This window comes from Campylobacter sp. RM9328, from assembly GCF_012978615.1.
Genome location: NZ_LIWF01000009.1, coordinates 1 through 56,010 on the forward strand (window position 1 = coordinate 1; position 56,010 = coordinate 56,010).

Here is a 56,010-nt window from a genome sequence, read left to right on the forward strand (position 1 = left end):
TTTCTGCCGTATAACACACAAGCTTTATGCTAAACTCACTATCGTTTTTTATATCTACAAATAGCTCCACTTCAAATTCACCCATAAGGCTAACATCCGCCTCATAAATAGGCAGCTTAAATGTGATTTTGTTTGGTAGAGTCAAGTTCTCTTTCGCACCTGATTTTATCTCTACATCTAGGCTTATTTTTGAGCTAGTATTCTTTTGTATGCTGTCAAATTTTTTGACAGCTTGTAAGCTCTGTGCTAGCTCTATCACGTCCATATTGTCGTTTGGTTTGCCGTCTATTTTTGTGATATACATAAATAGCGACTTAAGCAAAAAGATAAACTCTCTTTGTGATAAATTTCTTTCTAAATGCTCGTTAAAACTCCTATAAAAAGGCGTATAAACTAGGTTTAACCCTATACGTTTTTCGCAAAACTCCGCCTTGTCTTTGGTGTTAAAGTCCACTATGCACTTTATGCTTTTATCATCAAAAAATAGCTTTGAATTTGGCTCTTTATACTCATTTACAAGCCCTATAAAACTATCCACATCAAGAGCATCTATCAAGTATCTGTTTCTAAGTGGCTCTTTTAGTAAGCCATCAGCTAGCATATAGTCTTTATGGACTATCACAGCTCTTTGCTCATTACTCATTACCACGCTTGGCACTACATATTCGTTTTCTCTTTGCATTTTTTATCCTTTACTTTTTGAAGTCAAATACCAACTGATCCGGTGCATTTCTGCTAGGTAGCATCTCTTTACTAACGTAAAATCTAGTTTTTACAGGCTCTTTTGGTAGGCTTACACTGTTTGAGCCAAACACTACTATTTGACCACTTTCGTGCTGGTCTGGCTTTATGATTAGTTTTAGAGTTACATTTGCTGACTTTTGGGTCTGAACAACTGAATTTATTGCTTGTTTTAGATTTTTTGAGGTTTCGCTTAAAAAAGCTCCACCACCTAAGCTTCTTAAGGCATCTATTAAGACATCTATGTCGCTATTTACTACTGTTTGTGTCATTTTTTATCCTTTTTTTTGTTTTTAGGGATTTTTAATCCCACCGCCACTCTTTTTAAGTGTTTTTGACGTCATTAAGCACTTAATTAAACCGCCCATAAGCGGCTTATTAAACACTTAAATTTTTATCGTATCAACGGCTTTCTTAGAGCCTTTTATACAGATAAATTCACCATCAAGCTCATAAAATTTGCGTGAATAAAATCCGTTTAACCCTCGTATCATCTTGTAATCTCCTCGCTGTTATATCGTTTAGCTCTCTCTTTTTCGATCTCACCCAAGGCTTCTCTTACGCTCTCCCATAGCTTTTTGTTTTTAGGATGAGCTAGTTTGGCGATAGCTCGTTTTTCTATCTGCCTTACTCTTTCTGTGCTAAGTCCTAAAATAACGGCTATTTGGGCGTATGTCATCTATTTTATTACCACCATTGTTAGTGCATCTTCTATAATCTCGCTATCTATCTCTTTATTTTTAAATTTCGCCGCCTTATAAGCCTTTTTGTATAGTTTTGAAGAGGCTCTAAAGTCGTTTTCGCAGTATTTGTATATTAGGTTAGTGCCGTATATCTCCAAGCTTTCGCTATCGCTAAGCCCCTTCATCACATGCACGTTGCATATTCTGTTATAAAATCTCTTAAGTTCGCCGCCACTTCCCACTAGCTTATCTTTAAGTAGCTCAGTTCCGCAAAGCACCATCGGCTTTCCGCTATCCATCCATATAGCCCTAAGTCCGTCAAGTGCTTGTATAGGTAGATTTTCCGCCTCATCGATAAGTAAAATTCTGTCGCTTTGCTTTAAAAACTTCACGATCTTATCAAGCTTAGTGGCATTATCTCCTACGCTTTCTATACCTAGCTCGGTGCATATCTTATCTAGCAAAGTCTTAGCCTTATAAAAGCGATTTGTTTTTATCAGCACTGCATTTGGATGGTTTTTTGCATACTCGCTTAGTATAGTCGTCTTGCCGGTGCCCGGTAGTCCGTATATAAGACCCAACTCACACTCATCTACAGTTTCGTCTATAACATAACTTCCCATAGTAAAGTCGTTTGTCTCCACTATCTCGCTTTTCATCTCATTTAGTGGGCTTTGCTCTCTTTTTATCTTCTTTTCGTAATATCCGTCTATGTAGCGATTTATCTTATCCGCCACATCTTTATTGTCGCCCTTATACTTTCCCGCACGAAACTGCGATAACGTAGCCGAGCTTACTCTTTCAAGCGACCTAGATAAGACGTTAGCGCTTATGCCCGTATCCTTTAAAAATGCTTCCAACCTCTGGATAGTATTTACCATCGTTCATCCTTTAAAATTTAGCCCTTTATATGAGCGTTTAAAAATTAAACACCCGTTTAAAAGCCTTTTAAAAACGTTTTTTAACGTCTTTAAAAGACCTTTACGCCATCTTTTTTTTCGCTAACGCCATCTCTTCAAACACACTCATTCTTCTAGTCTCTTTTGCCTTACTCTTTGCGTTTTCTATCTGCAAAGCGGTTACTTTCGCGTCGCTTTTTGCGGCTCTTGCTATTTTTAAGTCGGCGTCTATTCTTTGGGCTTCCTTATTTACCGCTTTTACGGTAGGAGTTACGGCGCCGTTTATCTCTACTTTTTCTACAAAATCTATAAATTTATTTCTTACTTCGTTTGTAGCTAGCGTTTTAGTCTCTTTAGTTTCTTTTAGGCGTTTATTAAATAGCTTTTGGGATGCTTTCGCGACTTCTACGCTTGTTCCGTTCTTATCGTCAAAGGCAACGGCTACGTCTATAAATTCGCCTTTAGCGTCCCACAAAAAGCACTCGCTTTGGTTGTTTATGTTTAAATTTGCATAGACATTGTTATATCCGTGCATTGTGATGTTTTGATACCAGATGCCGCCCACGCTAACACCCTTTTTATTTACGCTCTTTAGCTCTCTTTTGCCAAGCCTTGCGCTTAGACTTATCGCATCCATTGCCACGGCTTCGTCCGCTTTTGCGTTATAAGCTTCGCATACGCTCATCTCAAGCCTCTCTAAATAGCGAGTATTTAAAAATTTCTCGGCATACATATCCATAAGCTCTTGCATTTCGCTTAGATTTTTAAGCTCTCTTAAATTGGTTTTATAGCCCTTTTTAAGCCGTCTTTCCTTTTTGGAGTAGAAAAACTCAATGGCTTGTCTTTGCGTGATGTTATGACCGATAAAGCCGGCTAAATTTGCGGTAAAGTTATGTTGAAGTGTTCTAAAATTTCTCTCGACATAGGGCTTTAACCAACCGCTATAAGCCCTAACGGCTCTGTATTCAATCTCAAGCGCATTCATCACGCTATTTATATATTCGCTTTTAAACGCCTTGCCGTTATCGCCTTTGATTACTTGCGGTTTGCCGTATCTTAGGATATATTTAGCCACCGCTCTTGCTATGCCGACGGAGTTTTCGGTGTCTGTTATATGAAATGTCGCCACGCCCGAATAGGTATCGATTAGCGCTATTATCGTGTAGCGTTTTTGCCACTCTTTTACGTATGTTTCAAACTCCTCTTTGTCTTTGAAGATGTTATTTACGGCCTTAAAACCTATCATATCGCAGATGTCGGAGGCATTGCATATTAGATCAAGCGGGCTAGCGTCTATTTCAACTATCTGATTTATGCTATCTGTCGCCCAGTTGCTACGTCCAAGAGCGGGAAGGTGTCTGCCGACCGCTCCGTCCTCGCCGTAAAGTATGATATTTTTGAGTAGTTTATTGTCTTTTAAGTAGTTATTTACAAAGCGATGGACTATTTCATAACTTACGATCTCATCTTTTTTGCCGTTAAACGCTTCAAGACTAAATTTACCGCTTTTAATAGCTTCATAATTAAGTAAGTTGTATATATTTGTGATATTTATCCTGCCTTGTTGCGCGTGTATTAGCTTTATGGCGTATTCTTTTAAGCCTAAAATTTCTAAGCTTAGCGTTTTATTATTCGTTCTCTCATCTACTAACGCGTCAAGTCCGCCGCGCTTATATTTGCGTTGCCAGTCAAATAGCTTATTTGCGGTTACCTTTATAGAACACACCTTTTTTGTGTTGATGTAGTCTATAAAAACAGCTACACTTATTTTACCTTTTGCCTTTTCCCACTCTTTTACCACCTCGTATTTTTCAAAGGCGGCTTTTCTCTTTTTATCAGAACATGTAGCGATAAGCGGCAGTCTTTCATCTACCGCTTCGCTAGTTTTTGCTTTTTGTGCTAAAGTTTTGTCGTTTTTTTCTTCGCTCTGCGCTTGTTCTTTTCTCTGGCTAGTATGAATTTGGCTTGAAATATTAGCTCTTTGGCTACTCTCTCCTCGTTCATATCCCACGCCATAGCTAGAGCATTCACAAAGGCTTGTGTCGCACTCATCGCATTGTCTTGCATGTATTCGTGCTTGCTCGTTTTTACACACGCCATACACTTCATCTCTCTTGCTACTATTTTTATTCTCATCTATGCCTCCTTGTTTAGTTACTTCTATGAATATATCACCGCTAATGCTATGATTGTCATGCAGATTATAAATAGTGCATCCATTTATACAGCCTTTATTTTGCGTCCGTAAATTCCGTGATCCGTCATCTTGACCGCAAAGCCCATTTTCGCCATACTCGTCGCAAAATGCAGGAATTTTGATTGTCTCGCTACTTCCGCCTGATCCAATCCCGTCTCTTTTTGCATCATCTCCGCCAGCCCTCTTGCTTGCGTCCTCTCTATTGCTACTACCTGCATTTTCTTCCTTTGTGGTGAAATTTAAGCTGCCGACACGAGTTGTTATGGCACTGCTTGTTATGTCGGCAGGTGAAATTTCACTTCTAAACTCTTCTATCTCTCCCCGGGAGCCCTCTTTATCGGATAAATTTGCGTTATGTGCGACTACTATCTCGTCGGCGATCCAGATTTGAAGGATTTTCCCCGAAGCTCCGCCTCGTCCAAATAAATATCTATACATAGTTTTCTGTGTATCAATAGTTAAAATTTTTTGACCGTTTTTTTGAGCTTTAGCTACACATCTTTGTAACTTTCTTAAATTTACGCCCAAAATTTCGGCAACCTCTTTAGAATTTACCCACATTTAGGCTACCTTGATACCTATGTTTCTAAAAGTCTTTTTGGCTTTTTTAGAAAAATATCCGTTTAGGATACTGCTGTAGCTTAGATTGTTTTCGCGGCAAAATCTCTTGAGAGTTTTATTGGTTTTTGTTTGGATTTGCTCCGCTACGCCGCCGCTCTTTACGTTGCCGATTAAATCTATCATTGTTTAAGCTTCCTTTGATATAATTTTGGTATTAATGTCGAAATTATACATAATTTTCTATGTATTGTCAAGATATAAACATAAATAAATAGGTAAAAATATGGTTGGAGATAAAATAAGGGAACTCAGACAAGCTAATGGGTTGAGCCAGAAAGACTTTGCTAAACAATTTAAAATAGCTTATGGCACGCTACAAAGTTATGAATATGGCGAAACTGAACCAAAACCAACCCTGCTAAAAAATATAGCTAATTTTTTCAAGATAGATATGTCTTATTTTTACGAAAGCGATAGTCGTCAATATGTCGTCAAAATTAATGACAAACATGTCGTTAATATGTCGTCAAATGATAAAAATTCTGTCGTCAATCCCTCTAATCTTAAAAAGTTACAGATAGAGCAGATTGAAAGCGATCAAATTTACATAAGGCAACTAAGCTCAAGCGTAGGAGCTGGCGAAAGCGTGGATATAGATGGTATTGAGATATACGATACCGACGTGTTTGTGCCGTTTTCAAAAATGTTATTTAAAGTCCGCCCTAAAAACATAGATCACGTGCGCTGTATGCGCGTAGACGGCTACTCTATGGCTCCGATGCTGTTTCCCGATAGCTGGGTTATAGCCGACGTTACGTCTAAATTTAGCGGAGACGGACTATATATCGTAAATTACTGCGGTAATTTTATGGTTAAGCTGTTGCAAAAAGCCCCTGACGGCACGCTTTCCATAATCAGCACGAACAAGGACTACAAAAGCTATGAGATAGGACCCGATGACCAAACCGAGGTATATATAGTCGGTAAAGTGCTAAGGTGTGTGATATAAAGCCCATTTAAACGGCTTTTAAAAGGTTGTAAAAAGTGGTGTAAAAAAGTGTAAAGTATTTGTAAAGTAATGTAAAATAAAATTTCGCCACTTTGATTTTGAATAAAATAGCTTCTAAGCCCTATATTTAGGCACTCATCGCTAAATTTTTCTCACTTTGATTTCTTACAAAACTTTACAAAAACAAACGACGCTGAGATCAAATTTTAAAATGTCTAAATCAGCTTTTGATGTTTTGACTCGCATTAATAAAACAAATCATAAAATTATTTTTACCATCTTCGTGTTTGTATTTTAAGACATGCCCGTGTTTTTTAAAAATTTGATTTGCTATATAAAGTCCAAGACCAAGCCCTGAGTTTGATGTCTCAACCTTTCTGTTAAATGCCCTTTCAAAGTCAAGTCTTTGCTCTTCTAGTTTGTCCCCCACGCTACTTATGCAGAGCTTGTTTTTATCTATGCTTACGATGACTTTGTCATTAGAGTATTTTAAAGCGTTGTCGATTAAATTTTTAACTCCGGTTGCATAAAGTTCAAAATCAACCTCCACTACGCTTACTTCGCTCTCTGCTCGTACCTCTATGCGACTAGTATCCTTTAGTAAAAGTAGGTCTACTGAGTGGTCGATGATGTCCATAACTCGGTGTCTGTTCTTCTTAAGCCCCCATTCATTAGATACTAGTTTTTCTACCTTGACGACTTCGCCTAGTATTATCTCAAGTCGTGTAAATATCTGCTTTAGTCTATTTTTAAATTTATCATCTTGTAGTAGTTCCGCTATCACGTCCGCCATGATCCGCCCCTTCATTATCGGGTTGCGAAACTCATGCAAGATGTTGCGTAAAAATAGCGCTCTTGCTTCCTTTATCGCATTTATTTTTTGCATTGTAGTATTAAACTCGCTAGCGATTTGATCTATCTCATCATTTGCTTCTATTTTTATTAGTCTGAATTTATCTTTTTCTCCTGCCTCTCTTATCATGTTTTTTAAATTTCTAAGCTTTAGTAGCTTTCTTAAAACAGCTATAAAAAAAGTTATCATAACGATATTTACTATAAACCAAAGTATCCAAATTCTGCGTGTAGACATCTCTTCTAAATTTTCTAAAGGCACTTCGTGTGTTGTGATGTCGTTTTTTAGCGGATCAAGCCCTGCTGCTATCATAATACGTGGTAGCATTTTGGCATCTACAGAAAAAAATCTAGGCACAAAATAGAGCTTTTTGTTATATCTTATCATATCGGCATATGAGTCACTAAAAATTTTCTCACCGTTTTGCCTGATCTCATTTGGGTCATACTCGCTGTTTTTAAGCCCTATTTGCTTTAACTGCTCGGTAGCACCACTGTCTTCTTGTCCGCGTATACGCATACCTAGCATAAAGCGCTGATAAGTAAAGTACTCTGCGTCTCTTATCTGCCTGTTTGATTCGATATAAAATGCTGAGTTTACTATGATAAGAGCGATAAAAAAGAAAAAAGTTATTAGCTTTACTATAGATATACTACGCATTGATAAATTTGTACCCTATACCGCGCACGGGGTGGATATATCGTGGATTTTTAGAGTTATCTCCTATCTTTTGACGCAGTCGCCCTATAGCTACATCGATGCTTTTAAGTCCGCTTTGAAATTTTGACTGACCTAAATTTATCAAAATATCCTCTCTTGGTATGACCATTCCCTCTTTTTCATAAAAGTAGATAAAAATATCAAATTCTGCTTTTGTTAGTGCTATTTCCTCTTTGTTTTTTATGACGATACGTCTTTGTTTATCTACGCAAAAAGTTTTGGAGTCGCTAGTAATCTGTATCCCTCGGCGCAGTATGGATCTTATCCTAAAGACAAGTTCTATAGGGTCATACGGTTTTGCCATATAGTCATCGGCTCCAAGCTCAAAGCCCTTTATCTTATCTAGTGTCTCGGTGCGAGCCGATGGTATGACTATTGGTAGTGCTGGATAACCATATCTAACTTTTTTGCAAACTTCAAGACCATCCATATCTGGTAAGCCTAAATCAAGCACCAGTGCATCAAAGGTATTTTTTTCGTTTAAAATTTTAAGTCCTTCAAGCGGATTTGTAGCTATAGTTACATCAATCTCGCTTTTTGCTAACGCATATTTTAAAAGCTCAGCCAAATCAAAGTCATCTTCTATAAGTAAAATTTCTATCATGGTGGTGATTATATCAAATTTTAAAAATTAAAACTAAAAATTATTTTTTAGGTAATGTTACCAAAATCTTACCGTTTTTAGTAAGCCTGCGTGTTATGATTTCGTTTACAAATTAAAAATGGGCATTACAAAACAAGCTGGGTCCAAGACTCTCTTACTAAGGGGTGTTCAAAAATTAAAGGGGTTTACAATGAAGACATCTGTTTTAACAATGGGTAAGCGCGAGTTTGCCTTTAGTTTGGCTGCACTTATGGCTATGACATCTAGTGCTTATGCTAGTGATAGCTTAGAGCAAGCTCTACAGGCAAGTACGATAAGTGCTACAGTATTTTCATACTATGATATGGATAAAACCGAGTACTTTCCGCCTGCTAGCAGTACAAATCCAAATCGCCAACACATCGGCGGTATCGGTGCTGAGCTTAGATTTTTAACCGGCTCTTACTATGGCTTTAGACTTGGTCTTACGACTCAGGGATTAGTAAATTTTGCTCCATCAAATGCTGCAAAAGATTTTTACGCATATGACTGGAATAGTGAAGGTGTAGCACTTTCAGAGGCTTACTTAGGATATGAGCATGACTACATCGACCTTAAAATCGGTCGTCAATACTACAACTCAAAATACACCGGACTAGTGCCACCACTTGTTGCTACAAATACAGATGTGGGATATAAAGAGGCGTTTGAGGGTGTGAGCGCTAGGATAAAGCTTGATAGCATTGATACTGTTATCGGTGTGGCTGACTTTTGGAAATTTGCAGGTAGATCAAACGCTGTAACAGGAGGTGATGATGGCGCGCCAAGATTTAAAGATAGAGTTATCATCGGCGGACTTGGGCCTTACGGTTTTAAATTTGATAACATCTTTAACTCATTTGTGACATATAGCGGGCTTTCTGGTGTTTCGCTCACAGCTGCTTATGCTAATGTATCGGGTCTTGAGTATGATGACGCGGCTAACTCAAAGGGTGATATAAATTTCTACTTTGCACACGCTGGTTACAAAACACCCGCACTTTTTGAAAATGCTGTAGTTGGCATAGACTTTATGTATAAAGGCTCAAGAACAAACGGCACTTTAAAAGAAAATTTTGACTTTAACGGCGATTATTACACAGGTATGGTCGGACTTTATAACGCCTATGGTTTTGATTTTAGATATGCGTACTCAACTGTTAGTAAAAACCAAATGGCACTTCAAGGCATAGGTAACGACTGCGGTGCATTTACGGCTACTCCTATTTATGGTCCGTTTTTATTTATGTCTTTTGCAGGTATGAATTTACATAAACTTAGTGTGGGTTATGATCTTAGCAATGTAGGAGTTGACGGTCTAAGAGTAGATGCTGACTACTGGTATGGCGAGCAACGCAACGGTAGTAACGTCCGCTCAGGTGGCTTACACGGTCAAGCACCAGGCACTAGGATAGATGTAGAGGGCTGGGATATGCAACTTACTTACAATGTTCCTGCAGTAAAAGGTCTAAAGATATCTGCTATCTATGAAACTATGGATAGAAAACTAAAATACACCAACGGTAGCAGTAACGGCAAAACGACAGATGAGGAGTTTTGGCTAAGAGCGTCTTATGACTTTGATATATTGAAATAAATTTTATAAACAAGGAGTATAAAATGGTAGAAGAAAATGAACTATCACGCCGCTCGTTTTTAAAGCGTAGTGGAGCGCTCACACTTGGCTCAGTCGCAGCTGGATCTGCACTGCTAACAGGCTGTGAAAACCCAAACAATCACCTTATCCACCTAGAAAAGGAGGCTGCAAAAGCACCAGAGGTACCAAAGTGGCTAGGTATTGAGCCACAAATTTCAGATGCACAGATAAAAAAGACACTTGATACAGATGTGCTTATCATTGGCGCTGGTGTTTCCGGACTTCATGCTGCACGCGCTGCTAGTGAAAAAGGCGCAAAGGTCATCGTTATAGAAAAAGCTGGTCGCTTTCAGGTTAGAAGTGGTCAGTACGGCACTCTTGGGAATAAATTTCAAAGAGAGCTTGGTATCACATATGACAAGCACGCAGCTATAAATGAGCACTTAAAACAGATGGGATACCGCGCCGATCAGCGTGTGTGGAACTACTGGGCTGATCACAGTGGTGAAGACTTTGACTGGATGATAGACCTTGCGCCTGGGGTGCATTTTATGATGGAGACTGATACACAGCTTGATAGAAGCAAGATAAATTTGATGCTCATGCACTATCCGCTTCCTGCTACATATGATCCAAACGAGGAAAATAGCCCAAGCTATCCAACTGTTATGACATTTTTACCTAACCAAGAGCCGATGATGGAGCTAGTGTATAAAAAGTCTATGGAGCAAGGTACAAAGTATATCTTTAAAACTCGCGCGCAAAAGCTACTTCGTGATAAAACTACTGGCAAAATGCAAGGAGCTATCGCGCAAGATATGGCTGATGGCTCTTATATCAAGATAAATGCTAAGTCGGTGATTTTAGCTACTGGCGATTATATGAATAACCCTGAGATGGCAAAAACATTTGTGCCTTGGGTGGCAAATTTCTTCTGTCCATTTCCAAACCTAGACTATAAAAATAACCCTACAAATACAGGGGACGGACATAGGCTTGGCTCATGGATAGGCGCGAAACTAGAAGATGGACCGCATGCGCCAGTTGCGCACACTCTTGGTGGACCACTTGGCGTTGATGCGTTTTTGCTGACAAATGCAAAGGGAGAGCGCTTTACAAATGAAGATCTTAGCGGACAGCAAGTCACTCAGCCACTCTCTCGTCAGCCAGGAGGCTTTGTGTAAATTTGTGTATGAAATGAGAATTTATATAGACAAGAAAAAAGATAAGAGAATTGCGATAGTGTCGTGATTTGAGTTATAAATTTTCTCATTTCAATGAGATTGACAAAAGTGTTCGCAGGTTTAAAATTTCATACACTCATCATACATTTTGGCGACAATGGTTAGACAAGTGTCAATAGGTGGTTAGAGAGCCGTTAGAATGGGATTAGAGCGCGAGCACTCCCGATGGTATCACTTTTTTTACGACACCTACGATTTTTAGCATTTCCAGCTCATCGCCGCTCATCACAATATCTTTGTAAAGCTCATTCATCGAAGTCAGCTTAACTTCCCTATTTATCGGATCACGCAGTAGCTTTTTAACATATAAATCGCCATTAATATTTGCGATGACAATTTCGCCGTTACTAGCTTCGTGAGTAGGTAAAACAAGCACCATATCGCCGTCTTTTAAAAATGGCTCCATGCTATCGCCAAATACTTTGATAATATCGTATTGGCGCGGCTTTATGCCTAAAATCTTGGTTAGAAATTTGGCTGTAATGCTTATAGTTTCAAAGTCATCATCGTCATTATTCGCGCCGTATCCAGCAGCAGCGGTTACGTCAGTAAAAAAACGCAAATTTATAAGTCTGTTTTCTTGCTCGTCAAGAAGTGTTCGCAATTTTTGTAATTTTTCGGATTTTTCTGGACTAATGGACGACTTAGGGACACTAAGGGACAAGTCGTCATATAAATTTTTAACTTTAACACCAAGAGCTTCCGCAATTTTAGATAGATTATCTGTTGTCGGGTTTGTTTTTCCATTTTCATATCGCTTTATAGTTTCAATAGAAACGCCCGAAAATTTTGCTAAATCAGCTTGCGTCCAATCCTTATTAGCCCGAAAAGCCCTAATATTTTCAGAAAGTGGCATAGAAGTTCCTTTTTATCTTGACAAGGTGTCATAAATGTGCTATAATTCTTTTAATTTTAATTTTGAAATTATAACTTTAAAAGTTTAATTAAAATTAAAAAACAGAGTTCTTTTAAATTTTATTGTTAAGCGGATAAAACCAGATGAAAGGATATACTATGGACAATACGCGCAAAGAGGATATACTTGATGCCATAAAGGCTATAATTAAAATAATAGACGAATATGCAAAGAGTAATGAGTACGGCGGCGACCAAGCGAGAATAATTAAGCTTTTGAAGGCTTATTACAATCTTTAGTCTCAGGTGAGCTTAGCAGCTCTCCTACTCTTTTATAGATTTCTACTATAGGCTTTACGGCATCTTGGGCGTCGCCCGATATTTGCGGCTTTTTGGTGGATAGTATTAGCTTGGTAAGCTCTAGTTGGATCTCTTCTTTGGTCATTTGCAAGTCCTTTGGATTAATTTGGCTTGGTCGCTAAATTAATGATACCAAAGGGCTTACAAATATCCGCTTAATAATAAAATTTAGCAAAGGAGTAACCGTGATAGCGGAGTATTTTAAAAATAACTGCATAAATATCAAGTGGTGGGCGGATAAGCACGGGCTTGATTATACCACTACGTTTTACGTGGTAAAAGGCGCGCTCAACGGCTCAAAGCGCAGCAACGGCAAGACAAAGGCGGTATTTGAGGCGCTTAAAAAGGAAGGGATCATAAAGCAGCTTCCAAAGGGACTAAGAGAGCAAAAAGGCTAGTTAATGTGGGTAAATTCTAAGGTTGCGGCAGAAATTTTGGGTGTAGAATATGAGAAGCTCAAAAAAGCTACTCAACGTGCAAATAAGGCTGGAAAAAATTTTTGCTCATTAGGGTGTCATAAATGCCACTTTACCTACACTGACGGCATAGGTCGCGGCGGCAAAGTCCTTCAAATTTGGATAGAAGATCAAATAATAGACGAAAAAGGAGTAAAAAATGGAGCTTATGATAATAGCGCTAATGTGTGCGGTAGTAGCGATAGATACGCTACGTTATCCCAAAATTTAGGCAGGGCTGATGTGCGCTTTAATAGCGGCGCTGCTGATAATGGTTCTATGCAGCGTGAAGATCAAGATAAGCACGCAAGCCCTAGCGATCATATGCATAACCGCGGTGATAATAACTCTGATAAAAGCAATGAGTGCGTAGATAAAGCCCAAATACTAGCTTATGCGGCGCAGCATGGCGTAAAGGCGGCGGCTAAATTTTACGGCGTAAACGAAAAAAGCGTGTATCGATGGAGAAAAGAATTTAACCAAAAAGGCGCAAAAGCTTTAGAGGACGGACGAGGCGCAAAGGTAAGAGCGGATATAGAGCTTATAAAGCAAGCGATCCTAACGGTAGGCACGGCGCAAATGACTAGCTGGTGGATGGAATACTGCCGCAGATACGCTCTAGCTAACGGACTGGCGTTTGATATGTATGATCTAAAAGCCGACATAAGCAGGGCTACGTTTTTACGTCATGCGGCACTTATTTCAACTCAAGATTACGAAGTAAGAGCCTTTTTGCGAGGCGGTAGAGACACGCTTGATACCAATATTAGCATAAAACGCGATTATTTAGGCGTAAACGAGGAGTGGCAGATAGACGCTACGCCGTTTGATTTCATGTGCTTAGATGAAGCGGGCGAGCCTAAACGCTACACGGCGGTGGGTATCGTAGACGTAGGTAGCGGACGCAGGGTTTATGAGCTATGCGATAGTCCAAATTCATACGCAAACGTAAGGCTGCTTAAAAAGGCGTTTCGTGCGATGGGAAGACCGGGATATATCAAGGGCGATAACGGCAAGGATTACGTAGGAGAGCATTTTCAAGGGGTGCTTAAAAGGCTTGGAGTGATATACGCGAAGGCCGCTAAATTTGACGGGCGCGGAAAGGGAAAGATTGAAAGAAGTCATAAGATAGTTCAGGATTTCTTTGAGTCTTTACCGGGCTTTATAGGACATAACGTAGGTCAAAGAAGCGCGCGCGAGGCTCAAGCCGAGGACAAGAGCGCAAGACTAAGCGGAGTAAAGACGAATATCAAAAATCTAATCAGTCGTGAGGCTATGCAGATGATGGTTGATGAATGGTGCGAGAAATTCAGACGCGAGACATCCCAGGCAGGCGCATGGGAGTTTGACGAAAGAGTGTTTGGTAAATCTTATGAAAGACGCTTGCAAGCCGAGGGCTTTAGCATAGACGGGCTTAAATTCGTGAGCCTTGAGATATATCGCCATGCAAAGATGGGCGATGTGTGCGAACTAATCCAAAACATAGACGATGCAAGCGTATGGCACGCATATAAAGACGGTGAGTATCTATGTGACGTGATAAATAGCGAGGTGGCTAAATTTAGCGCCGAAGAGGTCAAGGCTGCACGCAAAGAGTATGCGCGCCGCGTGATAAATCCGACAAAGGCATACATAAGAAGCTTGCAAAACGAAAAAGACGCCTATTACAAAGGCGTGGCGGAGGCTAAGCTAAAAGAGGCGCAAAAAGGCAAAGCCGAAGTGATAAAAAAAGATAAAAATGTTGTTAAGACCAAGATCGAGATAGAAGCGCCGATAGCTAATAGCGTGTATCTACCCGATCTTGAAGACGCACTGAAAGTTTTAAACGGATAAAAATAAGAAATTTGCGAACACCTATCTTTTATGCCCCTATTTTAGGGCTTTAAAAGTTATACGGGTGTTCGCAAACTTGTTATTTTAGGTGCGAACAGCGCAAAAAGGATAAAAGATGGATTTAAAGAAACAGTTTGAAACGTATCAAAAAAGCGGCGGCAGCTACCGAAAGTTAGCTGCTTTAATCGGTGAGAAAAATCATACATACGTTACTCTTGCTATTAACGGCTGGGGCGAATATAAGCTAAGCGACGAGAGAAAGAGCGAGATAGAGGATAAAGTAAGATCGTTTTTCGGCTCGTTAAATTTAAAGGTCGGCTCAAAGTATGATGAGATCTGCGAGAGTGCGGGGATAATCCCGTTTAACAACACTATAAATATCATCGCAAGCGTAATAAAAGCGATAAAGCAAGGAGCGCTGATGAAGATTACCGCAAAAAGCGGTACGGGTAAAACTACCGCCGTGCGTGCTCTTTTGCCCGCAATCCCTCAATGCGTTTTAGTAACGGCATACGACGGTATGAGTAAAAAAGAGCTACTTGAAGAGATGTGCGCTAGCTTAGGCGCAAAAAGCACTCTAAAAACCCAGCAAGCACTAATGAGAGCGATAAAAGAGCATCTAAGTCATACAAAAAAGGTGCTAATCATCGATGAAGCTAATTTTATGAGCGAAAAGAGCCTAGAGCAGATCCGCCACATCCAAGACGTAAGCGGCGCGGCGATTATCTTGGTAGGAACCGAGAGGCTTGATTTGCAAATCGCACGCAGCCACGAGCAAGTAGAGAGCAGAATTCGTCCGTCTCGTGCGTTAAGCGCTTTTGGCGAGAATGAAGTAGCGATGCTGTTTGAAAGAGCGGGTATAGATTTGGACGAAAAAGAGGCGGTTGCGGTATGGAAAAAGTGTAGAAATTTGCGTGAAGTAAAGTATTTGCTTGATGACTTAATCGAAATTTACGGCGGAGACAAAAGCAAATTAAAGGAGCTATTATGAAAACAAACGAAGTGCAGTTTCTAAACGAAGCGGGTAAAACACAGGCAAAGGGGATAGCGGAAATGATGGTTATCGAAGATATGAAAGAAAAAGGCTGGGAAATCGGAATAAGCGCAAAGGGAGAACTATGCGGCATCAGACGCGGTAAGCGCGGGGATGTAAAGCACGCTTTTGATAAAGCGGGAGAGCGAGAATTGGCTAGGTTTAAAGCAAGAATGATAAAGGGTCAAAAGGCTTACTACTCGGATCAATTTTTCAGGCTCATCGGAGAGGGAATTTACGAGCGTGAGACTATGAGATTGGTTGATATTTTAAGCGCATAAATTTGATTTTACAGGGGGCTAAATTTAGCCTCCGATAAAGTTAAATCTTAAAGGAAAGGAAAGATATGAGAACGGCAAGACTGGTCTTTGTCAGCACTCCATACGCAAGCATAGAGTGTAAAGATAGAGACAGAAACTATTATGCAAGACAGATAGCGCTTGAAGCTTGTGCGATCGTGCGTAAAAACGGATATGAGCCTATAAGTCCCGTATTAGTATGGATGGATACTCATAGCGAGCTTGAGAGAGAAGTCGTGATGAAAAACTGCGAAGAGCTACTTAGGGTTTGCAGTTATTACTATTACCATGAGTGCAAATTTAGTAAAACCAGCAAAGGTATGGCTACGGAGCGTGAGTGGGCGAAAGAATACGGACTGACCGAGCTTAAATTCAGTTTGTTTGAGTAGGCAAGATGACTGTGCGGATCGTTAAGAAAAATAAAAACAACTTAGCGGTCTGTTTGAAATACGGGTATGTCTTAAAAATGGGATATATCAAGAAATTTAATGTAGAAAGGGAAAAATATGGCAAAGCTTGATGAAAAAGGTTTTTGGCAAAACAAAGAGGGAAATTTCGTCCACCCGCAAATGGTGCCGATAGATAAAAGCCTAGAAGATGAGCTGGTTGAAAAGCTTATTACAAAGGCAAACGAGCTACAAGCGGCGATGAGGGAGTTCAAAAAGTATGCTTATGGCGAGTGCGAAAGCTTTATGGATATGCTAAAAGCCGAATACGGAATAGATAGGCTTGAAAATTCAAGGCTTGGCAACGTAACGCTAAGAAATTTTAACGGCACAAATGAGGTTCAAATAGCTATCTCAAAGCAGATTAGCTTTGATAAAAAGCTTGTTTTAGCAAAAGAGAAGATCGATGAATATCTTGATGCAAAAACCGAGAGCGCAGACCCAGAGATCCGCACGCTTATAACTAGAGCATTTGATGTCAAAAACGGCAAAGTAGATGCCAAACAAATACTAAGCCTCAAGCAATATCCGATACAAGATCCAAAGTGGAAAGAGGCTATGGGCATGATAGATGAGGCAACCGAGATCGTAGGCACAAAAAGCTACATACGTTTTAAGACGAAAGATAGTTTAGAGAGCAAATGCGATCTTATAACACTTGATTTTGCGGCGATTTAAGGAGGCAAATGATGAAAAATGCACTTATAGCTAGTTTGCTTGGATTAGCGGCTACCCAGAACGACTTTGACGGCTTTGGCGGCAATCAAGCAAAAGATAGTCAGTATAGCGGTGTTTGGTATAAATTTAAAGGTTTAAAAGACAAAAGCGGCAAGCTCTTGCCTAGATTTGTGCGTAGAGCAAAACTAAAAGCATACGTAAAGGGCTAACAAGCCCTTTAATCAGTGTTTATTCATCTTTTAAACATTGATTAAAGAGTTTACAAAGGACTAAAATGCAAGATATTAAATTTAAAGTATTTTACGAGCCGTCAGGCAAAATTCATGATGTCTTGGCGATTGATTTCATCAAGAAAAACGTAACTATCGAATACAAAAAAGGTAAAACTCAAGTAGTCTGTATGGAGTTTTGTAAGATCATGCAATATACTGGCATGAGCGATCATAACGGCAATGAAATTTATAGCGGACATATAGTTAAATTTGAACCGTCTTTGCCATACTCGATAGACGAATGCATGATTAAAAACGGCGAGATAGGCATTATAAAATTTAGCGAAGGCAAATTTATCGTAAGTATTGTAAAAAGCGATGTCCTATTTTTTAACCTAGATACCATAGGCGACTGGGTGGTAATAGGAAACATCTATGCGACCCCCGATCTTTTGGAGTAAATATGACCTCAAAACGCGCAAAGCTTATCGCTGATTTGTTTGGTGATAGCAAAGGCTTTTTACCTCAAGCAAAGATTATAAAATTTGATAGAAAACTGCATTTTATACCCGATGACGAGCTTATAAATTTTGCGATATTCGTCGATAATTTTCGTGCAAATTTCGTAAGCACGGAGCTAGCCGTGCATAAAGCCTCTATCGCTTGGCAAAGGATAGCATTTGAGCGAGTAAAGTATGTCGGCGGTAGCTTTTTTCGAGGGCTTGAGGAAATGATAAGCTTTTGTAGGGAGGCTTACCGCGGCGAGGCGCTTTGCAGCTGCGAAGACGGCAGCGGGTATTTGCCTTACGTAGTGATAACGGTCGATGACGAAGGCAACCTAAGAAATAGCGCCTCTATAAACGAAAACGGCGTATTTAAAAGGCTCGATAGCTCCGAAACCTCTCAAATTTATAGCTGGCTTTTTGCTAATCAGCACAAGATCGGCGACGTAAAAAGAATAAGCCGCGAGGATTATGAGAGGAGTATCGCTAGAGAAAGAATGAGCGCACTTAGCGCACCAAAACAGCAAGAAATCACAATAAGCGATAAATCGCTAAAACTAATCGAAAAGACTATAAAAAGGATAGGCAAATGACCCGTGCTCAAGAGATATACAGAAAGCAGCTTTTAACTCGCATACATACAAACTCCGTATATCTACAAATGAAGTCTTATGAGGTATGGAATGAATGGCTAAATTTGCGTTTTAAAGTAGCAAGCTGCGCCGAGCTTAGCATAGGCGAGCTAAAGCTTGTGCTTGATATTTTACTGGGCAATGCAAAAGACGGAGTAAATTTTAAGCCAGATTATGCCGGAAGAAATTTGATAAGCAATAAGCAAATAGACAAGCCAAGGCGTAGCAAAAAAGACAAAAAAGAACAAGCCGATAAAAAGATCAGCCCAAATCAATATTTACGCATGCTAGAGCTAGCAAACGCGCTTAGTATGGATGAGATAGCGCTGCTTAAATTTGCAATGAAGCAAACAAGACAGATATTTATCAGACTATTGCAGCTTGAAAAAATTACAATGGACGATGCGACCAAAATCATCACGGGCTTAGAAAAAATAGTTAAATTTAAGAGGGAAAGAGAATAAATGATCTGTCCAAAATGCGCCTTTGAAAAAACGAGAGTAATCACTACGATAAAAAGCACTAGCAACGAAAGATGGCGAAGATGTCCTAGTTGCGGAGCTACCTTTGTGACGATAGAAATGATTAAAGTAGATAAAAAAATAAATGAATATGTAAAAGAAATTTTAAAGGAAGTAAAAGGTGAGTAGGTTTGATTTTTTGGGTGCCGTAAGCATAGATAAAATTTGTGCGCTTGATGAGCGAGAGACGTTAATAGACGGCTTTTTGCTTGAAAAGAGTATAAATATCGTTTGGGGCAAAAGCGGCCTAGGCAAGACTTGGCTGTGCTTTGCAATCGCCAAATATCTCTCGAATTTAGGGGTCGATAGCGTCTATATAGATGCCGATAACGGCATAGATCTCATCAAAGATAGAGGATATGACGAGATCATAAAAGAGCTGCAAGGACGTATAACGTATATAAACGCCGATTTCATGGATGATAGTAAAACGCAGATGCAAAAGACGCTTGAACTGATAGAGGAAGGTGCTGCAAACGGCTATGAAAAGGCGCTGTTTATCTTGGATAGTCTCTCGTTTTTCTTGGGTGACGGCATATACGACGAGATAAAAATTTACAAGCTCATAACGTTTTGTAAGAAGATCCGTCGTGCCGGAGGAACGGTTATAATAATAGCTCATGCGACTAAGGGCGGCACAAATTTACGCGGTAGCTCAAGCCTAATAAACAGCGTAGATGAAGTGTGGGAGGTAGGCGCGCAGCCAAGCAAAGCGGGTGAACTAAACTTTGTATTAAGTCCGTATAAACAGCGTTTAGACGTTAAAGAGAGTGCGTTTAATATAGAATTAAAAGGTTGCAAGCTAAATCACGCCGTCCCTGAGAATATAAAGATAGACGAAAAAGAGGCGGCATTAATAGAACAGATAAAGTCCGCGCTTCTTAGCGGCGAACTTAACCAAAACAAAATCTACAAAGCTCTTGAAAAATCAAAAGGTGATCGCGGCGTGCAGGCAGTATTAGATCGCTTTTGCGGAGTGTATTGGGATAAATTTGCCGGTAGCGGCAAGAATATAAACTATAAGCTCTTATAAAAAATAACCAAATTTGCGAACACGTAAAGTAAAGTGCCTAAATACAGGGCTTATAACAGGCTTTAAGTGTTCGCACTATATACGTAATGCTATAATACGAATATGAATAAAATACTACTTGTCGCACTTGTTTTTTTACTAAATTTAAACGCCGATACTCTTTTTGGTAAGGTTGTAAAAATAATCGATGGAGATACTATCCACATCCTTGATAGCTCAAAAAGACGGCACAAAATAAGGTTGTTTGGCATAGATGCTCCTGAAAAAAAATAAGCCTACGGCAATAGGGCGAAAAACTATCTTAGCGGCTTAATAGCCGGCAAGGAAGTAAAAGTTGAATATAACAGCCTAGATAAATATCAAAGAATTTTAGGCGTAGTATTTTTAGAAGAGCTAGATATAAATGCAAAAATGGTATCAGACGGCTACGCGTGGGCATTTGTAAAATATTCTCACAAATATACCAATGAAGAGATCTATGCAAAGAAAAATCATAAAGGGCTATGGCTTGATGAAAACCCTATTAAGCCGTGGGATTTTAGAAAAAAGAGATAGTTATTTTAAAGTTTTTATAATCTCATCACTCAGATAATCGTTTATCCGTTTAGTCAGTTTCTTTTCCAAATTTCCACCGCTATCAATAGGCAAAAACGCCCTAGCCGGGATATTTAGCTTGCTTGATCCAAACTGATGAGTTAGTCCGTAGGCAAAGCCCTTGTTTGAGCTGTTGTTTGATACGGTTACGCTAGAGCTATCTGATTTGACTATCCAGCGCGTAGCTAAATTTCCGCTTTGCCAAAGTATGCGTTTACTGCCCTTGGCTCCAAATTTAGCCAAAAATCCCGCACGCTGAGTTTTGCCGTTTTTCGTGTAAGCCTTTTTGCGGCCGCCTACATACGCGAACGCCGTATTTGCACTAATAGGCTTCCAACGCTCGCCAAACGGACTGCGTTCGTCATCAAAACTCTTTTCAATGCTATTTAGTATCATGCCGCCTACGGTGTTTAGTTTTACTTTTATCTGTGCGCCCGAAAGTGAGCCCTCAAGTGTTTTTAGTTTGGCTTGTATCTGCTCTAGACCCTTGATCTCAATAGACATATTAGTTCCTTTATGGTATAATTACGATATGAGGTAAGTAAATAGGCTGAAATCCCATTTACTTACTACTTTGTTTTATCGGCGTGAAGATGTGAACCCTTATAAAAGGGAGAGTAACCACAGAGGGCGAAAGCCGTCGATGTTGTGGGTTCAAATCCCACCCACGCCTTTTTAGTATGTAGGGCAGATGGCGGTAGAGAGTGTAGCCGGACGTCGCCACTAGATGGAATAACGGCGGTTATCGTGGGTTCAAATCCCACCGCCCTACTTAATATTTTTAATCTCACCATTTTTTATCAAAGTTGTAAATTCTTGTTTAAAAAATTTATCTAAAGTTATAACATAGTTGCTTTGCTTAAATTTCTTATGTATTTTGCTTATCTCAATAGGTATTAAATTTATTCTTTCCCTATCATTTTCGTCTTCAAAAACAAAAAGGATATTTTCTTTTTTCTTTCGTAAATCCACATACGCCTTGCTCTCATCTTGCAATACATCGACAATCTGCTTCATCTCTTCAACGCGTAGGGCGTGAGCGTAGGCATCTTTACGCTTTGGACTTGCGTGAGTTAGCTCTTTTTTGGTTAATATTATCCCTCCGCTTTGAATATCTTTGTCTAAAATTTTACTTGCGATCTTGGCGATAGCTTCGCTTAAAAAGCCTACTTGAACCATATTTATAGGAGTTTTTACGTTATCTTTTACGATTACGTCTTCTATTATGGCGTTTAGTCCTTGCTTCCACGTATAAATATCCGCATCGTCTTTAAGGGTTTTTAGCTCATCCTCTAACCGCTCTTTAAACGCAGTTTGCGGAAGTTTATCTATCTTTTGCGCAAAGACGTTTTCAAGATTATCCGTTTTACCGACGTTATAAGTCCAGTCGGGGTGCGGCGGGACATTTGGCACGTTACCCGATACGCTCCAGCCGTTTTCATCCAGCTCGCGCTTGGTGTAAGCTCTAACTTGACAGCGGCAATTCCACGCATTAGGCGGATAGTGAGTATCCCAAAATTTATCCGCCTTTGGCAAGATCACTCCATGCAGCGCGCGGTGACTAGCCCTAGTGCGACCGTCTATAACTGCAACATACCTGAAAAACTCCGCATCGCTATTTATCTGCGAATTATAACGAGCCGTGCTATAAGCTACTCGCATGTTGGTATTATAGATGTTTTTTAACCTGCGAGAACCTACGTAAATTTGCTTTGTTTTACCCGTGCGCGGATCCGTTACGCTAACATCGCCTAGCCAACCTTTTTTTGCAAGCGTAGGCAGTAGCTCATTTTTCCACTCTTTAAAGCCTTTCCCCTTGTTTGCCGCATCGACTAAACTTGATTGAATGTCGGCTAATAGATCGAGCCTAGTTATCTTTGCGACCGTAAAAACACTGTGATGAGTAGCGTGCATAATCTCGTCATAGTCAAAGTGAATTTCGGGGCGCTTTGCCTTAAGATACTCTATAACCGCAGCAGGTTCGGCAAAAAAATCAAATTTCAAAGCATTCCTTTTATGTGTGCGTTTGCGATCATTGTCTCAAGCATATCTTCAATAGCCTCAAGATTTATGTTCGGATATTTTTGCAAGATATTTTCATAAACTTCCTCAAAGCTCTCGGCATTTATTAAAAGCTCTTCTATGTAGCCTTTAATCTCGTCCTCTTGTTTTTTGGTGTTTGCGTTAAATGCGGCCTTGTCTATCTCGTCTAAGAATAAAGACTTTGTTTTTGCATTTTTTGAAAGCCTTAAGTTAGCGTTGCCGCTTTGCGTAGGCAACGGCAGGTCAAACTCTTTAGCTAGATCTTCCGCACTCATTGAATATCCAAGCGGATCTAGGATTTGTAGTACTTGAGCGCGCTTAAGTAGATCGTCGTCTTTTTCAATCTGAATGTTTAGGTTTGGGGTTTTGCCAAATTTCGCATAAATTTTAGCCGCGTTTCGCACCGCAAATTTAACGTCTCCGGCTAAAATGTCTTTTCTGTTTAGCTCATGCGTTTGGCTCATTGCAAAGCTGCCCGTAGCGCTTATGTTCGAGCTTAAAACCGAGCCGTTTATGACTTTAGAGATCTCTGCGTCGCAGTAGCGCACAAACTCCATAAAATCGGCTTGATTTCCTCTACCCTCTAAAACCTTTACTACGTCTTGCGGTCCTACGACGGCGTATGAGCCGCTTTTAATGTTTGAAAGAGCCTGCGCCATAAGCTCGATAATCTTTTCATCTCCGCTTGAGCTGTTGGCAATTAGCGGCGGTACCCCTAAAAACTCGGTAAATTTAAGATAGTGACTGAGCACAAAGTGTTTGGCATAGACTAGCCAAAGCAGCTTAATAAGCACGGGTTTCGCCGTTATTGACATAAAGCGCGGTTCTTTGGCTTCATAATCCTTGTCCTTAATTTTTAAAAACGGCTTATTGCCTTGAATACGGATAAAGTCGCGATCAACTTTTGATATACCTATGCTAAAGTCGTCCTTTACGTAAAGCTCAAGCAGGCTGATACCAAAAATTCTAGCTTCAACGCTTGCTTTAATAATCTCCTCTATATTCTCATCCTCTTTGCTGCCTAACTCATGCGTAAAGAATTTGTTAATGATAGAGCTTGTGCGTTTTTCTATCTCTGCGCCTACGGAGCTATCTTTGTCTTCTATTAAATTAAAGATTGGGAATAGCTCTTGCTGATTTTTAGTTAGCAGCGCAGCTCTTATCTTGCCGGCTGATAGCTCTACGTAGTTTTGAATATCCGTTTTTGTGTAGTCTCCCTTTGGCTTTAGCAGATCCAAAAAGCTTTTTAAATTTTTATCCATCTTTAGTCCTTTTTGTCTAGTTTTAAAATAAGGCGTTTTAAGAGCTTTTACAAGCAAGAACGATAAAAGATATACCTTGTGTCTTTAAAATCAATTCTAACCACTCTCTAACCGCCTTAAAATTAGTTTTTATCAAATATCTTTTTTAAAAAATTCTCTTTTTCTTTGCGCTTTGCAAGAAAGCTATTTACTTTTTCATAATCGAAATTCGGCGCTTTTGCAATGCGCCAAGCCATTTCAAGCGCATCAAGCCCGTCATCATGCGCGCTTTTTGGATAGGTATCAAGCTCATCAATAAAAGTTAGACTGCTTTTATCTATTAGAATTTGAGCCTTATTTACGTGCGGGGCTAGGCTATCGATGCGAAGCTCTTTTGGCACATTGTTTTTAAGCTCTATGATAGGCAAATAAATGCCAAGTTCGCGTGCTTTTGTTTCTAGCGTGTCTTTAAAAAATTCTTGAAACTGGATCGTTTCAATAGCAATTTTTATCGGTCTATTAAGTGCGATGAGATTTAGATAAATTTCAAGTAATCTATCGATCATCAAAGTGGCTTTTAGCTTATACATACGCACCGAGGCGTAAAATTTGCCGCCCAAAAATCCTAAAACAGCCACCGCAAAATAATCTCCTTTGGCTTTACCCAGCGCCGGGTCGATGCCAAGATAGTAAGCGTCGCAATGAGGCATAATCTCAAAGGTCTCATATCCGCTAAAGCTAGCGTCTTCCTTACTTAGGGGCTCGTTTTGATATTCGCTCATAAATGCCGCTCTCGAGCTTAGATATTCATCTTTGTATTTTTGTTTGCTAAGGCTGCTATCGTCTAAGACAAACTCGCCCATTTGCCAAATATCCGCTTCTAAATTTGACGGAAAGGCACGAACTAGCGGAAAGCTAAGCGTCTTAAAATCACGCCTTGCTTCAAGGCGCATAAGCAGGCTGTCGTGATGAAGCGTGGTGCCTACCACGATGATATTATGCGTGTCGTCGCCCCGTGCGGGCAGTTTCATAACTACCTTTTCAAACCAGTCGTAAATTTTGTCGCGTTGCGCCTTTGTCTTGACGTTTTCATCGTTTTCAAGATCGTCGCCTATAATAAGATCGGGGCGGAAGCTGCGCCAGTTTTCGCCGCGTATCTTTTTGCCTGCGCCGTAAGCCGAGATCTTAAATGCGGTTTTACCGCTGTAAAAAATAATCTCTTCTTCGGTCCATTTTTCGCCCTTGCTAATGGCAAAATCACGAATAAACGGCTCGTTTTCTTCAAGCTCGTTTTTTATAAATTCAAGCGTCTTTTTTGTTAGACTGATAGTAGCTGAGATTATAACTACGTTTCTCTTCTGAGCTTTTACCGCCGTCTTAAAAATTACCCAAAGACGACTTATAAGCGTTGTTTTGGCTGCACCGCGGTAAGCCTTAATAAGCAAATTGCGGTTTTTAGCGGTTAGGCTTGCTTCGTTCTTATAAAATTCATTACGAAAATACGAGGTTTCAGGTAGCTTTACGTGGTGGCTAAAATAAATTCGCACCATATCCGCAAAACTTGCTTTTGCCGATTTCATACGCTCTTGCTGAAGCGGATCGGCGATACGCTTTAATCCTTTTAGCCTTTGGCGTAAATTTTCAATATCTTGGCTCATTTTTTAAATATCCGCCCTAAAATTTCGTCTGCATTTTTTGATAGAAAATCGGTAACCGCATCGTTTTTGGACTTCTCTGCGATCACGACTATCTCGTTTATAGCTTTTTGAGCAGCTTCAATAGATACGGCTTTATGGTCTGTTTTTAGCGGAGCCTTGAGTTTATAATATGTCTCGGTATAGTTGCTTAGAATTTCAAGCTGCTCGTTTGGTTCAAGCTGCTTTATCTCTTCAAAGGCTCGCTCAAAGCTTTCAATTAACGTGCTTATAAATCTATCTTCGCTAGCCTTTGTGCTTTTTGCGTCTCTATTTTTTGCAAGCACTAAAGCGTCCCAATCTATGCCGGCTTCTTTGTCTTTAGCCTTTTTCTTATATATGGTTTGGCGCGTCACACCGTGCGTCTTGGCAATATCGGTTACGCTATACCCTTTGATATACATATCTTTTGCGCTCTGCTTATCCATCTAAAAACCTTTACATATTTTTACGCGCCTATTTTATGTCTAATTTTTTTTAAAATCACTCTATATACACTATATATAGAGTGAAATAAGCTCTAAAAAGCTCTAAAATGGCGGCAAATCAAACAATGAGGTCACAATGAACGGAGTAAAAAGTAAAGAGCTACTGGAACTAAATTTTAAGGATAACGAGTTTGTCAAAGTATCCCCGATAGGAACCGTTATAGGCATTGACGGGCGCGGCTTTAAAATAGACGGAAATTCTCTACTTGCAAGCATAGCCAAAAATGCGCTTCATATCCCGCTTGATGAAAACCATAGCTTCGGCGGCGCGGTGGGGTGGTTTGATAAAGATAGCTTTGAACTAAGAGATGACGGAATATATGCCAAGCTTGAGCTAAATCAAAGAGGCACCGAGCTTATACAAAACAGGGTTTATCGCTATTTAAGCCCCGTATATGACGTAAACGGCAAAAACGTAACGGCGCTGGATTCAGTCGGGCTGGTAAATCGCCCTAACCTACTAAACAATACACTAAATCACAAAGGAGATAATGTGGAAAAAGAACTTGAGGAGTTAAAGGCTAAAAATGAAGCCTTGCAAAAAGAGCTTGACGAGTTAAAAGCGGCAAATGCCGCCAAAGATGAGTCAAAAGGCGAGACAAAGAGCGAAAGCACCGAGGAACAAGCCAATACAAAAGCGCTAAATTCTATCCAGTCCGATCTAAAAAATATGAACGAGAGAATGGAAAAGATGGAAAGTGCCTTAAAGGTGTTTGGAAAAAGTGATTTGCAAAAGAGCGAGAACGCGGCGGAGCTAACCGACGAGCAAAAAAAGACGGCCAAACTACTTGGCTTAAGCGAAGAAGAATATAAGAAAGGACTATAAATGGCACATTTTGAAGAGACTGCAATAGGCTTTAAGAGCATATTTCAAAAGACGTTTAACGACACCGTAAGCGAGGCTGATTTGCTCGCTACGAGAGTAGAAAGCAATGACCTAAGCGAAAAATACGTATGGCTTGGAAACTTCCCTAATATGAAAGAGTGGGTAGGCGAGCGCGATGTCAAGAAATTTAAGGATTTTGGCTATGCGCTTGAAAACAAGCTATATGAAGCAACGGTAACGGTGCCGAACACTCATCTTGAGTACGACAAAGTAGGACTATTTAAACCCGCAATTGAGCAAATGGCCGTAAATGCCAAGAAATTCGGCGGGTCGTTGGTGGCTCAAATTTTAATCGATGCGGCCGATCCCGTTAAGGGCAAGTGCTATGACGGTAAAGCGTTTTTTGCCGCAGATCATAGCGTAGGCAGTGACACGTATGCCAATCTTGGCACAGGCGAGCTAAAAAGCGAGAATTTAATTGCCGCAGAAGCTTTTATGCGAAGTATAAAGGGTGATAGCGGGGCGAATATGGGCGTAGTGCCTACACATCTTGTTTGCGGATCAAAAAACCTAGCCGCCGCAATCAACGCTATCAACAAGGAGAACCTAACCGCGGGCGAAACAAACGCTACGTATAAACGATATGAACTGATTGTGCTACCTGAAATAACGGATAAAAGCTGGTATTTGATGGATCTGTCAAAACCTATAAAGCCTTTTGTAAAGCAAGTAGCCAAAGACGGACTATTTGAGTCAAGCAACGATGATAAATTTATGAAAGATCACGCACTATTTGGCTGCAAAAGCTTTATGAACGCAGGCTATGCGTTATGGCAACTAGCCTATAAATCAACGGGGGTGTGATATGGCTCATTATTGTGCGGAGGATTTTTTAGATGGAGGAGATGATACAAAAACTATTAAGCAGAGCCAAACAGAGCTTATACAATCGCTCGGAGGTGACGCAGGAGATAGCAACTCAAGCGATGCAAGAAGCACTGGAGCTGACGGCGAACAAAACAATACCGACGGCAAATCTGATGGATCTAGCGATGTTTCGGCTAATGCTGCTGCTAAAAGTGGAGCCCTCGGAGGTGCAAATAATGCTAGCTCAAAACGCAATCAAAGCCGCGCAAGCGCTAAAAAATAGCGACGGCACGGGCGGTGGTGTAGCCTACGGAAGTAGAAAAAGCGAGATTATAGAATGAAATTAAGAGAAATTTTTGAGCTTATCAAGAATGAATTTGACGAGGCAATCACTATAAATTCTATTGAAAGCATTAATCAAAACGGACTTTATCTCATCTTTGACGGTTGCCAAAAGCAAAGTGCGGCCAAAGATACGGCAAATTTTAGCTTGGTAATAGCTGCCAACTCGCTTGAAGCTAATAATTTTACAATGCTAGAGGAGCTTGAAAAGTTAAGACGCAAGTTGTTTGTAATGGCTGCAGCCTACGGGCAGAGTTGGTATAAAGACATAAAAGCGGCTAAATTTGAAGGTAGCACGCTATATGTTTATGTAATCGGTTTTGAGGTGGAAATAGATGCGGCTTAAAGTGTTTGTATTTTTTTAAACAAGTATATGCAGTCCCAAAGAGGACATTTATCTAAAGGAGAAAACTATGCCTATTCAAAAAGTGGCGAGATTAAATTCGGGCGAGGTGCGCTTTGCGCCTATAAATTCTGACGGAACTTACGGTGATGAAATAGTGCTTGGCTACAACCAAAGCGTTACGCTAAATAGAAGCTCCGACGTAAAGCAGCTTTTAAGTAACGATAACACTATCGGCGAAGTGGTAAGCGAAGTGGAGGTAAATGTGCAGTATGAATTTAGCACCCAAATCGGAGATATCGATATAGAAAAGCTCGCTCTTGTGTTTAACGGTGCGGTATCCGCAAAGACTTATGCGGCGGGTAATATTTATTATAACGGACGCAAGATCATAGACGGCGCGACAAATATCACGGGTAAAATCGGCGATCCGGTATTAAAAGACGGCAAGATTTATATATTAACCGCAGACGCTACGGCTTTAGCCTTTAGTGCTTGCGAATTTGCCTCAAAAGTAAGAAGTAACAAATTTAAGATGCTAAATGCCGAAGCCGCTAGTCAAGCCGTAGGTCGCATAGTAGTCGACGGCATAAACTTAGCAACCGATAAAGCCGCCGCACTAATTATCCCAAAAGTAGCATTAAGATTTAACGGCGAGTACGGCGTTATAGGAGAGGATTATATAAAGGTATCCATAACCGGCAAAGCTCAAAAGCTTTTAACCGAGCCTATATTTACTCTAACCGACGAGGTCTAATATGAGAACAAAATTCCCTTTTACGATTGAAATAGACGACGAAAAATACGAGCTGCTTTATACCGAGCATAGTAAAAAGCAGTTAAAAGAGCTGGAAAACGGCTTTTTAGTTATCGCTAACGAGGCTAACGAGTTAAAGCGATTAAATGAGCAAATAGCCTCTTTAGAAGAGAAAAAGGCAATCAAAAAAGAGCTTGCAAAGCTTAGCGAAGGTAAAGAAAAGTCTGATTTATCAATTCAAATTTTAGACCTTATAGATGAGATTACACAGCTTAAGGTTAAAGTTAGAGAGCTTGAGAGCAAGAAATTCGATATTGAAGAGCTACCTAAAAAGCGTTTTGATATGAGCGTAAGCGGCACCGACATAGAAGCGTTAAAGCTAGCCGTAGAAAATAAAGGTATTAGCTATTTAAAGCTAATACAAATCATTGACGAAGCAATCATAAAAGAACGTGAAAAAAAGTAGAACGCGTCCTTGCCTGCGTAAGCTCAAACTTTAGCTCCGAAGAGTTTGGGCTTGACGAGTTTGAGATTTTAATAATGAGAGGTCTAAACCTCTCATCTGTTATAAGGCAAGGACTAAGCGGCGGATACTTCGAGTGTGATAGTTTGGTGCTAAAAGCCTTTTGCAAAAGTGCAAAGATTGATTTTTTATGGATGTTTGAAATTTCAAAGGCTTATTGCAGTGCGATTAATAGAAATTTAGGGGAGTAAGATGAAGAATTATAATAGCTTGACAATGTCAAAATTTAAATTTTTATCTAATGCCGTTTTAAACTACTTAAAGCAGATGACTTTAATAAGCCCAAACGCTAAAGGTGCGATAACGATAAAGGCTAATATACTTAGAAATATAGCAATTTGCGGAGTAAAAGAGGCTATGGCGATTACTATGAAAGCAGCGATGCAAATAGCGCAAACAATGACTATTTTATATAAAAAATCAATCAAATTCATCTTAACTCCTTTATTTTTATCTCATTATATCAAAAACCAAGCAAAGAGTAAATAATGTCGGCATCTAATGAGATAAAAATAAAGATAACCATAGATGGAAACAGTAAAGACGTAACGCTTATTAGAAACGAGGTTAATAAGCTTGGCAATAGTATAAATAACGTCGATACCTATGCAAACGCGCTTAAAAGCACTTTAGGTAAATTTGCCGCCGTAGGATTTGCAATAAACGGACTAAGTGATGCTTTTCATAAGAGCGTGGCTTCAGTCGATGCGTTAGCAAACGCAACGGGTAGACTTAAATTAGTTACCAAAAGCAGCGATGAACTAAAAGCCTTAAGTGCGCAAATTTTAAATGTAGCAAATAGTGCGCGCGTAAGCTTTACCGAGACTACCGATTTATATACCCGCTTTGCAAATAATCTTAAAAATAGCACGGTTTCATCTAAACAGATGGTAGAGGTTACCGAAGCGGTAAGCAAATCGCTTATTATAAGCGGCGCGAGCACTCAAAGTGCGAATGCTGCCCTAATCCAGCTATCTCAAGGACTAGCGGCGAACTCTTTACGCGGGCAGGAGCTGGCTTCGGTAATGGAACAAACCCCGCGTCTAGCTCAAGCTATAGCAGACGGAATGGGTATAACCATAGGACAGCTTAGAAAACTTGCCGAGGAAAATAAGCTAACTACGGAGGTAGTATTTAACGCACTATATAAGCAAAAAGAGGTTATAGAAAAAGAATTCGGACAGATGCCTATAACTATCGGTCAGAGTATGACCGTACTAGGCAATAACGTTCAGTCCTTTTTAGGCAGGCTTAACGAGGCTTCGGGTTTTACTAAGGCGATGACCGGCGCAACGCTTGGGCTAGGTGGTGCTTTTAGTATGCTTGGAGATTATACTAAGCAAATTAGCGGCGCTATTAGGCTGTTAATTGAAGGGTTTGTGGCTTATAAATTTGCGACGATAGGTGCAAATTTATATACAACTGTCTTTGCTAAAACGATGAACGGAATGTATATAAACTCATTTATAGCCTCACTCTCGCGTGCTAGCGGCGTAATGGACGTGTTAAAAGTAGGCGCAACGGCAGCCACAGCCGCATTTAGTGCGTTAAGAGGCGTAATGCTAAGGTTTTTACCTACTGCAGGGTTAGCCATAGGCATAGATATAATGATGCAATTAGGCTCACATATTCTAGGTGCTAAAGAGCGTAGCGAGGAGCTTAAAAAATCCCTTGAACTAACCAATGATGAGATTAAAAAACTAACCATAAACGAGCTAAACGCGCATATGGCAAGATTAACGGCGCAGCAAGATAAGCTAAAAGACTCTTTAGATAAAACCAATGATGCGATGCATAGGCTAGAAGAGGAGATTGATAACGAGGAACTAAGAGATCAGGCGTTTGATGGACTAAGTAAAGGGGCTGGAGTATTTGAGGGTAAGTTATCTGCTGTAAGCGAAAAAATTAAGACTATACAAGAACAAATTGACGCTCTATCAAACCCCGATAGTGTAAAAGGTCAGTTTTTACAAGCAAATACCTTTATAGGTAAAATTCTTGACGACAATAAAAATGTAAAGACGAAAATAGATATTGAAGACGCTATTAAAACAGAGATAAATAACCTAACAAAACTTAGCGAGCTAGCGGGCGTAACCTCTGAGAATGAGCGAAACTATCTAAACGCTAAAGAGAAAATTCTTGCCAAGATCATAAAGCTAAACGATGAATATGAGAATTTCGGCAAACAGAAAAGCCAAAAGGGAATAAAAGAATTTAAAGATAATGCTAATGCACTAAAATCAGCCCTAAAAGAGATAGCCGAGATTGATTTTAGCGATGTTGAGATAAAAACTCAGCGCGTATTTGACCGATATAACGAAATGCTTGGTTTGGGCGTAGGTAAAGACAAAGCGGATATTTATTTAAATTCAAGCCTTGCTAAAATATCAAACGAGCAGCTTGAGCTTGCTCTAAAAAGCGAGCAAGAAGAGCAATCACGTTTGCAAGCCCAAACAAAACAAAACCTAGAAACGGTCTTAAATTTAAAAGATCGCGAATATGATTTGCGTAAGCGCGGGGCGGAGCTAATGTATGACGAAGTAGCAAAGGCGCAAGAGCTTGCCTTAATCGAACACGAACGTGCGAACACTCAATACAACCATCTTTTAGCTCAAGGCGAAATCACGCGCGAATATTATAACCGTGCCATGGCTCTTGAAGAGCAGCTTTACCAAAAACAGCTATTTGACGCTAGTTCTTGGGGGCAAGTGATGCAAAGCGGGTTAAATAGCTTAGAAAACGCTATGGGCAACTTTCTTGATTATTCAAGCGATAGATTTTTAAAATTCGGCGATTTAGCAAGCTCGGTTTTAAACGACATCGCAAATCAGATGATGAGGATGATGGTAATTCAGCCTTTTACGAACGCTCTATCTCAGAGTATATCGGGATTTTTTGGAGCTAGCTCGGGCGCGCAAGGTTTGCTAGAAAGCAGCGTTTCAACGGGCGGTATGCTAACTACGGGCGGCTCGGTATATTCTGCAAAAGGCAACGTATTTTCAAGCCCCGATCTGCACCGATACGTAAATTCCGTCGTATCCAAGCCGACTTTTTTCGCATTCGCTAAAGGCGGCGTGCCAAATATCGGCGTAATGGGCGAAAAAAACGGCGGAAGTCCGGAAGCAATAATGCCGCTTACTCGCACAAAAAACGGTGATTTGGGTGTAAGGGTTCAAAGTGAAAACGCTCCAAATAATTTAAAAATAGAGATAATAAACCAAACCAGAGAGGAGGCTACGGTAACCAACGTAAGCTCAAGACAAAACCTAGAGGAGCAAGTAATAAGCATAGTTATAGGGGCTGTTAGAACAAATAAAGGCGGAATGAGAGATATGATAACAGGGGGCGGCAGATGAAATTAAGAGACTTAATAGGCGTTTCGTTTAATGAGCTTGACTGCTTTGCGTTGGTAAGAAAGGCGTATGAGATAGAGCGCGGCGTTATTATTCCGCCGGCTAAATCTAAAGCCGAACGCTCGGGTATGGTATTTAACGAATTTTTAAAAGAAATTTCAAGCAATTGGCGAAGAGTAGAAAAGCAAAAAGGCGTATGCGTAGCTATCCGCTACGACATAAACCACCCTAAAATCGTAACTCACTTCGGATATATGGTCGATGAAAATCATATTCTGCATACTACGAAAGATACGGGCGCAGTGATCGAACGCTTTAAAAATTTAGAGAAATTAGTAGAGGGCTTTTATGAATACGTATCCTAACTTTCCAAAACCAGCCGTAGGTTCAAGCCGCTCCATAATCAATCCTACGCTTAGGAGTCAATCGGAAGCGGGCTATACGACAAGCCGCAAGAAATATACGAGAGCTAAGCGAGAATACAGCCTAGACTACCCGCTTTTAACTATGGAGCAGTTAGCGATACTAGAGAGCTTTTTTAATGAAAACCAAGGGCGGAGCTTTAAATTTACCCACCCGTTAGAGAATGTAGAGAGAATTTGCATATTTGCGATGGATAAATTTTCTATAAGCGATAATTTTTCCAACCATTGCAGCGTAAAAATAGATTTGGTGGAAGTATGAAACTAACTACGATAAAAGATTTAAACGCCTTAACTAGCGATAGCGCGCTATTAGTCGCGCTGGATATTTTTATCCCCGATACTCCTACCGTGCGCGTAGTGAATAATAGTGAGAATATCTCTTTTAGAGGCGATGAATACGTAGCGTTTCCTTTTTTTATAGGGGAGATTCAAACGGCTAAGGGCGAAACCCCGAGCTTTAGTTTGCAAATAGACAATACTTCGCGCGCGATGGAGCGATACGTATTAAAATACGACGAATACCTAAAAACAAACGGAGCCGATAACTCAAGTATAAAAGCCGTTATCTACGTGCTAAATACGAAAGATTTAAGTGAAGCCGTTTTAGAGGAGAATTTTGAGCTTACCAACTTTAGCTCCGATGAAAAATACATAACCTTTAATCTTGGAGCGAGCAGTCTTTTTAATCTAAGCTATCCTCCGAGAAAGATGTATAAAGACTTTTGCACCTTTGCATTTAAAGGCGAGGAGTGCGGGTATAAAGGAGACGCCGTAAAATGCGATAAAAGCTTAAGCGATTGCAGGGCTAAAGGAAATTCCGTTAGGTTCGGCGGATTTTTAGGAATTCAGGGCGGTTATAAAAAATGAGTAAGGTAATCACTTATAATAACGTTTTCGCCCCGCTTGATAGAACCATACTTACGCACGGAAATTATAAGAATATCGATGAAATTTTAAAAGAGTTGAAGTATGACGATGAAATTTACGAGCTGGTAATTTCAAAAAATAGCGTAATACAAGACGGCTTTTTTGAAGTGCAAGACGGCGACATAGTAAATATCGCTATCGTGCCAAAAGGCGGAGGCGGAGGCGGCAAAAAGATACTCGGCGCGGTGGCTATGGTAGCCTTGGCGGTAGTAGGCGCTGGCGTGGGTGCGGCTTACGGGTCTTCGGTCGGTAGCGCATTATTCGGCGGTATGGGACTAGCCGTCGAGACTACGACGGCATTAGGAACCGCGCTTATTGCCGGCGGCATAGCGTTAGCCGGCGGACTGCTATTAAACGCCGTTATGCCGAGAGCAAACAATACGCTTGATTTTAATAAGATGGATTTTAAAAACAGCCAAACTTACGGCTGGCAAAAGGCTACCAATCAAGCTATGCAAAGTCAAGCTATACCTAAGGTATTCGGCACGCATAAGATCACACCGCCTTTAATAGCCTCTTATATCGAAGCCATAGACGATAAGCAGTATTTTAACGCTCTTTATGCATTAAACGACGGCGAGATAAAGGGCGTAAGCGATATTAAGATAAACAATGAGCCGATAGAACACTATAAGAGCGTAAGCTATGAAGTAAGCTATGGGAAAGCCTCTCAAGAGCTAATAAAACACTTTAACGATACGCATTACGATAAGCCGGTAAATAAAAAACTACCCGCCGACTTAAGCTATGTAGTAAGCCAAACCGACGGCAACGCGGTAACCGCGCTAAGCGTAACATTAGCAATGCCTCGCGGGCTTTGGTATGCGAACGATAGCGGTGGTATGAGCCAATACTCCATAGACGTAACGATAGAGTATTCAAACGATAATCAAAACTGGCGAGCTTTGGGCGGCAGGTGGATAAAGAATACTTTGCCGTTCGATTTTAAAAAGTATGTTTATTATGACGGCGAAAGCGGACACTATGAATTTTATAAAGACGGCGTAAGCGAGTGGGATTATGATGAGGGCGCTTTACTCAAAAAAGTCTATGCCAGATATGGTATAGACCCGGAAACTCCAGTATATGAGCCGTCTAACATAATAAGCGCAGCCGATACCGCCGCTATAAGAAAGACGTTTAAAGTAGATAATTTAACCCCTGATAAATATTATGTAAGGGCGAAATTTAACCAAGCTCCGGCAACCTCTAGCCGCTATGGCTCGGATTGTTATCTTGAGTATGTTACGGAAACGATAAGCGATGATTTTATCTATCCAAAGACTGCGCTTTTAGCTATTCGCGCTCTTGCTACCGATCAGCTAAACGGAAACGCTCCTACTATAACCGCCGTCGTATCCGCAAATAGCGATAATCCAGCCGAAGTTTGCAGACAAATCTTAAAAGATAGCGGAGTCGATAACTCTAGGATAATGCCCGGCTTTGACGAGTGGGCTAGCTGGTGCGATGAAAAAGGCTATAAATGCAATATCGTATTTGATAGCGAATTAAGCGTCCGAAAAGCCCTCGATACGGTTTCGCTTTTAGGTCGCGCCAGCGTAATTCAAGCCGGAAGCAAATTTGACGTAATAATGGAAAAAGCGGAGCTCGTGCCGATTCAAAGCTTTATGTTCGGTATGGGAAATATCCTAAGCGGAACGTTTAAACAGACCTTTTTACCGCTTGTAGATAGAGCGAATTTTATCGAAATAACTTACTATGATAAAAATAAAGAGTATGAGCCAAGCGTAATATCAGTCTCAAACTCTCCGCTTGAAAACAATCGCGTCTTAAATAAAACCAGCGTAACTTTAGTAGGCTGCACCGATGAGGCGCAAGCTAGGAGCTACGGACGCTTTATGCTAAATTGCAACCGATACCTAACGCAGACGGTGGAGTTTGAGGCGCATATAGATAGTTTAGTATGCAGATACGGCGATATTGTAAAAGTTAGCCACGATATACCCCAATACGGCTTTAGCGGCAGGCTTTTAGAAGATAGCGAGGATAATATTATCACGCTTGATAGGGACATAGAGATTAAAGACTTTACAAGCTATGCGATCCAAATTAAAAACGATACGAACGAAATAAGGGAGTATCTAATTTATGAATTCTTGTCACCAAACAAAGTAAGAGCGGATTTAAACGGAGCCGAATATAAAAAATACGATATTTATTCGATCGGCGAGATCAATAAGGTAAGCAAATTATACCGCATTATAAAAATTTCAACCGGCGGAGAATTCACACGCCATATAACGGCTATTGAATATAACGAGGATGTCTATAATGATAAAGAGTTTATAAGTCAAGCTGATTCTTCGAATTTAGGGCTAAGTAACCTACGCATAAGCGAAAGCTTAAAATTTGGCGCGGATAAAAGCCTTGAAACCTACGTGAATTTGTCTTGGCGGGGCAATGCGCTAAGCTATACGGTAATTTATGAAGCGCAAGGCGTAGAGCGCAAGACAGTAAAAACATTTAATAGCTCTTTGGAATTTAAAGCCGCCCAAGGCGTAACTTACGATATAACGATTATAGACGCTTACGGGGATAGAATTGAGAGCGAATATAAGGTTTTAGGCAAGCTTTATCCGCCTGAATCGGTAATAAATTTAACCGCAACGGAAACGACGCAAGATTGGATTTTAAGCTGGGATTATGAACCGCCGATTGATTTTAAGGAATTTCAAGTTTTTAAAGCCGGCGCGCTTTTGGGCTCTACTCAAGCGGTAAGTTTTACTACGCCGATAACGGATAACGACGCATTTTATGAAATTTATGCCGTAGATACTAGCGGCGTAAAAAGCAAGCCTGCCACGCTAAGGGCGCAAACGGCGGCTTTGCCTAATGTTACGGGCGTGAATACGTATTATAAAAACGATGAGCTTTACGCCGCTTGGCAAGCGGCGCAATATCTAAATAGGGCGATCGCGTATGAGATAAGACGCGGGAGCGATTGGGCCAATAGCAGACTAATAACTAGCGTAAGCGAGCCTACCGCACCGATTTTTACAAGCGGCGAATTTTTGATAAAAGCCAAATTTACGACTATCGGCGGCGCAGTTATAGAGAGTTTAGAGCCGACTAGAGTGATAATAGACGAAGCCGAGAGGCTGGATAAAAATGTAGTGTTTTATAGTAAGGAGCACCCTGATTTTATAGGCGAGAAAGAAGACACGGTAAGCTTTGATGGGATTTTAAGTCTAAATTCCGCCGGACTATTCGACAACGTTTTAAGCGTAGATGATTTAGCCCGCTTCGACGCTCCGTTCGGGTTTATGAAAAACGGATTTTACGATAGCGGGGAGGTTTGCGCTTTAGGCGCGCCGGCTAGTTGTCGCATAGTCTCGGATTTGGAATTTAGCGGCGTAAATATCGCTGATAACTTCGACCTAATTCCAAACGTAGATGAATTAATAATTTTCGACGGTTTTAAAAGTGAAAATATCGACGTAAGCGAGTTTATATCTCTTAGTATGGACGGAGAAAACTACGGCGAGTTTAAGCCGTTTATTAACGGGGCGTCGTATCTGGCGCAAGCTTTTAAAATGCGGCTGGAACTAAAAACAAAAGATAAATTCAGCTCGCCTATAATAAAAAAATGGAGTTATAAAATAGACGTGCCCGATATTTATGAAAGTGGCTCTGCGAGTTCTAGCGACGGCGAAGCGGTAAGCGTTTCTTATAAGGCGAATTTCAACGCTGCCCCAAAAGTGCAGATAACCATACTAAACGCTAATTCGGGAGATGACGCGGTGCTAAAAAATGAGAGTAAGGACGGGTTTGAGATCGAGATAATTAACGGCGGTGCGCGAGTAGCGCGAGAATTTAATTACTTTGTGAAAGGATATTAAAAAATGAGAGGTCAAAAATGGATAAGATAAAAAACGGAACCGGGCTAGAGGTAAGAAACCAGATAAATACCGAGTTAGAAAGGCTAGGTGCGGCTTTAACGGCGGTTGCAGGGAAAGCCGACACGATAGAAAACGCCCTAAATACTAAGCTAAACGCCGAGGATACGGCTGCCGATAGCCAGAGACTTGGCAACATAGAAGCTAGTAAATACGCCTTAAAGAGCGATATATCAGACGGGCTAAAAATCGGCTCATATCTGCTGTGGAGCTCTGAAAGCACTACTCCGGCTGGGTTTTTGGTGTGTGATGGCAGAAGCCTTAAAAAGAGTGAATACGCAGAGCTATTTGCAGTAATAGGCTACACATACGGTGGCAGTGGTGATAACTTTAATATCCCCACATTCAACGATGGTAGATTTATGCGTTCCCTTGGCGGGAATGCTTTGCCTTTGGGAGAGTTGCAAGAGCAAGAAGTGCAGGCACATACACATACAATACCACATCTGACAAGGACAGTATACTTAGGGGGCGGTTCAACACAGGCAACTATAATAGGAAACCATAGCTATACATATGAAATATTTGCTAATAGTGGCGCAGAAACACGGCCAATAAACTCATCAGTCGTAATCCTTATCAAAGCCAAAGACGTAAAAGAAGCCACGCAATCAGAGATAGACGACACACCATACGCAACAGAAGCAAAGGCTGGTATCGTAAAACTCAAAAATTCAATCAACGGTAACGCAGAAGATAGCGCAGTGACTGAAAAGGCGATAAAAGACTTTATAGATAACGGTTTTTTAAATTTAAAGAGCGACAACGGCTATACGAAACTACCAAATGGGTTCATCATGCAATGGGGCATAATATCAACAGATTTTCGTATAGCGTCAAACGATATTATATTCCCCATAGCATTTCCTAACGCTTGTTTTGGTGGGTGGTGGTCTACAAACAAAAATCACGGAGCTTCAGAGGGAACATCGTTGCTAAAAGAATTTGCAAATTCAGGGATGGTTTTTGAAAGCTGGTTGGGAGCTTCAGCACATGTCAGGTGGTTTGCCATAGGGCATTAAAAAGGAGGAAAAATGAAATATACGCACTATAACAAAGAGACAAAACAAATACTGGGTTACTACGACGACGAAATTCACGAAAGCATACCTGAGCCGAATTTTCAAATTTCAGATGAAATCTGGCAAGAGGCTATCGATAAAAACGCAAACAAAGTAGATGCGAAAACAAAAACTCTATTTTTCGAAGCTAAAGAGCCTACGCTCGAAGAGCTTAAGAGCCTAAAGCTAACCGAGCTTGAGCTTTGGTTCGAAGCTATGAAGAACAAATCAAAAATAGAGCTAAAAGGCTTTGGAATAATAGACGGAGGCTATAAATACCTACTAAACGCCTCTGCGATGGTAGAAAACTATGAACTTTTGCCTCAAAAAGTATTTAGAATGTGGGACGATAGTTTTAAACCTATCGACCTAAACGGACTTAAGGCTATTAAAAGAGCTATTGAATTAGCGGGCATAAAACTTCACTCTATAAAATGGGAGTATGAAGCAAGAATAGCAAGTGCAAACGATAAAGACGAGCTTGAGGCGATAGTCTTTTACGACGTTATAGAAATTGATTTAGGAGCAAGCAATGAATGAGATTAAAAGACCGATACTTAAACCCTTTTCAAAAGACCGATTTGAGTTAGTCGAGTCATACGAGTACGGCAATATCGTAGTTCCAGCAGCATACAAGACAAACGGCGCAAACGTGCCGCGTATATTATGGAGCATATTTCCGCCGAACTCGCCAGAGTATCTCTCGGCGATAGTCATTCACGACTGGCTTTGCGATGAAGCTGAACTCATCTTTGAACTGGGCTCTAAAGAGCAAGCAAAGAGGCTTTTTAAAACAGCCGACGAAACCCTGCGTGAGATGATGACGGCACTCGGCGTTGCAAAGTGGAAAGTATGGTGCTTTTACTTAGCATGCCGTGCGTGGCATAAATTTAAATACGGAGTGTGAAAGATGATTAAATTTTTAATAGGCAATAAATTACGGCTAGCTTTAGTAGCAGGACTACTTAGTATATTTATAGGGCAGATTATCAAGATAGCCTCTCTTAATAACGACATATCGACCTTAAAAAAAGACAAAACAACGCTAGAGATAAAAATAGAAGAACAAAAGAACAAAATTATAGCCGAAAAAACAAAGATAGCGTTAATAGCGTCAAATTTAAGCGAATGTAACGTAAAAATAAATTTACAAAATGAAAGAATTAAAAGCGTATCGCTAGATAACGAAGCTCTAAAAAAGCAGATAAAAAAAGCCAAAGCAAGTGCTAAGGCAAGGTATGAAAATCTAAAACCGCCAGATACTAATGCTAGCTGCGAAGAGAAGCTAAATTTAGCCCTAGGCGTAATAAAAAGGCTAGGAAAAAGGGAGTGATTATGAAAACGATACAAACACTAATGGGGCTTAAAGGCATAGATCACTATATGTTTAGAAAGATAGTATTTATTATCCTGCTATCTACAATAGTACTACTAAGCGGAGGGTGTGCGAGCAAGCCTGAAATGCTTGTCAGGACAGAATATCAAGATGTGGCTATGCCCGTAAAGTGTGAGGTAACTCTTCCGCAAAACGTAGAATTTAAAGAGACCGATCCGCAAACTTGGATAGATATAGGCAGATACCATATCGAGGTAGAGCTGCTGCTTAAGGCTTGTGTGGGAGAGACTAGATGACTAGCGACATCTTAAAAGAAGTCGGCATATATCTATGGGTTTTTGCAGTAGGACTAATAGGCGGGCTTTTAAATATAGGCGCAAATCCAAACAAAACCACCGGGCATAAGGCCATAAATTTTACGGTAGGAGTTATTAGCTCGATATTTATCGGTTGGGTTAGCTTTGAGGTAATTCGTTTTATATATAAAGACTCACAGGTGGCTCTAGCTGGTGCAGGGTTTTTTGCGTGGAAAGGCACGGACTGGGTAAATGCGCTAACCGATAAAATAATATACCGCAGACTTAAAAAGGGAGACGGCGACTATGACGATATACCGCCTATGCCGAGAAATATGAAAGATGAGGAGTAAAAATGCCGAATTTTAATGAAGCTTTAGAAATTTTATACACATTAGAGTTTAGTAACCCGTCTAATGCTTTGCATAAAAACCCTACGGAGGAGGCATATACCTTTATGGGGATTTACGAAAAAGCGCACCCTAGCTGGGGCGGCTGGGTTATGGTGCATGAGATGATAAGAATAAAGGGCAAAGACTTAAAAGCCGCCTCCAAAATCCTTATGCAAAATGAGTTCTTGTTAGACTTGGTCGCTAAATTTTACAAAGAGCGCTTCTGGGATAGAATGCGCCTTGATGAAATAGAGAGCCAGCTCAAAGCGAACGAGATATTCATTTTTGGGGTGAATGTCGGATGCAGGGTAGCTATAAAAACGGCTCAAAGAGTTGCGGGCGTGATAAATGACGGGTATATGGGAGAGCAAAGTATAGCGGCTATAAATAGAATAGATGAAGCGGTGTTTGACAGAGCGTATGATGATTTAGAGTTAGCCTATTACGATAGACCGATTGAAAGAAATCCAAGTTTTAGGATATACGCTAGAGGGTGGAGAAAAAGGGCTTTAGCGGTGTAATTTTTACGAATAGGGCGTCCCCTATCCGTAAAAATACAAAGTAGCGAGATAATATTACTTAAATTTCTTACAAAGTAGCAAAAATATTTAAATTTGTAAGGAGTTTGCAAAATGCAAAAAACCAAACTAAAAGCCCCATTTTCCGGCTCACAAGGTTCGCCTAGAACTACATACTTGCGTGCTCCGTTTGGCTGGGTAGGCGGGAAATCGCTCCTAGCCAAACATATCATTCCTCTTATGCCGCCCCATGCAAGATACGTAGAGGTGTTCGGCGGAGCGTTATCGGTCTTTTATCAAAAAGAGCCGTCAAAGGTCGAGATCGTAAATGATATAAATAGCGATCTTATCAATCTGCACCGCATTATTCGCACTCGTCCGCAGAGCTTATCGATGACTGTTAATTCGCTTTTTAGAAGTAGAGAGCTGTTTTATTCTATCAAAGATGGTAGGCTCAAGCCAAGAAACAACATAGAGGCGGCGGCGTTTTATTTTTATCTGCTTGCTACCAGCTTTGGAAGCAAAGGCGATAATTTCGCCATGACGAAAAGCAGGACGCATAAGAATATTTATAGGGATTTTTATATCTATTCAAAAAGGCTCAAACAAGCCCTAATAGAAAATTTAAGCTATAAAAGGCTTATTAGGGAATACGATAGCGATGAAACGCTCTTTTACGTCGATCCGCCTTACGTAGGCACCGAAAACTATTATAAGATGATAAACGGCTTTACCATGATCGATCACGAGAATTTAGCCGTCATCTTAAAAGGTATCAAGGGTAAATTTATGCTTTCATATAATGATTGTGAAGTAGTAAGAGATCTATACAAAGGCTTTAAATTTAAAGAACTTGCCGTAAATTATAGTCTAAACGGAAAGGCTAGAGAGAAAGGAAGCGAGCTTTTAATAATGAATTTTTAAGCTAGGCGGTTAATTCCGCCTTATTACAAAATAAAATAAATTTACGTTCTTAAAGATATTTTGATAAATTTTATTATATTTTATAATCAAAGGAGCCAACAATGGATATGAATGAAATTACTGAAAGACTAAAGGATATACTGGCAACGGAAGGCAAAAAGAACATAAAAGATGCTGATGTGGCAAGAGAGCTTGGCATTAGCCCAAACGCTTACGCTCAAATGAAATTTAGAAACTCCATTCCATATAAAGAGATAATGGACTTTCTTTCAAAGCGCAACATTTCAATAAATTTATTCTTTTATAATCAAGAAAATAAAAACTTAGAAGCATCGGAAAAAAGATATAAGACATTAAGACTGTTTAACGTAAGAGCTAGTCTTGGCGGCGGCGGATATAACGATGATGAAGAGTTTGATGAAGTGGTAATAGATAAAAAGATATTGCAGAAATTTGAGCACGGATGCGGTCCGATGTATGATCTTGATATTATAAGCGCAATAGGCGACAGTATGGAGCCTCATATTATGGAAGATGATTTGTGTATGATAGCTAGGGGTTATCCGTATAAAGATGGGGACGTGTATGCGGTTAATACTCCAGACGGATTAGTAATCAAAGAGTGCTATAAGCAAGCTGATGAGCTTATGCTGGTATCCTATAATCCACTATATACGCCTATTAGGTTTCGTCAATGCGAGTGTCAGATAGTAGGTAAATTTATAGGACTGATGAGATGTTATACTGATTAAATAGATGGTTAAAATGTGGTTATAGATTTCTTTAATCTCACTGAAATGAGAATTTATTCTTTAAATTTTTCTCATTTTAATGAGATTTAAATTCTCATTTCATTTGGAGGTTTATACTTTGGTTGGCAGGTGTTTGATGCTAAATTTCCTGAGCAGGTCGAGTTTATGGGTGTATCTCATGGTAGTGTAAATCACTGCGTGGCACCGGAGGACAATCCAAAACTCCCACCTGACTGCCAATGGGCGATAGGTAAAACATCGTATATATCGGTAAAAGATCTTGAAGAGATGCCTGGTGTCTTTAAGGCAAACAGCATAGAAGAGCTTGCCGGCATGCTTTATCCTGATAACAAAAAGGCACAAACGCAGTTTCTAGCGACCATAAAACGCTACAACGAGCTATGCGATAAGGGTCATGATGATGACTTTGGCAAGACTGCTAAAAGGATGTTTCCTGTCCGCCACGCTCCGTTTTATGCTGGCAAGATGAATGTTGGCGCGAGCCTAGTTGTTATGGGCGGCTTTACTGTTGAGCCAAATACTGCAAATGTGCTAGATACTGACTATAACGAAATTTCAGGGCTTTATGCTTGCGGTAATGTCATGGGCGGACGCTTTTTGGGCGATTATCCGGTAGTCTTAGCTGGTACTAGTCATGCGACATGTCTATGCTACGGACGCCTAGCAGGCTATCAGGCTGCGGCAAACGCAAAAGGAGAAAGAGCATGAGCAAGAGAAGAAAATATACGTTAATAGGATTATTGATAGCTGTTATCGTGGGCTTTGTAGCTTTTCATCAAGTACAAGCAGCTAGCCACAAAGCTGAGTTTTGCATCTTGTGTCACAACATGCAGCCTGAGTACGACTCTTTTGTAAAGGGAAATATGCTAGCTAAAAAGCATAATGATGCAAATGTAACATGCCATGACTGTCACGTTCCAACTATACCCGAGCAGCTAAACGAGGTCAGGATGTATCTAACCGGCGACTTTGAGATGCCTGCAAAGCAAAGAGGCTTTAAAAACGAGCAGTGCACCGAGTGTCATAAGGTGGATGATATCAGGAAAAAGACTGCACATTATGGTCTTTCTAACCCACACGATGGAGTTCATAATAAAGACAATGAGATGCTAGAGTGTCAGTCGTGTCACGCTGTGCATCATCCACAAAAGCTAAATACTTGTATGTCTTGTCACCCGATAGACTGGAAAGTGGATAGTAGCTGGAGAATGTTTTTGCCTAACGAAAAATAATCTCTAATCCGCCTCACTTGGGGGCGGACTTTCTATTTTGCTAAACTCATAGCTTTTGAAAGAACTCTTATTAATTTTAGCAAAAGTAATAGAGTTCTTTTGTGTTATTGCTATTATTAAGCCTAAAATCGCATTCATTAATACAAAACAATAAATTCCATTGCTTTATTTAAAAAACAAGAAAAGTTCAAAATGGCTTGGAATACCGATTTTATAGTGTTTCGATGTTCCTATCTCCCGGCCACTTGCTTCAATACAACAAACAGCATAATACTATAATTACTTCCTTGCAACAAAAAACACACCATTTTATATATTTAGCTAACATTTTGGTTAAATTACCATAACTTAAAAGATAAGTATTTAAGTAATTGTCTCAACTGTCATGCGTTTTTGTGTGCAGCTCATGTTTTAGCTACAGCTCTCCGGGATTTATTTGTCATTCTTTGTCTTTATGTCACATTTATCACCCACTAGCCACCATAACAGTCATGCAACTTTATTAAGATACAAAAGAGCGGGCACAACTAACTATTAATAACTTTTTTATGCTCATCTTACACAATAAGGCAAATTAAGGCTTCGTAAAATAATTAAAGCCATTAACTCGACTCGCCACTAACAATATCGGTCCTATTTTCTCTTCAAGTTTTACCATCTCACTCTCAAGATCTACTAGTGTAGCTTTTGCATTAGTGATCTTTTTAGCCAAGGCTTCATATCTATCAAGCATAGCTTTGAGTTGTTTTACGTCTTGCATTTTCTTTCTCCTTTACGTTTAAAACAAATTCCAACCTTACCTACCTTCATTCATTTCAATTCAAAAGCCAACGGCTTAAATTTTAACTACGCTCTTTTTATTTACTTAAGCAGTATTTAATCGTTTCAAAAGCCAACGGCTTAAATTTTAACTTTTAACTGGCTTTAGCCCACGCCCCTTAGCGGTGTTTCAAAAGCCAACGACTTAAATTTTAACGCAAAACGGCGTGATGAGCGATGAAGCTCTAGCGGCGAGTTTCAAAAGCCAACGGCTTAAATTTTAACTCGGACATTTTAAACTCCCAGTACCAAAGGACGTCATGTTTCAAAAGCCAACGGCTTAAATTTTAACTTGATTTAAATAGTAGATTATGGGTTATTTCAAATGAGTTTCAAAAGCCAACGGCTTAAATTTTAACAATTAGAGTAGAAATATTTTTGTTTTGAATTTGCTGTTTCAAAAGCCAACGGCTTAAATTTTAACCAGTTTGCGTCGTTGTTTTTTGCGACTACTTTTAAAGTTTCAAAAGCCAACGGCTTAAATTTTAACACACCTTTTTTAAATTTATTTAAAAGACCCTTTGGTTTCAAAAGCCAACGGCTTAAATTTTAACTTTCTCTCCTGCTAGTTTCATCACTCTTTTTATAAAGTTTCAAAAGCCAACGGCTTAAATTTTAACTCGATTACTAACATTAGCGCACCGACGGCTAAAAGTTTCAAAAGCCAACGGCTTAAATTTTAACTGAAACGCCAAGAACATTTGCAAGCATACCGACCTGTTTCAAAAGCCAACGGCTTAAATTTTAACTCTTATGCACTAGCAGTAGATATTATTGATACAACCAGTTTCAAAAGCCAACGGCTTAAATTTTAACCAAGTTTTTTCATAGTTTGTTTTACCAACAAAAAGTGTTTCAAAAGCCAACGGCTTAAATTTTAACTCACGATCGGCGAGGCATTTTTGCCAACACTAAATTGTTTCAAAAGCCAACGGCTTAAATTTTAATGTAAGGTCTTCAAACATCTCATCGATACCAAGTTTGTTTCAAAAGCCAACGGCTTAAATTTTAACCACGGGCTGGAGCTTTGCGGATTTTATCCGTTTTGGTTTCAAAAGCCAACGGCTTAAATTTTAACACAAACAGAACCCGATCGCCTAGCGCGAATGCTCGGGCGTTTCAAAAGCCAACGGCTTAAATTTTAACAGCGGAGTAGAAGCTAGCCGCATAAGCTCAAGCTTGTTTCAAAAGCCAACGGCTTAAATTTTAACGGTTGCCCATAACCTCTAGTCTTTTGTCTGTCTTTTGTTTCAAAAGCCAACGGCTTAAATTTTAACGCAAGATACAAATAGCCAGTGGAAAGTTAGCACAATGTTTCAAAAGCCAACGGCTTAAATTTTAACGGTCAAGCAACGGCTCAAATCAATGAATTTACCATGTTTCAAAAGCCAACGGCTTAAATTTTAACCCCTTTATTAGATATTCACTTACAGGGTCGAATTGTTTCAAAAGCCAACGGCTTAAATTTTAACTTAGAGGGGTCATATACAGGTTTAGCAGGAAGAGGTTTCAAAAGCCAACGGCTTAAATTTTAACTTAATAGGCATAGCGATTTCTTTATATTGTGTTAGTTTCAAAAGCCAACGGCTTAAATTTTAACATGCGGTTTTGTTCCAAAATATACAAATTTAGCAGTTTCAAAAGCCAACGGCTTAAATTTTAACGTATCTCCCAAATCCAAGATAATCTACTACGTCAGTTTCAAAAGCCAACGGCTTAAATTTTAACTCGACGGCGGTGAGATAAAGACGTTTTCCGACGGGTTTCAAAAGCCAACGGCTTAAATTTTAACTAGGCTGTTTTAATATCGACTTTGAAACAATATTTGTTTCAAAAGCCAACGGCTTAAATTTTAACATAGTCTGACTTTGCTAAGCTTCTGCCATCACATACGTTTCAAAAGCCAACGGCTTAAATTTTAACACAAGATGGCTTGGTTTGTGTTGTTGATATTGGATAGTTTCAAAAGCCAACGGCTTAAATTTTAACTCTTTTGAATTTAAATTCTTTTTGACATTGTGAATGTTTCAAAAGCCAACGGCTTAAATTTTAACGCAACATACACAGCTTCTGAAAAAGACTCCGAAAAGTTTCAAAAGCCAACGGCTTAAATTTTAACCAAGAGTTGAAGTGATAACACGATTATGTTAGAATTGTTTCAAAAGCCAACGGCTTAAATTTTAACCAGTATTTTGAATGACCCTACGGCACAAATAGCAAAGTTTCAAAAGCCAACGGCTTAAATTTTAACCAGATTTTGCCAAGACAAAAGATTTTCAGAAGAAAAGTTTCAAAAGCCAACGGCTTAAATTTTAACAGAACGTGAGATTCCGCCACTAGACTTCGTAACAAGTTTCAAAAGCCAACGGCTTAAATTTTAACGCCACTTAAGCGCTTACAGTGTTCGTAAACTATCTGTTTCAAAAGCCAACGGCTTAAATTTTAACTTGACTTTTAGTCCGCCTACCTCTAAATGAGTTTGAAGTTTCAAAAGCCAACGGCTTAAATTTTAACGTCAAGAGTGCAAGCAACAGTTATTTCTAATGGAAAGTTTCAAAAGCCAACGGCTTAAATTTTAACCTTCGCCTATGTGTTCGTATCTACCAAATCCAAGAGTTTCAAAAGCCAACGGCTTAAATTTTAACTGTAACCTCGGCTAGATGGCTTGCGATAGGATATGTTTCAAAAGCCAACGGCTTAAATTTTAACTTTGGTTTGACGACGAGCAGGACGACACTAAAATGTTTCAAAAGCCAACGGCTTAAATTTTAACTATTTCGGCTAACAGCTTCTACCCGGATATTGAATGTTTCAAAAGCCAACGGCTTAAATTTTAACCTAAACAAAAACGAAGTTTTCAAGTTTTCTCCTTTGTTTCAAAAGCCAACGGCTTAAATTTTAACCAATCAAAAAGTTGTTTTTATGCCACCAAAGGTAGGTTTCAAAAGCCAACGGCTTAAATTTTAACTAAAGTTAATTGTATAATTTCCTACTCCATTATCTGGTTTCAAAAGCCAACGGCTTAAATTTTAACTTAGTATGGTTATCTGCACTTTTGGGGCAGCGTGTTTCAAAAGCCAACGGCTTAAATTTTAACTAAATCAAGGTAGATTTTGGATATACAGTATCCAAGGTTTCAAAAGCCAACGGCTTAAATTTTAACAAGATGACGGCGCGGCCAAGCGTGCGTTTAGTCGCTTGTTTCAAAAGCCAACGGCTTAAATTTTAACATAGTAGCATGAAAAACGAAGCGAGGAGCAAATTGTTTCAAAAGCCAACGGCTTAAATTTTAACAATGACCTTGTGTCAGTCACAATACAGTGTGGCGAGTTTCAAAAGCCAACGGCTTAAATTTTAACAAATTTAACGCGGGCGATAATACGGTGCAAGTCGAGCGTTTCAAAAGCCAACGGCTTAAATTTTAACAGCAAAACTAGTAGTAAAACAGATGGAAAAAAACGGTTTCAAAAGCCAACGGCTTAAATTTTAACAGCACCAAAACACACATTTTAGGGCTGTTTGCAAGATAAAGTCTATATCTATTTACCTTATAAAAGGCTAAATTTTACTCACATCAAACAGCCAAGTGCCCAAAATATCGGGTCATCATAAAGCTTAAAACAAGCTTTATCTCCATACAAACCCCTCATAAGGTGCGTCCTCACAAATACACTTTTTAAGTCTATTGGCTTCTCGGCGGATCACCTGCCTCCACGTGAGCTTTTGCCCCGCTATTTCTACTTGCTCGGTGAGCTTGCCGATTATCTTTATCTCGATCTTTTGCACGGCTTCGTTGCTAAATTTGATCCGTCCGGCGTTCGTCTCAAAGTCCTTTGCCGTGATCTCACGACGATTTAGTATTGTAAAGATCAGCGTATCGCCCAAAATCGGCTTAAAAATCTCAGCAATATCAAGATGCAAGCTAAGCGCACGGTAGTTTGGCTCGTGTAAAAAGCCGATCCTTGGATCTAGCTCGGTCTTATAAATCTCACTTAGACAGACATTATAAATGCGTGTATTTATGTAGCTTATGAAGCTGTTTATCTTGTCTGCGGGCGGGCGCTTGGAACGCACTGTAAATTTAAAGCTCTTTTGATCGGTGATTATCTCGTTCCATTTTTCGTAATATAGCTTTTGAAAAGCACCTTCGGCTGCCATTATCTGCGCTATCGTTGTTGCTCCCTCAAGTGCTGCGATATGCGGACTTATGTCAAAGCTCACACCGTGTTTTTTACAGTTCATCGCATCGTTTAGGATATGTGCCCTAGTTATCTCACGTGCGATATATAGGCGCTTTACGCTATCGTCAAAGGCACGAAGCTGCTGCAAGAGCACAAAACCGCTTTTATTTACGGAGTTTGACGTGTTTGGGAAAAAGTTACCACGAAAGCTGCCGTAAGGGCTAAAAAAGTGCAAAAGCACGTTATTGTCAGCCAAAAACGCAAGCGTATAGCTGTCTATCTCAACTCTGGCTAACATATAGACCTCATCAATGGCGTTAATAGGCAAAATTTTAGTCGCACATACGCTCAAATCCTCGTCAAATTTATCAAAATACAGGTTGTTATCCTGCCGCCTAAGTCGCCCGGGGCTAAGTATAAAGTGTGTTCTGTCGTTCTTTTGCATTTGTCCGCCTTAGCTAAATAGTGAGCCGTTTTTGTCCTGTCCGATGACTAGGCGCTCGGAGTATTTGAGCGAGTTAAACGTGTAAATCACGATGGAGTCAAGCTCCTTGTCGCACTCCTTTTGAAGTGTCGCCGTGAGCCTTTTAAAGTCACTTTGTCTTATCTCGCCCTCAAAGACCGAAAACTGCACGCGCGGCAGATACTTCTCCACCGCTTTTCTTATGCGGTTTGCATTATTTTTCTCCTTTTGCTCGGCTCCTGCAATATCATAAAAAAGTATCACATACATCTTGCCCCTTATATACAATAGTTTCTATAAGCACAGTTGTCGCATATCTTTTTGTGCTCAAATTTAGGCGGCGTGGGCGTGTTTACGAGCTCCTCTATCTCGCCTAGTATTTGCTCTAAAATGGCAAAATTCTCATCGCTATCCTCCACGAGCACTACTTTTTTACCGCTTATTATCTTGCCTTTTACCTCTTTTAAATTTAAACCTGTTTTTAAAAGATAGATATAAAAAAGTAGCTGCATTTTAGCGGCATATTCGTTTTTTAGGCTCTTTTTGTATTCGGTTACGACGTAGTGTCCGCGCTCTTTTGAAAGCTTGTCAAATTTCAAATTTGCAAAGGCAAACTCTTGTAAATTTTGCTCTTTTATATCCGCCATCGCCTTGCCAAATGCGACGTTTTCATCCTCTTGATCAGCGTGGATATGATGGGCGTATAGCCACGCTTCACGCTTGCAAGTGGCGTAGTAGTTCACAAGCGTTCCGGTGATCTGCTCTTTGTTAAACATTAGGAAAAAGCCTCGTTTAATGCGCCAAAGTTCACATCTTTTTTAAGACCAAAAGATTCATTATACATAGTATCGCCAAAAGGTAGATAATAGACATCTTTAAGCCCTAAAATAGGTTTCAATATTAAATTTTGACTATCTTTAATAGACACATTTACACCAAATTTTGAAATTTTCTTTATCGTATTTTTTAGCATATCTTTGGCTTTGAATTTATCCATATTTTCATTTTGTCTGATAGCTAAAATTTCACTCTCAAACTCCTTTATAAAGCTAGTCTTAGGCTCTATAACCACAAGCACTTTATACTCATCGTTCATTACCTCATCTATCGCTTTATTTATGTCAAAAAATGCCAGCTCTTTCATCTCTTTGTGTAACAAATAGCCCTCAAGGTGTGTGCTAATATCCGCAAAAAATTGATTTATAATCTCTAAAATTTCCTCTTCTTCAATACACTTTTGCAAAAGAGTTTTTTGCAAGATATTATCACTTATAAGTTTCACATCGCCGTAAATCGGGTCTGAGTACCCACAAATATCCTCAAACACATAAAGTGTGCCTTGAGTGCCAAAATTTCTGTTTATCCGTCCTGCGGTTTGCACGATAGAGCTTATCGGCGAGATCTCTCTAAACCCAACATCAAAGTCAAGATCAACACCAGCTTCTATCGACTGCGTAGAGATCAAAAGCACGGGTTTTTCGCCCGCGGTTTTATTTAAATTTATAGCCTCTTTGACGCTTTTTATCGTATCTTGTTTGTGCTTATCGTGCATATATCCGTTGAGGCAAAAACAGCAAAAACCGTCTCTAAACCTTAAAAACAGCTCCTGAGCTTTACGTATAGTATTTACAACTACGAGCGTGTTTTTCTCACTTGCGCTTTGGCTGATTTGCTCTATCAAATTCTCTTCATTTTGCTCTATATCAAGCCACTTTAACACATATCTATTTTGGTTTTTAAAATACTTTAAATTTGAAATTTCTCTAAAATTTTCACTATGCATGATAGGCATAGTCGCCGACATAAATATAAAAACGGTGTCAAATTTCTCAGATATTATCTCGCAAAGCTTGATAAAATCAGCTCTAAATTTATAAGGTATCGCTTGAGCCTCATCTATGATAACGACGCTATTTTTTAGCTGGTTAAATTTGACATTATCCCTGTTTTTATTACCAAAAATGGCAAAAATCAGCTGATAAAGTGTCGTTACATTGATATTTGCGCTAAAACTTTCCATTAGAAATTTTATCTTGGAGTATCTATCTTCAGGCGTGTTTTCATCTATGGCGGTTTTATGGTGTGCCTTATGGACCAAAACGTCGTCGTTATCTTTATAAATTTTGCTTATCACATCGTGAGTTTGGTCGGTTATAGAGGTAAATGGCAAGGCGTATATAATGCGCTCTTTGTTAAATTTAAGAGCGAAATTTAACGCTGTCAAAGTCTTACCGTAACCGGTTGGCGCGGTAAGCGTAAAAAGCTTGTGGTTTATATCAAAATTTGACATCACAAACTCTCTAAATTCGCTTCTTTTTTTGTTTGGCTTTGCACTTTCTAGCTGCGACATATATAGATCAAATTCTTGCGTCTTTATAGGAGCTAAACCGCTCTGTTTTTCACTAAAAATGGCTTCAAATTTATCAGCATAGATAAGAGATGAATAAAGTCTTTTAAACTCTATAAAGTTGTTATAGTCAAATTTGTTTTTCAACCTAAGCGTATGCATATATAGCTCTTTGGCTCGCTCTAAAAGCTTAGTTTTATCGGTTTTTATCTCGGAGTAAATCTCTAAATTTTTAGCATTTTTAGCAACTTCATCCCAAAATTTCAGCTCATTTGATAGCTCAAAATATCTGCCAAAGTTTTTGTTTGAGCTTATTAGCTCGTTAAAATTTTCGACGTCGCCGTGGTGAGATACGATGGATAAAAAGCCAAAAGCTGTCTCTAGCTCGCTTGCAACTGAGTTTAAGAGAAAAAAATACGCCGAGAGCAAGGAGTGATTTTTATAAAGTCCGTTTTCGCTCTCACCTCTGATATACTTTTGAAAGTCGTTTTTTAGCTTTGCAATATCGTGAAATAGCTTTATTTGCTTGCATATTTCATCGCTCTCGCAGCTTATCATATTTACGATATGAGTTGTAAAAAGCTTATCAGGATGCGATAAAAACTCGCTAAACAAAATAGACTCGCTCCCCATTTATCTCATAGATATTGCCCCTATTTTTCGCTCGAACCCGACTTTCACCGCCGACTTTAATAACAAAGTTGTTAAAGTCCTTAAAAATTCTCCCCTCTTCACACGCGCAAGCCATCCTTGCGGTGGTGAGCTTGATGTTTTGATTTTGCGTGTCAAATATGAAGTCATCAAGCAAAACAATGGTATCTACATCGCTTTTGTCTTCTTGTGCCAGCGAGCAACTTTTTATATCTATCCAGCTAAAATCAGCTATGCAAAAATTTATCCCTAAATACGGCGTAAACACGCTTTTATGTTCTTTTAAATTTTTAATAATCGCGCTTTGATAACACTCTTCTAAATGCTCTAAATTTAAAAATATCGTATATGCGGGACTAATGATAAGCTCTCTATAAAACTGCTTTTTCTCACTTGCATCTTGATAGCCCTCTTTTATGTGCATACTTGATGAAAGAGCGAATTTTATACCGTTAAAAACAAAGCTTTTCTTAGAAATTTGCCTATCAATCTTGACGCTATACTTTATATCGTTTAGCTTGTAATACTCTCTTTCGCCGATGATCGCACCCAAAAGCCCCATTATGGAAGTTTTGGGTGGCACAGGATAGGTAAGGCTTGAGTATATCGTGGCTGGGTGTGAAAAGTGAGCGTAATCGCCCGTTAGCTTAAAGGCAACGATATTCATTTATAGCCCTATTTTTTGCCAGCTTTCGCCAAATCCTGCTTTATTGTTTTTCTCAAAGTCAAAGTCGCTTACATATTCGATTTTCTCGATATTTTGAGCGTATCTTTGAAGCTTTGCATTTAAATTTGAAAAGTCGATAGTGTAGTCGTTTATGTTTCTTATAGCCTCGTCACTCTTAGCGCTTTTTAACGATATGCTATTGTTTAGATCCCCGGCAAATGTATCGTCTTTATATGTTATTATCAGCATAAATCTAGGCGTTTGACCCATTTTTGAGCGTGTTATTAGATTTTTCGTTCCGTTCCAAAGTGCGGATAAAATTTCCCTTGCATCATCTTCGCTGAAATTTGTATTTTTAGCGTTATTGTTATCAAAAATTCCGTAAGTCGCAAACATCGCGTAGCTTAAAAAGTCCTCTTCTCTAAAAGTTTTTGCGCCCTTGTCGTTACCACTAGCAAAGGCTCCCGTGCCTTTGATGTGTTGTGTTTGCACCCTGTGAAGCGACCTGCTCATCCTAAACTGAACCGCACCGGTAAATTGCACTCCGGCAGTTTTTATATCCTTATCTTTTTTCATCTCATCTTTATCAGAGATTGGTAAAACTCCGCCAAATGCGCGAATATCAATAAATTTAGACAGTATATCCCTTTCTATTTGCGCCTTTTCTTGCTTTATGTTTATGACCTCTCTTACGGCGGATTTACAGTCTAGGATGTTTTCGCCGCTCTTATACTCTTTGACAAAGATAATGCTCTCGTCCTTTTTCATAATCTCATCGCGAATAGTCCGCTTTATACGCACGTCCGTAACCTCAGCGATATTTGTCTCGTCATCTATCCTAGGAGCATTTTCTCTTAACATATCGCCGTTTGGGTTAAAATTCTCTCCATCCCACAAAAACAGTATCTCTTTCTTTTTCATCTATTCTCCTTTTTTCTCATCTTTTATAAATTTATTATAGTCATTTCCGCCCATAGCAAATGCAAGCGTGATGTGAGAGCTTTTAGCCACATCTTTTGATAAAAATACACTTGGCAATATCTCCTCGGCTAGCTCCATAGTCTGATTTATGCTTAAATTTGGATGCTTTGATATATTTTCTAGCTTGCCCTTTGTTGCATAGCATTTCATCCAAATTCTCTCAAGCGAATCCTTTGTTATAGCGCCATTATTGTTTAACCATCTAGCAAAAGATGCACTTTCGCTAACGGCGTATTGCCACTTCATAAGAGCAGACGACAGCATACCTAGCAAATATGCCCCTTGCAAAACGCTATCGTTGTTTATAAATTCGCTACCTTGTATAAGTGAGCGGATAAGCTCCTTTTTGTCCTTTAAATTTTGCAAATCACACTCCTTTTGCAATGTAAGTTTTTTATTTAAAATATCTATCTCGTTAAATAGCTCTTGGTATTTAGAGATACTTTCTATGCTTCTTTGCGGATAGTAACCGTTAAAATACTTCCCCCAATCAATAGCAAAACGATACTTCTTATTGATATTTCCATAGTATATCAGCTCAGCATACCTTTGTATCATAGTGTCTAAATCAACCTTGTTTTGAGACAGCAAAAATTTCATAATTTCAAGACTATTTTCAAAAAGATTTTGCAGATATATAGCCTCGTCGTTATCCTTTATATCTTTGCGTTTAAAAGCCTTTATGTTACGACTTCCCATAGCGTTTGAAATTTTAGAGATATAAGACGGCAAGACATCATCTATCTGGAGCAAAACATCAATCGCCGCATTATTTTTAGCATAGAATAAAATCGTGTTTAAAACAGGCAGATCTTTCTCTCTTTTTGCCACATATTCTAGCGCGACATCTATGGCTATCTCCTCAGCTTGTGCGAGCTCCTCGACATCATTTTTCTTAGCCTCTTTTAATATCTGTATGATCTCTTTAAATAGGCTTTGATCATTTGAGAGCAGTGTCGGCAATATCGCCATTTTAACACCATAAAAATTATGCGAAAGCTCCTTGTCAGTGGCTAAAAATCCGATCCTAATTCTATTTG

General features: G+C 39.6%; 63 protein-coding genes, 1 tRNA gene, 1 pseudogene and 1 CRISPR repeat array (1 of these 66 only partly in view). Of the genes and pseudogenes, 42 read left to right on the top strand and 23 right to left on the bottom strand.

Going from position 1 to position 56,010, the window contains the following annotated elements; translation table 11 throughout:
• The 6 genes from CCAL9328_RS06925 to CCAL9328_RS06950 form a co-directional block, all read right to left on the bottom strand.
• Positions 1–682, bottom strand: a 682-nt coding sequence (locus tag CCAL9328_RS06925; RefSeq protein WP_170000316.1) for a DUF2303 family protein, incomplete at its 3' end; no start/stop codon positions are given.
• A 10-nt stretch (positions 683–692) separates the two neighbouring features.
• Entirely contained in the window at positions 693–1,013 is a 321-nt protein-coding gene (locus tag CCAL9328_RS06930; protein WP_169938897.1) for a YfdP family phage-associated protein, read from the bottom strand.
• A 218-nt stretch (positions 1,014–1,231) separates the two neighbouring features.
• The gene (locus CCAL9328_RS06935; protein ID WP_170000099.1) at positions 1,232–1,420 is read right to left on the bottom strand and encodes a sigma factor-like helix-turn-helix DNA-binding protein; all 189 of its coding nucleotides are present in this window, start codon (positions 1,418–1,420) and stop codon (positions 1,232–1,234) included.
• Positions 1,421–2,305: an AAA family ATPase gene (locus CCAL9328_RS06940; RefSeq protein ID WP_170000317.1), complete on the bottom strand. Its 885-nt coding sequence runs from the start codon at positions 2,303–2,305 to the stop codon at positions 1,421–1,423.
• A gap of 100 nt (positions 2,306–2,405) precedes the next feature.
• Complete coding sequence (locus CCAL9328_RS06945; RefSeq protein WP_170000318.1) at positions 2,406–5,081, bottom strand: TnsB C-terminal domain-containing protein; 2,676 nt, start codon at positions 5,079–5,081, stop codon at positions 2,406–2,408.
• Positions 5,082–5,264: a hypothetical protein gene (locus CCAL9328_RS06950; RefSeq protein WP_169938917.1), complete on the bottom strand. Its 183-nt coding sequence runs from the start codon at positions 5,262–5,264 to the stop codon at positions 5,082–5,084. It abuts the gene before it with no gap.
• Positions 5,265–5,364: 100 nt separating this feature from the next.
• Here CCAL9328_RS06950 and CCAL9328_RS06955 point away from each other — a divergent pair, with 100 nt between their 5' ends.
• Positions 5,365–6,090, top strand: a complete 726-nt coding sequence (locus tag CCAL9328_RS06955; RefSeq protein ID WP_169938918.1) for an XRE family transcriptional regulator — start codon at positions 5,365–5,367, stop codon at positions 6,088–6,090.
• A gap of 220 nt (positions 6,091–6,310) precedes the next feature.
• Here the strand turns inward: CCAL9328_RS06955 and CCAL9328_RS06960 are convergent, their stop codons facing one another.
• Positions 6,311–7,603, bottom strand: coding sequence for an ArsS family sensor histidine kinase (locus CCAL9328_RS06960; protein WP_170000319.1), 1,293 nt, complete (start codon positions 7,601–7,603; stop codon positions 6,311–6,313).
• Positions 7,596–8,267, bottom strand: coding sequence for a response regulator transcription factor (locus CCAL9328_RS06965; protein ID WP_249318078.1), 672 nt, complete (start codon positions 8,265–8,267; stop codon positions 7,596–7,598). Before CCAL9328_RS06965 ends, CCAL9328_RS06960 begins: the two co-directional genes overlap by 8 nt.
• A 190-nt stretch (positions 8,268–8,457) precedes the next feature.
• Between CCAL9328_RS06965 and CCAL9328_RS06970 the strand changes: the two genes are divergently transcribed.
• Both CCAL9328_RS06970 and CCAL9328_RS06975 read left to right on the top strand, forming a co-directional pair.
• Positions 8,458–9,882 carry a metalloid reductase RarA gene (locus CCAL9328_RS06970; RefSeq protein ID WP_170000320.1) on the top strand — a complete coding sequence of 475 codons (1,425 nt, stop codon included), beginning with the start codon at positions 8,458–8,460 and terminating at the stop codon, positions 9,880–9,882.
• Between the two features lie 23 nt (positions 9,883–9,905).
• The gene (locus tag CCAL9328_RS06975; protein WP_249318083.1) at positions 9,906–11,066 is read left to right on the top strand and encodes an FAD-dependent oxidoreductase; all 1,161 of its coding nucleotides are present in this window, start codon (positions 9,906–9,908) and stop codon (positions 11,064–11,066) included.
• Between the two features lie 205 nt (positions 11,067–11,271).
• Here the strand turns inward: CCAL9328_RS06975 and CCAL9328_RS06980 are convergent, their stop codons facing one another.
• Complete coding sequence (locus CCAL9328_RS06980; RefSeq protein ID WP_170000321.1) at positions 11,272–11,982, bottom strand: XRE family transcriptional regulator; 711 nt, start codon at positions 11,980–11,982, stop codon at positions 11,272–11,274.
• Positions 11,983–12,249: 267 nt separating this feature from the next.
• Positions 12,250–12,426, bottom strand: a complete 177-nt coding sequence (locus CCAL9328_RS06985; RefSeq protein WP_170000322.1) for a hypothetical protein — start codon at positions 12,424–12,426, stop codon at positions 12,250–12,252.
• Between the two features lie 100 nt (positions 12,427–12,526).
• On the opposite strand from CCAL9328_RS06985, the gene CCAL9328_RS06990 reads away from it, so the two are divergent.
• From CCAL9328_RS06990 to CCAL9328_RS11060, 14 genes and pseudogenes are all read left to right on the top strand, one after another.
• Positions 12,527–12,739, top strand: a complete 213-nt coding sequence (locus tag CCAL9328_RS06990; RefSeq protein WP_170000323.1) for a hypothetical protein — start codon at positions 12,527–12,529, stop codon at positions 12,737–12,739.
• Between the two features lie 3 nt (positions 12,740–12,742).
• Positions 12,743–14,629, top strand: coding sequence for a helix-turn-helix domain-containing protein (locus tag CCAL9328_RS06995; RefSeq protein ID WP_170000324.1), 1,887 nt, complete (start codon positions 12,743–12,745; stop codon positions 14,627–14,629).
• Between the two features lie 115 nt (positions 14,630–14,744).
• A complete protein-coding gene (locus tag CCAL9328_RS07000) occupies positions 14,745–15,620 on the top strand; it encodes an AAA family ATPase (protein ID WP_170000325.1) in 876 nt (291 codons plus the stop codon).
• A complete protein-coding gene (locus CCAL9328_RS07005; protein ID WP_170000326.1) occupies positions 15,617–15,943 on the top strand; it encodes a hypothetical protein in 327 nt (108 codons plus the stop codon). The genes CCAL9328_RS07000 and CCAL9328_RS07005 overlap by 4 nt, the downstream gene beginning before the upstream one ends.
• 65 nt (positions 15,944–16,008) lie before the next feature.
• Positions 16,009–16,350 (top strand): DUF7768 domain-containing protein, encoded by a 342-nt coding sequence (locus CCAL9328_RS07010; RefSeq protein ID WP_170000327.1) that lies wholly within the window; start codon positions 16,009–16,011, stop codon positions 16,348–16,350.
• 117 nt (positions 16,351–16,467) lie between these two features.
• Positions 16,468–17,085, top strand: coding sequence for a DUF3164 family protein (locus CCAL9328_RS07015; RefSeq protein WP_170000328.1), 618 nt, complete (start codon positions 16,468–16,470; stop codon positions 17,083–17,085).
• Between the two features lie 11 nt (positions 17,086–17,096).
• Positions 17,097–17,294, top strand: coding sequence for a hypothetical protein (locus CCAL9328_RS07020; protein WP_170000329.1), 198 nt, complete (start codon positions 17,097–17,099; stop codon positions 17,292–17,294).
• Between the two features lie 65 nt (positions 17,295–17,359).
• A complete protein-coding gene (locus CCAL9328_RS07025) occupies positions 17,360–17,758 on the top strand; it encodes a YopX family protein (protein WP_170000330.1) in 399 nt (132 codons plus the stop codon).
• Positions 17,759–17,760: 2 nt separating this feature from the next.
• A complete protein-coding gene (locus tag CCAL9328_RS07030) occupies positions 17,761–18,393 on the top strand; it encodes a hypothetical protein (RefSeq protein WP_170000331.1) in 633 nt (210 codons plus the stop codon).
• Entirely contained in the window at positions 18,390–18,896 is a 507-nt protein-coding gene (locus CCAL9328_RS07035; RefSeq protein ID WP_170000332.1) for a hypothetical protein, read from the top strand. The genes CCAL9328_RS07030 and CCAL9328_RS07035 overlap by 4 nt, the downstream gene beginning before the upstream one ends.
• The gene (locus CCAL9328_RS07040) at positions 18,897–19,082 is read left to right on the top strand and encodes an NrdR family transcriptional regulator (RefSeq protein WP_170000333.1); all 186 of its coding nucleotides are present in this window, start codon (positions 18,897–18,899) and stop codon (positions 19,080–19,082) included. It begins immediately after the preceding gene.
• A complete protein-coding gene (locus CCAL9328_RS07045) occupies positions 19,075–19,986 on the top strand; it encodes an AAA family ATPase (protein ID WP_170000334.1) in 912 nt (303 codons plus the stop codon). Before CCAL9328_RS07040 ends, CCAL9328_RS07045 begins: the two co-directional genes overlap by 8 nt.
• Positions 19,987–20,088: 102 nt before the next feature.
• The gene (locus CCAL9328_RS11055) at positions 20,089–20,259 is read left to right on the top strand and encodes a thermonuclease family protein (protein WP_249318087.1); all 171 of its coding nucleotides are present in this window, start codon (positions 20,089–20,091) and stop codon (positions 20,257–20,259) included.
• A 12-nt stretch (positions 20,260–20,271) separates the two neighbouring features.
• Positions 20,272–20,541 (top strand): annotated as a pseudogene (locus tag CCAL9328_RS11060) (thermonuclease family protein); the annotation flags it as partial.
• Here the strand turns inward: CCAL9328_RS11060 and CCAL9328_RS07055 are convergent.
• Positions 20,542–21,084 carry a phage virion morphogenesis protein gene (locus CCAL9328_RS07055; RefSeq protein ID WP_170000335.1) on the bottom strand — a complete coding sequence of 181 codons (543 nt, stop codon included), beginning with the start codon at positions 21,082–21,084 and terminating at the stop codon, positions 20,542–20,544.
• 180 nt (positions 21,085–21,264) lie between these two features.
• On the opposite strand from CCAL9328_RS07055, the gene CCAL9328_RS07060 reads away from it, so the two are divergent.
• Positions 21,265–21,351: transfer RNA gene (locus CCAL9328_RS07060), tRNA-Leu, on the top strand.
• On the opposite strand, the gene CCAL9328_RS07065 is transcribed toward CCAL9328_RS07060, so the two are convergent.
• From CCAL9328_RS07065 to CCAL9328_RS07080, 4 genes are all read right to left on the bottom strand, one after another.
• On the bottom strand, positions 21,349–22,584 hold the full coding sequence (locus tag CCAL9328_RS07065) for a phage head morphogenesis protein (protein ID WP_170000336.1): 1,236 nt from the start codon (positions 22,582–22,584) through the stop codon (positions 21,349–21,351). The genes CCAL9328_RS07060 and CCAL9328_RS07065 overlap by 3 nt on opposite strands.
• Positions 22,581–23,885, bottom strand: coding sequence for a phage portal protein family protein (locus tag CCAL9328_RS07070; RefSeq protein ID WP_170000337.1), 1,305 nt, complete (start codon positions 23,883–23,885; stop codon positions 22,581–22,583). Before CCAL9328_RS07070 ends, CCAL9328_RS07065 begins: the two co-directional genes overlap by 4 nt.
• Positions 23,886–24,007: 122 nt before the next feature.
• On the bottom strand, positions 24,008–25,522 hold the full coding sequence (gene terL, locus CCAL9328_RS07075; protein WP_170000338.1) for a phage terminase large subunit: 1,515 nt from the start codon (positions 25,520–25,522) through the stop codon (positions 24,008–24,010).
• Positions 25,519–25,986 (bottom strand): DUF1804 family protein, encoded by a 468-nt coding sequence (locus CCAL9328_RS07080; RefSeq protein ID WP_170000339.1) that lies wholly within the window; start codon positions 25,984–25,986, stop codon positions 25,519–25,521. Before CCAL9328_RS07080 ends, terL begins: the two co-directional genes overlap by 4 nt.
• Positions 25,987–26,122: 136 nt before the next feature.
• On the opposite strand from CCAL9328_RS07080, the gene CCAL9328_RS07085 reads away from it, so the two are divergent.
• The 24 genes from CCAL9328_RS07085 to CCAL9328_RS07200 all read left to right on the top strand — a co-directional run bounded on the left by CCAL9328_RS07085 (position 26,123) and on the right by CCAL9328_RS07200 (position 44,861).
• On the top strand, positions 26,123–26,872 hold the full coding sequence (locus CCAL9328_RS07085) for a phage protease (protein WP_170000340.1): 750 nt from the start codon (positions 26,123–26,125) through the stop codon (positions 26,870–26,872).
• Positions 26,873–27,736, top strand: a complete 864-nt coding sequence (locus CCAL9328_RS07090; protein WP_170000341.1) for a Mu-like prophage major head subunit gpT family protein — start codon at positions 26,873–26,875, stop codon at positions 27,734–27,736. It begins immediately after the preceding gene.
• Between the two features lies 1 nt (position 27,737).
• Positions 27,738–28,022, top strand: a complete 285-nt coding sequence (locus CCAL9328_RS07095; protein WP_170000342.1) for a hypothetical protein — start codon at positions 27,738–27,740, stop codon at positions 28,020–28,022.
• Between the two features lie 54 nt (positions 28,023–28,076).
• Positions 28,077–28,427, top strand: coding sequence for a hypothetical protein (locus tag CCAL9328_RS07100; RefSeq protein ID WP_170000343.1), 351 nt, complete (start codon positions 28,077–28,079; stop codon positions 28,425–28,427).
• Between the two features lie 67 nt (positions 28,428–28,494).
• Entirely contained in the window at positions 28,495–29,181 is a 687-nt protein-coding gene (locus tag CCAL9328_RS07105) for a hypothetical protein (protein ID WP_170000344.1), read from the top strand.
• A gap of 1 nt (position 29,182) precedes the next feature.
• Positions 29,183–29,647 (top strand): hypothetical protein, encoded by a 465-nt coding sequence (locus CCAL9328_RS07110; protein ID WP_170000345.1) that lies wholly within the window; start codon positions 29,183–29,185, stop codon positions 29,645–29,647.
• Positions 29,648–29,721: 74 nt separating this feature from the next.
• On the top strand, positions 29,722–29,895 hold the full coding sequence (locus CCAL9328_RS07115) for a hypothetical protein (protein ID WP_170000346.1): 174 nt from the start codon (positions 29,722–29,724) through the stop codon (positions 29,893–29,895).
• Between the two features lies 1 nt (position 29,896).
• Positions 29,897–30,193, top strand: a complete 297-nt coding sequence (locus tag CCAL9328_RS07120; RefSeq protein WP_170000347.1) for a hypothetical protein — start codon at positions 29,897–29,899, stop codon at positions 30,191–30,193.
• The gene (locus CCAL9328_RS07125) at positions 30,193–33,063 is read left to right on the top strand and encodes a tape measure protein (protein ID WP_170000348.1); all 2,871 of its coding nucleotides are present in this window, start codon (positions 30,193–30,195) and stop codon (positions 33,061–33,063) included. The genes CCAL9328_RS07120 and CCAL9328_RS07125 overlap by 1 nt, the downstream gene beginning before the upstream one ends.
• A complete protein-coding gene (locus tag CCAL9328_RS07130) occupies positions 33,060–33,425 on the top strand; it encodes a hypothetical protein (RefSeq protein ID WP_170000349.1) in 366 nt (121 codons plus the stop codon). Before CCAL9328_RS07125 ends, CCAL9328_RS07130 begins: the two co-directional genes overlap by 4 nt.
• Positions 33,409–33,744 carry a hypothetical protein gene (locus CCAL9328_RS07135; protein ID WP_170000350.1) on the top strand — a complete coding sequence of 112 codons (336 nt, stop codon included), beginning with the start codon at positions 33,409–33,411 and terminating at the stop codon, positions 33,742–33,744. The genes CCAL9328_RS07130 and CCAL9328_RS07135 overlap by 17 nt, the downstream gene beginning before the upstream one ends.
• Positions 33,741–34,352 (top strand): phage minor tail protein L, encoded by a 612-nt coding sequence (locus CCAL9328_RS07140; protein WP_170000351.1) that lies wholly within the window; start codon positions 33,741–33,743, stop codon positions 34,350–34,352. Before CCAL9328_RS07135 ends, CCAL9328_RS07140 begins: the two co-directional genes overlap by 4 nt.
• Entirely contained in the window at positions 34,349–38,272 is a 3,924-nt protein-coding gene (gene gpJ, locus CCAL9328_RS07145) for a TipJ family phage tail tip protein (protein WP_170000352.1), read from the top strand. Before CCAL9328_RS07140 ends, gpJ begins: the two co-directional genes overlap by 4 nt.
• Positions 38,273–38,289: 17 nt before the next feature.
• Positions 38,290–39,351: a gp53-like domain-containing protein gene (locus CCAL9328_RS07150; protein WP_170000353.1), complete on the top strand. Its 1,062-nt coding sequence runs from the start codon at positions 38,290–38,292 to the stop codon at positions 39,349–39,351.
• 12 nt (positions 39,352–39,363) lie between these two features.
• Positions 39,364–39,930, top strand: a complete 567-nt coding sequence (locus tag CCAL9328_RS07155) for a hypothetical protein (protein ID WP_170000354.1) — start codon at positions 39,364–39,366, stop codon at positions 39,928–39,930.
• On the top strand, positions 39,923–40,297 hold the full coding sequence (locus tag CCAL9328_RS07160) for a DUF1353 domain-containing protein (protein ID WP_170000355.1): 375 nt from the start codon (positions 39,923–39,925) through the stop codon (positions 40,295–40,297). The genes CCAL9328_RS07155 and CCAL9328_RS07160 overlap by 8 nt, the downstream gene beginning before the upstream one ends.
• 3 nt (positions 40,298–40,300) lie before the next feature.
• Entirely contained in the window at positions 40,301–40,723 is a 423-nt protein-coding gene (locus tag CCAL9328_RS07165; protein ID WP_170000356.1) for a hypothetical protein, read from the top strand.
• A 2-nt stretch (positions 40,724–40,725) separates the two neighbouring features.
• A complete protein-coding gene (locus tag CCAL9328_RS07170) occupies positions 40,726–41,022 on the top strand; it encodes a hypothetical protein (RefSeq protein WP_170000357.1) in 297 nt (98 codons plus the stop codon).
• Complete coding sequence (locus CCAL9328_RS07175) at positions 41,019–41,375, top strand: hypothetical protein (protein ID WP_170000358.1); 357 nt, start codon at positions 41,019–41,021, stop codon at positions 41,373–41,375. Before CCAL9328_RS07170 ends, CCAL9328_RS07175 begins: the two co-directional genes overlap by 4 nt.
• A gap of 2 nt (positions 41,376–41,377) precedes the next feature.
• The gene (locus CCAL9328_RS07180) at positions 41,378–41,935 is read left to right on the top strand and encodes a putative peptidoglycan-binding domain-containing protein (protein WP_170000359.1); all 558 of its coding nucleotides are present in this window, start codon (positions 41,378–41,380) and stop codon (positions 41,933–41,935) included.
• 111 nt (positions 41,936–42,046) lie between these two features.
• Positions 42,047–42,856: a DNA adenine methylase gene (locus CCAL9328_RS07185; protein WP_170000360.1), complete on the top strand. Its 810-nt coding sequence runs from the start codon at positions 42,047–42,049 to the stop codon at positions 42,854–42,856.
• Between the two features lie 101 nt (positions 42,857–42,957).
• Positions 42,958–43,608 carry a S24 family peptidase gene (locus tag CCAL9328_RS07190; RefSeq protein ID WP_170000361.1) on the top strand — a complete coding sequence of 217 codons (651 nt, stop codon included), beginning with the start codon at positions 42,958–42,960 and terminating at the stop codon, positions 43,606–43,608.
• 129 nt (positions 43,609–43,737) lie between these two features.
• Entirely contained in the window at positions 43,738–44,337 is a 600-nt protein-coding gene (locus tag CCAL9328_RS11065) for an FAD-binding protein (protein WP_349304198.1), read from the top strand.
• A complete protein-coding gene (locus CCAL9328_RS07200) occupies positions 44,334–44,861 on the top strand; it encodes a cytochrome c3 family protein (RefSeq protein WP_170000362.1) in 528 nt (175 codons plus the stop codon). Before CCAL9328_RS11065 ends, CCAL9328_RS07200 begins: the two co-directional genes overlap by 4 nt.
• A gap of 574 nt (positions 44,862–45,435) precedes the next feature.
• Here the strand turns inward: CCAL9328_RS07200 and CCAL9328_RS07205 are convergent.
• The 8 genes from CCAL9328_RS07205 to CCAL9328_RS07240 all read right to left on the bottom strand — a co-directional run.
• Entirely contained in the window at positions 45,436–45,621 is a 186-nt protein-coding gene (locus CCAL9328_RS07205) for a hypothetical protein (RefSeq protein WP_169972403.1), read from the bottom strand.
• 57 nt (positions 45,622–45,678) lie between these two features.
• Positions 45,679–49,171: a CRISPR direct-repeat array (repeat unit 30 nt; unit sequence GTTTCAAAAGCCAACGGCTTAAATTTTAAC).
• A 136-nt stretch (positions 49,172–49,307) separates the two neighbouring features.
• A complete protein-coding gene (cas1, locus tag CCAL9328_RS07210; RefSeq protein WP_169972439.1) occupies positions 49,308–50,306 on the bottom strand; it encodes a CRISPR-associated endonuclease Cas1 in 999 nt (332 codons plus the stop codon).
• Between the two features lie 9 nt (positions 50,307–50,315).
• The gene (gene cas2, locus CCAL9328_RS07215; protein WP_169938584.1) at positions 50,316–50,594 is read right to left on the bottom strand and encodes a CRISPR-associated endonuclease Cas2; all 279 of its coding nucleotides are present in this window, start codon (positions 50,592–50,594) and stop codon (positions 50,316–50,318) included.
• 8 nt (positions 50,595–50,602) lie between these two features.
• Complete coding sequence (gene cas4, locus CCAL9328_RS07220; RefSeq protein ID WP_169972440.1) at positions 50,603–51,100, bottom strand: CRISPR-associated protein Cas4; 498 nt, start codon at positions 51,098–51,100, stop codon at positions 50,603–50,605.
• Positions 51,100–53,304, bottom strand: coding sequence for a CRISPR-associated helicase Cas3' (gene cas3, locus CCAL9328_RS07225; RefSeq protein WP_228026647.1), 2,205 nt, complete (start codon positions 53,302–53,304; stop codon positions 51,100–51,102). The genes cas4 and cas3 overlap by 1 nt, the downstream gene beginning before the upstream one ends.
• Positions 53,279–53,989 carry a CRISPR-associated protein Cas5 gene (gene cas5, locus CCAL9328_RS07230; RefSeq protein ID WP_170000363.1) on the bottom strand — a complete coding sequence of 237 codons (711 nt, stop codon included), beginning with the start codon at positions 53,987–53,989 and terminating at the stop codon, positions 53,279–53,281. Before cas5 ends, cas3 begins: the two co-directional genes overlap by 26 nt.
• Complete coding sequence (cas7b, locus tag CCAL9328_RS07235; RefSeq protein WP_169972442.1) at positions 53,990–54,910, bottom strand: type I-B CRISPR-associated protein Cas7/Csh2; 921 nt, start codon at positions 54,908–54,910, stop codon at positions 53,990–53,992. It lies immediately after the preceding gene.
• Positions 54,911–56,010 carry the 3' portion of a TM1802 family CRISPR-associated protein gene (locus CCAL9328_RS07240; RefSeq protein WP_169972443.1) on the bottom strand. It continues 664 nt past the right edge of the window, so only the last 1,100 of its 1,764 coding nucleotides appear in the window; its start codon lies off the right edge, out of view; the stop codon is at positions 54,911–54,913.

What these genes read in the sequence shown, in the direction of transcription:
- terL (WP_170000338.1), bottom strand. Translation starts at nt 25,522, where the DNA reads ATGAGCCAAGATATTGAAAATTTACGCCAAAGGCTAAAAGGATTAAAG.
- CCAL9328_RS07035 (WP_170000332.1), top strand. Translation starts at nt 18,390, where the DNA reads ATGACCCGTGCTCAAGAGATATACAGAAAGCAGCTTTTAACTCGCATA.
- CCAL9328_RS07175 (WP_170000358.1), top strand. Translation starts at nt 41,019, where the DNA reads ATGACTAGCGACATCTTAAAAGAAGTCGGCATATATCTATGGGTTTTT.
- CCAL9328_RS07025 (WP_170000330.1), top strand. Translation starts at nt 17,360, where the DNA reads ATGCAAGATATTAAATTTAAAGTATTTTACGAGCCGTCAGGCAAAATT.
- CCAL9328_RS07080 (WP_170000339.1), bottom strand. Translation starts at nt 25,986, where the DNA reads ATGGATAAGCAGAGCGCAAAAGATATGTATATCAAAGGGTATAGCGTA.
- CCAL9328_RS07000 (WP_170000325.1), top strand. Translation starts at nt 14,745, where the DNA reads ATGGATTTAAAGAAACAGTTTGAAACGTATCAAAAAAGCGGCGGCAGC.
- CCAL9328_RS07070 (WP_170000337.1), bottom strand. Translation starts at nt 23,885, where the DNA reads ATGGATAAAAATTTAAAAAGCTTTTTGGATCTGCTAAAGCCAAAGGGA.
- CCAL9328_RS06965 (WP_249318078.1), bottom strand. Translation starts at nt 8,267, where the DNA reads ATGATAGAAATTTTACTTATAGAAGATGACTTTGATTTGGCTGAGCTT.
- CCAL9328_RS07200 (WP_170000362.1), top strand. Translation starts at nt 44,334, where the DNA reads ATGAGCAAGAGAAGAAAATATACGTTAATAGGATTATTGATAGCTGTT.
- CCAL9328_RS07185 (WP_170000360.1), top strand. Translation starts at nt 42,047, where the DNA reads ATGCAAAAAACCAAACTAAAAGCCCCATTTTCCGGCTCACAAGGTTCG.
- gpJ (WP_170000352.1), top strand. Translation starts at nt 34,349, where the DNA reads ATGAGTAAGGTAATCACTTATAATAACGTTTTCGCCCCGCTTGATAGA.
- CCAL9328_RS07105 (WP_170000344.1), top strand. Translation starts at nt 28,495, where the DNA reads ATGCCTATTCAAAAAGTGGCGAGATTAAATTCGGGCGAGGTGCGCTTT.
- CCAL9328_RS07100 (WP_170000343.1), top strand. Translation starts at nt 28,077, where the DNA reads ATGAAATTAAGAGAAATTTTTGAGCTTATCAAGAATGAATTTGACGAG.
- cas4 (WP_169972440.1), bottom strand. Translation starts at nt 51,100, where the DNA reads ATGTTTAACAAAGAGCAGATCACCGGAACGCTTGTGAACTACTACGCC.
- CCAL9328_RS06945 (WP_170000318.1), bottom strand. Translation starts at nt 5,081, where the DNA reads ATGTGGGTAAATTCTAAAGAGGTTGCCGAAATTTTGGGCGTAAATTTA.
- CCAL9328_RS07005 (WP_170000326.1), top strand. Translation starts at nt 15,617, where the DNA reads ATGAAAACAAACGAAGTGCAGTTTCTAAACGAAGCGGGTAAAACACAG.
- CCAL9328_RS07055 (WP_170000335.1), bottom strand. Translation starts at nt 21,084, where the DNA reads ATGTCTATTGAGATCAAGGGTCTAGAGCAGATACAAGCCAAACTAAAA.
- cas5 (WP_170000363.1), bottom strand. Translation starts at nt 53,989, where the DNA reads ATGAATATCGTTGCCTTTAAGCTAACGGGCGATTACGCTCACTTTTCA.
- CCAL9328_RS07015 (WP_170000328.1), top strand. Translation starts at nt 16,468, where the DNA reads ATGGCAAAGCTTGATGAAAAAGGTTTTTGGCAAAACAAAGAGGGAAAT.
- CCAL9328_RS06960 (WP_170000319.1), bottom strand. Translation starts at nt 7,603, where the DNA reads ATGCGTAGTATATCTATAGTAAAGCTAATAACTTTTTTCTTTTTTATC.
- CCAL9328_RS07040 (WP_170000333.1), top strand. Translation starts at nt 18,897, where the DNA reads ATGATCTGTCCAAAATGCGCCTTTGAAAAAACGAGAGTAATCACTACG.
- CCAL9328_RS07165 (WP_170000356.1), top strand. Translation starts at nt 40,301, where the DNA reads ATGATTAAATTTTTAATAGGCAATAAATTACGGCTAGCTTTAGTAGCA.
- CCAL9328_RS07095 (WP_170000342.1), top strand. Translation starts at nt 27,738, where the DNA reads ATGGCTCATTATTGTGCGGAGGATTTTTTAGATGGAGGAGATGATACA.
- CCAL9328_RS07140 (WP_170000351.1), top strand. Translation starts at nt 33,741, where the DNA reads ATGAAACTAACTACGATAAAAGATTTAAACGCCTTAACTAGCGATAGC.
- CCAL9328_RS07150 (WP_170000353.1), top strand. Translation starts at nt 38,290, where the DNA reads ATGGATAAGATAAAAAACGGAACCGGGCTAGAGGTAAGAAACCAGATA.
- CCAL9328_RS07205 (WP_169972403.1), bottom strand. Translation starts at nt 45,621, where the DNA reads ATGCAAGACGTAAAACAACTCAAAGCTATGCTTGATAGATATGAAGCC.
- CCAL9328_RS07160 (WP_170000355.1), top strand. Translation starts at nt 39,923, where the DNA reads ATGAATGAGATTAAAAGACCGATACTTAAACCCTTTTCAAAAGACCGA.
- CCAL9328_RS07110 (WP_170000345.1), top strand. Translation starts at nt 29,183, where the DNA reads ATGAGAACAAAATTCCCTTTTACGATTGAAATAGACGACGAAAAATAC.
- CCAL9328_RS07120 (WP_170000347.1), top strand. Translation starts at nt 29,897, where the DNA reads ATGAAGAATTATAATAGCTTGACAATGTCAAAATTTAAATTTTTATCT.
- cas2 (WP_169938584.1), bottom strand. Translation starts at nt 50,594, where the DNA reads ATGTATGTGATACTTTTTTATGATATTGCAGGAGCCGAGCAAAAGGAG.
- cas1 (WP_169972439.1), bottom strand. Translation starts at nt 50,306, where the DNA reads ATGCAAAAGAACGACAGAACACACTTTATACTTAGCCCCGGGCGACTT.
- CCAL9328_RS06935 (WP_170000099.1), bottom strand. Translation starts at nt 1,420, where the DNA reads ATGACATACGCCCAAATAGCCGTTATTTTAGGACTTAGCACAGAAAGA.
- cas3 (WP_228026647.1), bottom strand. Translation starts at nt 53,304, where the DNA reads ATGGGGAGCGAGTCTATTTTGTTTAGCGAGTTTTTATCGCATCCTGAT.
- CCAL9328_RS06940 (WP_170000317.1), bottom strand. Translation starts at nt 2,305, where the DNA reads ATGGTAAATACTATCCAGAGGTTGGAAGCATTTTTAAAGGATACGGGC.
- CCAL9328_RS06975 (WP_249318083.1), top strand. Translation starts at nt 9,906, where the DNA reads ATGGTAGAAGAAAATGAACTATCACGCCGCTCGTTTTTAAAGCGTAGT.
- CCAL9328_RS06985 (WP_170000322.1), bottom strand. Translation starts at nt 12,426, where the DNA reads ATGACCAAAGAAGAGATCCAACTAGAGCTTACCAAGCTAATACTATCC.
- CCAL9328_RS07155 (WP_170000354.1), top strand. Translation starts at nt 39,364, where the DNA reads ATGAAATATACGCACTATAACAAAGAGACAAAACAAATACTGGGTTAC.
- CCAL9328_RS07115 (WP_170000346.1), top strand. Translation starts at nt 29,722, where the DNA reads ATGAGAGGTCTAAACCTCTCATCTGTTATAAGGCAAGGACTAAGCGGC.
- CCAL9328_RS07020 (WP_170000329.1), top strand. Translation starts at nt 17,097, where the DNA reads ATGAAAAATGCACTTATAGCTAGTTTGCTTGGATTAGCGGCTACCCAG.
- CCAL9328_RS06970 (WP_170000320.1), top strand. Translation starts at nt 8,458, where the DNA reads ATGAAGACATCTGTTTTAACAATGGGTAAGCGCGAGTTTGCCTTTAGT.
- CCAL9328_RS07190 (WP_170000361.1), top strand. Translation starts at nt 42,958, where the DNA reads ATGGATATGAATGAAATTACTGAAAGACTAAAGGATATACTGGCAACG.
- CCAL9328_RS07090 (WP_170000341.1), top strand. Translation starts at nt 26,873, where the DNA reads ATGGCACATTTTGAAGAGACTGCAATAGGCTTTAAGAGCATATTTCAA.
- CCAL9328_RS06955 (WP_169938918.1), top strand. Translation starts at nt 5,365, where the DNA reads ATGGTTGGAGATAAAATAAGGGAACTCAGACAAGCTAATGGGTTGAGC.
- CCAL9328_RS07170 (WP_170000357.1), top strand. Translation starts at nt 40,726, where the DNA reads ATGAAAACGATACAAACACTAATGGGGCTTAAAGGCATAGATCACTAT.
- CCAL9328_RS07030 (WP_170000331.1), top strand. Translation starts at nt 17,761, where the DNA reads ATGACCTCAAAACGCGCAAAGCTTATCGCTGATTTGTTTGGTGATAGC.
- CCAL9328_RS07180 (WP_170000359.1), top strand. Translation starts at nt 41,378, where the DNA reads ATGCCGAATTTTAATGAAGCTTTAGAAATTTTATACACATTAGAGTTT.
- CCAL9328_RS07130 (WP_170000349.1), top strand. Translation starts at nt 33,060, where the DNA reads ATGAAATTAAGAGACTTAATAGGCGTTTCGTTTAATGAGCTTGACTGC.
- CCAL9328_RS06980 (WP_170000321.1), bottom strand. Translation starts at nt 11,982, where the DNA reads ATGCCACTTTCTGAAAATATTAGGGCTTTTCGGGCTAATAAGGATTGG.
- cas7b (WP_169972442.1), bottom strand. Translation starts at nt 54,910, where the DNA reads ATGAAAAAGAAAGAGATACTGTTTTTGTGGGATGGAGAGAATTTTAAC.
- CCAL9328_RS11055 (WP_249318087.1), top strand. Translation starts at nt 20,089, where the DNA reads ATGAATAAAATACTACTTGTCGCACTTGTTTTTTTACTAAATTTAAAC.
- CCAL9328_RS07135 (WP_170000350.1), top strand. Translation starts at nt 33,409, where the DNA reads ATGAATACGTATCCTAACTTTCCAAAACCAGCCGTAGGTTCAAGCCGC.
- CCAL9328_RS07010 (WP_170000327.1), top strand. Translation starts at nt 16,009, where the DNA reads ATGAGAACGGCAAGACTGGTCTTTGTCAGCACTCCATACGCAAGCATA.
- CCAL9328_RS06995 (WP_170000324.1), top strand. Translation starts at nt 12,743, where the DNA reads ATGTGGGTAAATTCTAAGGTTGCGGCAGAAATTTTGGGTGTAGAATAT.
- CCAL9328_RS06950 (WP_169938917.1), bottom strand. Translation starts at nt 5,264, where the DNA reads ATGATAGATTTAATCGGCAACGTAAAGAGCGGCGGCGTAGCGGAGCAA.
- CCAL9328_RS07125 (WP_170000348.1), top strand. Translation starts at nt 30,193, where the DNA reads ATGTCGGCATCTAATGAGATAAAAATAAAGATAACCATAGATGGAAAC.
- CCAL9328_RS07085 (WP_170000340.1), top strand. Translation starts at nt 26,123, where the DNA reads ATGAACGGAGTAAAAAGTAAAGAGCTACTGGAACTAAATTTTAAGGAT.
- CCAL9328_RS06930 (WP_169938897.1), bottom strand. Translation starts at nt 1,013, where the DNA reads ATGACACAAACAGTAGTAAATAGCGACATAGATGTCTTAATAGATGCC.